The following is a 56,448-nucleotide window of genomic DNA, read 5'->3' as shown; positions in this document are numbered from 1 at the left end:
GCGAGAACACTCCGACGCCGTCCTTGAAGGCCATCAGTGTGGGGATCGACTGGATGCCCATGCCGCCGGCGATCTCGCGCTCAGCCTCGGTGTCGACCTTGGCGAAGGTGATGTCACTGTGCTTCTCGGATGCCGCCTCGAAGGTCGGTCCGAACTGGCGGCAGGGGCCGCACCACTCGGCCCAGTAGTCGATCAACACGATGCCGCCATCGGTGATCGTCTTCTCGAAGGTGTCCATGGTCAGGTTGACGGTAGCCATACCTCGAGTTTACGGGCTGTTCCGTGGCCATTCGTGGGGCGCCCGCTCGCCGGGGCCCGCACGGCGCGCGCGGTCGAAGCGATCTTCACGCGCTTCGGCCGCGGACTTCGTCCGGGCCTCAGCGATCGAAGGTGCTTAATCGAACAGCCGCCGGAAGACGTTGGTGTCGGCCAGGTCCACGAGCTCGTCCGCCCGCCCGGACATGATCGTGCGCAACGCGTAGAGGGTGAACCCCTTGGCCTGGGCTGCCGTGATCGTCGGTGGGATCGACAGCTCCTGCCGAGCCGTCACGACGTCGACCAGCGCTGGCCCATCGTGCGCGAAAGCGGTGCGCAGGGCGGCCTCGAGGTCGTCGGGCTTCTCCACCCGCTGCCCGTGGATGCCGATGGCGTTCGCCACGTCGGCGAAGTTCGGATTGTCGAGCTCGGTGCCGAAGTTGACGAATCCGGCCGCCTTCATCTCCACCTCGACGAAGTTCAGCGAGGAGTTGTTGAACACGATGATCTTCACGGGCAGCTTGTTCTGCCGCAGCGTGAGCAGTTCGCCGAGCAGCATCGCCAGCCCGCCGTCGCCCGAGAGTGCGACCACCTGGCGGTCCCGATCGATCGACTGCGCGCCGATCGCGTGCGGCAGGGCGTTCGCCATCGTGCCGTGGGCGAACGACCCGATGAGCCGTCGCCGTCCGTTCATCTTCAGGTAGCGAGCAGCCCAGACGACGGGGGAGCCGACGTCCGGGATGAAGACCGCGTCATCCGACGCGAGCTCGCTGATGAGTCGCGCCACGTACTGCGGATGGATCGGCTCGCGGTTGCGGTCGTTGTCGGCCAGCTCGTCGAGTCCCTTCCGCGTCTTCCGGTAGTGCGCCGTCGACGAGTCGAGGTGCTTCGAGCTGGTCTTCGCCTCGAGCAGCGGCAGCAGGGCATCGACGGTGTCGGCGACGGTTCCGACGAGGCCGACGTCGATCGGGGTGCGCCGGCCGAGCTGCTCTCCGCGGATGTCCACCTGCACGATCTTCGCCTTGCCCGGATAGAACTGCGGGTAGGGGAAATCGGTACCGAGCATGAGCAGGGCGTCGCAGCTCTCCATGGCGCGGTAGCCCGAGGCGAAGCCGAGCAGACCGGTCATGCCGACGTCGTAGGGGTTGTCGTACTCGATGAACTCCTTGCCGCGGAGGGCGTGCACCACCGGAGCCTGCAGCTTCTCGGCGATGGCGAGAAGCTGGGGGTGAGCGCCGTCGACACCGGCGCCGCCGAGGATCGTCACCTTCTTCGCGCTGTTGAGCACCTCGGCGGCGGATGCGAGGGCGTCGTCCGTGGGCAGCATCCGTCGCGGAATGGTACGGATGGGAGCCGAGGGCCGGCGTCCGGTGTCCTGCTCCAGGAAGATCTCGCCCGGGATGACGACGACCGCGACGCCGCGACGCTCCAGGGCTGTGCGCATAGCGATCTCGAGCACGCGGGGGAGTTGCTCGGGCACGCTGACGAGTTCGGTGTAGACGCTGCACTCGCGGAAGAGGTCCTGCGGATGCGTCTCCTGGAAGTAGGTGCTCCCGATCTCGGATGCCGGGATCTGCGCCGCGATCGCCAACACGGGAACCCGCGAGCGGTTGGCGTCGTAGAGCCCGTTGATGAGATGCAGGTTTCCTGGACCGCAGCTGCCGGCGCAGACGGCGAGTTCGCCGGTGATGGCGGCCTCGGCTGCCGCCGCGAAGGCGGCAGCCTCCTCGTGGCGCACGTGCTGCCAGGCGACGGTGCCCGCGCGCCGGAGCGCGTCGGTGAATCCGTTGAGCGAGTCGCCCGGTAGCCCGTAGACCCGTTCGACTCCAGCATCCTGGATGATCTTCACCATGGTGTCGGCGATGGTCGGCATGGGACCCCTCTCGAAGGCGACGTGGCTTCCGACGCTACGCGCGGGAGTGGCGCGGCAACAGGGCTTGCGCCACCCGGGAATAGATTCCTCGGGAGTAGGGTTTGATCGGATGTACATGCAAATGCATGGAAAAGAAGTCGAGGAGAAGGCCAGGAGGCCACGAAATGCAATTCGGAATCTTCACGGTGAGCGACGTCACCCAGGACCCCACCACGGGACGCACGCCGAGCGAGGGCGAGCGCATCAAGGCGATCGTGGAGATCGCCAAGAAGACCGAAGAGGTCGGGATGGATGTCTTCGCCCTCGGCGAGCACCACAACCCGCCGTTCTTCTCGTCGTCCCCCACGACCACACTCGCCTACATCGCTGCGCAGACCGAGACGCTCCTGCTCTCCACCGCCACGACGCTCATCACCACGAACGACCCGGTGAAGATCGCCGAGGACTACGCGATGCTGCAGCACCTCGCGGACGGCCGCGTCGACCTCACCATGGGTCGCGGAAACACCGGTCCGGTCTACCCCTGGTTCGGCAAGGACATCCGCGACGGCATCGACCTGGCCCTCGAGAACTACGCCCTGCTGCAGAAGCTGTGGCGCGAGGACTTCGTCGACTGGCAGGGCAAGTACCGCACGCCGCTGCAGGGCTTCCAGTCCACTCCGCGCCCGCTCGACGGCGTCGCGCCATTCGTCTGGCACGGCAGCATCCGCTCGCCCGAGATCGCAGAGCAGGCCGCGTTCTACGGTGACGGCTTCTTCGCCAACAACATCTTCTGGCCGAAGGAGCACTACATGCGCCTCATCGCTCTGTACCGCCAGCGCTTCGAGCACTACGGCCACGGCAGCGCCGACCAGGCGATCGTGGGCCTCGGTGGACAGGTGTTCATGGCGAAGAACTCGCAGGATGCCGTCGACCAGTTCCGCCCGTACTTCGACAACGCCCCGGTCTACGGACACGGGCCGAGCCTCGAGGAGTTCACCGAGATGACGCCGCTCACGGTCGGCAGCCCTCAGCAGGTCATCGACCGCTACATGGCCATGCGCGAGTACTACGGCGACTACCAGCGCCAGCTGTTCCTCATGGACCACGCCGGCCTGCCGCTGAAGACCGTGCTCGAGCAGCTCGACATCCTGGGCGGCGAGGTGGTGCCGGTTCTCCGCAAGGAGCTCGACGCCAAGCGCCCCGCCCACGTGCCAGACGGCCCGACCCACGCGAGCCTCGTCGCCAAGCGGAACGCCGAGCGCATCGCCGCCCGCGATGCCGACGCATCCGACTCCGTGTCCACCCAGAAGTCCGGCGCCGCCTTCGGCCTCGTCAACAAGGGAGCCTGACCATGACCGCCCGCAAGCTCACAGTGCTGGCCGCAGGACTCAGCCAGCCGTCGTCGACGCGTCTTCTCGCCGATCGGCTGACGGATGCCGTGGTCGCGAGGTTGCGCGACGTGCACGGGGTCGACGTCGAACTGAACATCGTCGAGCTCCGCGACGTCGCGAAGGACGTGACGAACAACCTGATCACCGGCTTCCCGAGCCCGAAGCTCGAGAGCGTGATCGAGCAGGTCACGCACGCCGATGGCCTCATCGTGGCGACGCCCATCTTCTCGGGCTCGTACAGCGGCATGTTCAAGTCGTTCATCGACGTTCTCGACCCGAAGTCGCTCGACGGCATGCCGGTGCTCCTCGGAGCCACCGGAGGCACCGCGCGGCATTCGCTCGCCATCGAGCACGCGCTGCGCCCGCTGTTCAGCTACCTGCACGCCGTCGCAGTCCCGACGGGCGTCTACGCCGCCGCCGAGGACTGGGGGAGCACGACCGACTCCGTCGGCGCTCTCACCTCCCGCATCGAGCGGGCTGCGGGCGAGCTGGCCGCGCTGGTGGCGGTCTCCGACCGCTCGCAGCAGATCCGCGATCCCTTCGCCCTGGACTCGTCGTTCAGCGTGACTGGCGGCTTCAGCGCCGCCTGAGCTCGCTGAGGCCCGGACGTAGTCCGCGGTCGAAGCGCGCTTCGGGCGGTCGCTACGCTCGGCCCTCTGCGAACGGATCGCGGCGCAGAACGCCCCCGCCTCCTCATCGAGGAGCGGGGGCGTTCTGCTGTTCGTGTCGAGGGATCAGCCGCTCTTGCGGCGGAACTCCTGGCGGGTGTCGGCGTTGCCGTGAGTGTGGGTGACGGCCGAGTGGCCGTCGAGGTGAGCCTCGCCGCTGGCCTTCTTGGCCTGGTCGTTCTTCTTGTCGAGGGCCTCGCGGAACTTGCGCTTGGTCTCATCCGAGGCACTGGGAGCGCCCTGGGCGGTGGAGTCGTCTTCGGTACTCATAGGGCCAGTCTAGACAGCGCCCTCGCCGACGCGACAAGCCCCGGTCGGCCGTCCGAGGGAGTTCCCAGCCCGACTGCGACAGGATGAACGGATGCTGCACCGCCATCCCATCCTCGGGATCATGACCATCGCCTACCTGGCGTTCGTCGGCTGGATCACTCTCACTCCGCAGCCGTACGACGGACGCACGGCGAGCGTGCTCGACCGCTTCCTCGACTTCTTCGCCCGCCACGACGCCACGGACTGGATCACCTTCGACAGGGTGGAGGCCGCTGCCAACGTCGTGATGTTCGTGCCCGTCGGCCTGTTCTTCGTGTTGCTGTTCGGCCGCAGGCTGTGGTTCCTCGCCATCGTCGCCGGCGCCCTGTTCTCCATCGGCATCGAGTACGTGCAACTGGAGTTCCTGCCCAGCCGCGTCGCCGACGTGCGCGACGTCGTCACCAACACCAGCGGAACGATCATCGGGGTGCTGATCGGCCTGGTCCTCAGCTGGCCTAAGGCCCGCCGCATCCGTCGCGACGGACGAGCCGTCACCGAGGCCCAGCGGACGCGCCGCCTCGCCTCTTGATGGTCCTTCCGGCTGCTCTGTTAGAGTTGATCCGGTAGCTCGAGGGTTGCCGCCCGTTCCGACTGCCATCTGGCATGAGGCATCCGTCGCACGGATGCGAGAACGGACAACTCAATATCGAGCACTGACGGAGCAGGCTGGCAGAAGCTGGTCCCCTGTGGTGGATTACCATCCCGCCTCTTTCGAGGCGTGCGCATGGTGGACTTCTACTGGTGGCCAGCACGAGGATTTCACATGAAGCCCTTAGTTCTGCCTGTTCCCCTGCTCCGGAGTATGAGTCGTGCCCACACGGGGCTTGCGACGTAAAACAAAGGAGAAGACCTCTTGGAAGGTCCTGAAATCACGTTCGCCGAAACTGTCATCGACAATGGCAAGTACGGCACCCGCACCATCCGCTTCGAGACCGGCCGTCTCGCCCAGCAGGCCCAGGGGTCTGCAGCCGCTTACATCGACGAAGAGACCATGCTGCTCTCCGCGACGAGCGCCTCCAAGCAGCCGAAGGACAACTTCGACTTCTTCCCGCTCACGATCGACGTCGAAGAGCGCATGTACGCCGCCGGCCGCATCCCGGGATCGTTCTTCCGTCGCGAGGGTCGTCCCTCGACCGAGGCGATCCTCACCTGCCGTCTGATCGACCGCCCGCTGCGCCCGTCGTTCGTCGATGGCCTCCGCAACGAGATCCAGGTCGTCGTGACGGTTCTCGCCATCGCGCCTGACGAGCTCTACGACGTGCTCGCCATCAACGCGGCCTCCATGTCGACGCAGATCGCCGGCCTGCCGTTCTCCGGTCCGATCGGTGGCGTCCGCGTCGCCCTCGTTCCGGGTGAGCACGGAGGCGGCCAGTGGGTCGCCTTCCCGAAGCACTCGCTCCTCGAGGAGGCCGTCTTCAGCATGGTCGTCGCCGGTCGTGTCGTCACGGATGCCGCTGGCAACGACGACGTCGCGATCATGATGATCGAGGCCGAGGCCACCGACAACTCGTGGAACCTCATCCAGGGCGGCGCCATCAAGCCGAACGAAGAGGTCATCGCCGAGGGCATCGAGGCGTCGAAGCCGTTCATCAAGCAGCTCGTCGCAGCTCAGGCATCCGTCGCCGCGCAGGCGTCGAAGCCCACCGGTGACTACAAGACCTTCCCGGCCTACGCCCAGAACGTCTACGACGCCGTCGCAGAGAACGCCTACGAAGAGCTCAAGGGGATCTACCAGATCGCCGACAAGACCACGCGCCAGAACGCCGATGACGAGCTCAAGGGCCGCGTCAAGGAGGCCGTCGCCGCCAAGGTCGAGGCCGGAGAGCTCGACGCCTCCGCCAACAACCAGGTGAGCGCCGCCTACAAGTCGGTCACCAAGCTCGTCGTGCGCTCGCGCGTGCTGAACGAGGGCGTGCGCATCGACGGCCGCGGTCTGGCGGACATTCGTCCGCTCGACGCCGAGGTCGCCGTCATCCCGCGCGTTCACGGTTCGGCCATCTTCCAGCGCGGCGAGACCCAGATCATGGGCATCACCACGCTGAACATGCTGAAGCTCGAGCAGCAGATCGACTCGCTCGGCCCGGTCACCAAGAAGCGCTACATGCACAACTACAACTTCCCGCCCTACTCGACCGGTGAGACCGGCCGAGTCGGTTCGCCGAAGCGTCGCGAGATCGGGCACGGCGCACTCGCCGAGCGCGCGCTCGTGCCCGTGCTGCCGTCGCGCGAGGAGTTCCCCTACGCCATCCGTCAGGTGTCCGAGGCTCTCGGCTCGAACGGTTCGACGTCGATGGGTTCCGTCTGCGCCTCCACGCTCTCGCTGCTGAACGCCGGTGTGCCCCTCAAGGCCCCCGTCGCCGGCATCGCGATGGGCCTCATCTCCGACACCGTCGACGGCCAGACCCGCTACGCGGCGCTGACCGACATCCTCGGTGCTGAAGACGCCCTCGGCGACATGGACTTCAAGGTCGCCGGCACCAGCGAGTTCGTGACCGCGATCCAGCTCGACACCAAGCTCGACGGCATCCCGGCCTCTGTTCTGGCCGCAGCCCTCAAGCAGGCGAAGGACGCCCGCACGACGATCCTCCAGGTTCTGAACGCGGCGATCGACGCTCCCGACGAGATGGCACCGACCGCGCCCCGCGTGATCAGCGTGCAGATCCCCGTCGACAAGATCGGCGAGCTGATCGGCCCGAAGGGCAAGACGATCAACGCCATCCAGGACGAGACCGGCGCCGACATCTCCATCGAGGAGGACGGCACCGTCTACATCGGCGCCGTCGACGGACCGTCGGCCGAGGCCGCTCGTGCCCAGGTCAACGCGATCGCGAACCCCACCAACCCGGAGGTCGGCGAGCAGTTCCTCGGAACCGTCGTCAAGATCGCCGCGTTCGGTGCGTTCGTCTCGCTCCTCCCCGGCAAGGACGGCCTGCTGCACATCAGCGAGGTGCGCAAGCTCGCCGGTGGCAAGCGTGTCGAGAACGTCGAAGACGTGCTGGGCGTCGGCCAGAAGATCCTCGTGGAGATCACGAAGATCGACGACCGTGGAAAGCTCTCCCTCGCGCCCGTCGTGGCCGAGGACGCCGACACCGAGGGCAGCGCTGCGCACAGCGAAGGCCCCGTCGAGCCTGCTGAAGGCGCCGACATCGAGGCGTAGTCCCACCCGTCTCACCTGAGACGACACAGAATGCCCGCTTCCTCACGGAGGCGGGCATTCTGCGTTGTGTGGGGGTCGGAGCGGCGCTGCGGTCGCCGTTCAGCCCAGGGGCAGGAAGGTCGAGGCGCGGATGAGTGCGTCGCGCTCGTCGAGGGCTGCCTGCGCCATGCGCTGGTGTCGCACGGTGCGCAGCATCCGTTCCCGGTCGTTCAGGCTCTCCGCGCGCCGGCGGCCCCAGCTCTCGAGCGTGCGACCGGCCCTGACGGCGAGGCCGGCGAGCACACCGGGGAGACGGATGTCGCTCACGGTGTTCGTGCTGGATGCTGATGCTGCGGTCATGATGGCTGCTCCTGTTCCGGTGTCTGCGTGTTCTGGTCCGTGTTCTGGTTCGAGCTGGCGTTCGGTCGCCTGGTCGCGCGGTCATCCGCCCCTGTCGACTCGCCGCGCACGAGCGGGAAGGCATTCACGTGGATCTGCACCGGACGCGACCCGGGGGACGGGCTCTGCTTGTAGGCGTCGATGTACTTCCACAGCACGGTGTCGAAGTCGACGACGAGCTGGTGCAGCTGCTCGGGGGTCAGCCGCAGGTTGATGGTGTCGCTGGTCGCGGTGCTCAGCCACTCCTGGCCGAAGACGCTCTCGCCGTCGGCGAGGTACTCGTGGAAGTTCGCCTCGCGGGAGCGCATCCACTCGTCGGTGATGAGCTGGGTGGCCAAGCGCTCGGGGCTCGCAGCCGGGAACTCGCTCGGCTCGGGCATGGCGATCGATCCCGGGCGACGCTCCCACCAGCGTTCACGAGCGGTCCCGAGGCTCTCGTCCTCGCGCACGAGGCCGGCCTTCTCGAGCTGGCGCAGGTGATAGCTCATCACGCCGCTGGACTCTCCGATGCGCATGGCCAGCCCGCTCGAGGTCAGGGGACCGTAGGCCGAGAGCTCATCGAGGATGCGCACTCGCAACGGGTGCGCCAGCGCCCGGAGCGCCGTCGCGTCGAGCACGGCGTCGCGACCCGGGTGCTGGGTACTGCTCTGCGGCGTCACGGGCGTCTCGCGATCGTTCTCTGTGCTGGTCATGATGCAAAGATACCGTTGCAAAGGAGTGTTTGCAAGGGTTTGTTTGCATTGCACATCGCGGTTGGTCGGGTGCGCCTGTCGCACCCGCCCGAACGTCGTTCTCGACGCCGGCTATTCCACGGCGCGGTCGAGGAGCGGGCGTAGGCGGAACGGCACCAGTTCGCCCATCGACAGGCTGGTCTCGGTGCGCTCGACGCCGTCGATGGCGAGGATCTCGCCATCGATGCGGAACAGATGCTCCGCATCCGTGCACACCACCTGCACGAGCAGGTCGATCTGTCCGCTCAAGCCATGGGCCTGGATCACCTCGGGGATCGCGGCGATGGCCTCGACGATGGCGCCGAGCGACTTCTGCTGCACATGGACGGCGATGAAGGCCGACAGCGGGTAGCCGAGCGCCGTCGGATCGATGCGTCGTTCGAGCGACTGCAGCACTCCCGAGGTGGCGAGTCGCGCGAGTCGCGTCTGCACGGTGTTGCGCGCGAGGCCCAATCTGTCGGCGAGGGCGACTGCTGTCGCGCGCGGGTCGTCGCTCAGGGCGCGGAGAAGGTGCACGTCGGTGGCGTCGATCGGTTGCATGATGCGCAACCATAGCAGCGGCATCCGGTGCCGGATAGTGCAACATGCTCAACGGCATCCGCAATGATTGTGCCGGATGCGCAACGGGCTTATCTTGGAAGCATCATCCGCAGTGTCGCGGATGGTCGACCGGCGGTGCTCACGAGGCTCAGCCGTTCGCGGTCGCGACAGAGAAGGTTGCGCAGACGATGACGATCCACCAGTCACTTCCGCCACTCACCGATGCGGGCTCCCTGCCCTCCGATGCGATGGTGCAGCTCATCACTCCTACGGGCGCCCGGCGCCAGAACCCCGTCTTCGACCCGTGGGTCGCTTCCCTCACTCCCGCTGAACTGCGGGGCCTGTACGAGGACATGGTCGTCGTACGGCGAACGGATGCCGAGGCCACGGCCCTGCAGCGCCAGGGCGAACTCGGACTCTGGCCGCCGGTTCTCGGTCAGGAGGCCGCGCAGATCGGTTCCGGTCGCGCGCTCCGCCACGACGACTTCGTCTTCTCGAGCTACCGCGAGCACGGAGTCGCTTACTGTCGCGGAGTGAAGCCAGCGCAGGTGACGCCCGTGTGGCGGGGGGTGGCGGCCTCGGGCTGGAACCCCTACGACGTGAACATGGCGGCTCCCCAGGTGATCATCGGGGCGCAGACCCTGCACGCGGTCGGCTATGCGATGGGCGTCCAGAACGACGGCGACGACGCGGTGGCCATCGCCTACTTCGGCGACGGCGCCACGAGCGAGGGCGATGTGAACGAGGCCATGGTCTTCGCCGCCAGCTTCGAGGCTCCGGTCATCTTCTTCTGCCAGAACAACCAGTGGGCGATCTCCGAGCCCGTCGGCCTGCAGGCGCAGCGCAGCATCGCCGACAGGGCGCCCGGCTTCGGCATCCCGAGCCTCCGCGTCGATGGCAACGACGTGCTCGCCGTGATGGCAGCGACCCGTGTTGCGCTCGACCGGGCGCGCACCGGAGGCGGGCCCACGTTCATCGAGGCCGTGACCTATCGCATGGGTCCGCACACGACCGCCGACGACCCCACCCGCTACCGCCCCCAGGGCGAACTCGAGGAGTGGCGCGCGAAGGATCCGATCGCACGCTTCGCCGCGTTCCTCACCGAGGTCGGCATCCTCGACGACGCCGCGGTGGCCGCCGTCGCCGAGAAGGCCGAGGCCGTCGCCATGGAGCTGCGTGCGGCATGCATCGCGCTCCGCGACCCGGCCGCGCTCACCGTGTTCGACAACGTCTACGCCGAGCCGAACTCCACCATCGACCGGGAGCGCGATCAGTACACGCGGTACCTGGCGATGTTCGATGACGGCGAGTCGGATGGGGCAGGCTCTGCCGCGGCATCCGGAACCGCGCCCGCCGCGGCATCCGTCACCGAGGGGATGGACCGATGACCATGCTCGATGCACCTGTCGACACCCAGACCCTCACGCTCGCGAACGCGATCAATGCCGGCCTCCGCCGCGCCCTCCACGACGATGACAAGGTCGTGCTGCTCGGCGAGGACATCGGCACCCTCGGGGGTGTCTACCGCGTGACCGACGGGCTGCAGCGCGAATTCGGCGCCCGCCGCGTCGTCGACACGCCTCTAGCCGAGGCCGGCATCCTCGGCACCGCCGTCGGCCTCGCCTACAGGGGCTACAGACCCGTGTGCGAGATCCAGTTCGACGGCTTCATCTACCCGGCCTTCGACCAGATCGTGGCGCAGGTGGCCAAGCTGCATTACAGAACGCAGGGCGCCGTGCGCATGCCCATCACGGTCCGAGTGCCGTTCGGCGGAGGGATCGGGGCGGCGGAGCACCACTCCGAGTCGCCCGAGGCCTACTTCACTCACACCTCCGGCCTCCGCGTCGTCGCCGTGTCGAACCCGCAGGACGCGTACACGATGATCCGCCAGGCCATCGCGAGCGACGATCCCGTGCTCTACTTCGAGCCCAAGCGCCGCTACCACCAGAAGGCACCGGTCGAGCTCGACGGCTCGCTCTCGACCGCAGAGCCGATGGGGTCTGCACGCGTGGTCGTGCCCGGAGACGACGTCACCCTGCTCGCCTACGGTCCTCTCGTGCAGACGGCGACGGATGCCGCTCGAGCAGCCACGGCCGACGGCATCTCCGTCGAGGTCATCGACCTGCGCTCGCTGGCGCCGGTCGACTACGCCACGATCGAGGCCTCGGTGCGCCGCACCGGGCGCCTGGTGATCGCCCACGAGGCCGGATCGCAGGGCGGAGTGGGCGGCGAGATCGCCGCCAGCGTCACCGAGCGCTGCTTCAGCTACCTCGAGCACGCGCCGGTGCGCGTCACCGGCTTCGACGTGCCCTACCCGCCATCGCGGCTCGAGGTGCACCACCTGCCCGGCCTGGACCGCATCCTCGACGGAGTCGACCGCGCCCTCGGGCGCAGCAACTCGCTGAGCGAGCTGGAGGCCGGCTGGTGAGCGTGCTCATGGACTTCCGCCTGCCCGACCTCGGCGAGGGACTCACCGAGTCGGAGATCGTGAACTGGCACGTCGGCGTCGGCGACACGGTGACGCTCAACCAGGTGATCGCCGAGGTCGAGACTGCCAAGGCCATCGTGGAACTGCCATCGCCCTACGCGGGAATCGTGGCGCGGCTGTACGCCGAACCCGGAGTGACGGTGAACGTGGGAGAGCCGATCGTCGCGTTCGAGGTGGAGGCCTCGGCCGGGCTCGTCGGCTCTCGCGCGACGGATGCCGCTCCCGATGCCGCATCCCGGGGCACGGCTGAAGCACCGGCGCCGAACCTCGTCGGCTACGGCGCCCGCGTCGAGAGCGGTGTGCCTCAGCGGCGCGCGCGCCGGGCGGGCAGCGAGGCGCCGATGGTGCAGACGGCCCCGGCCCCGGCCCCGGATCCGGCTTCGGCCCCGGTTGAGGCCCCTGTTGAGCCCCCTGTTCCGGCACCCGCGGCCTCGGAGCCGACGCCGCCGGAGGCATCCGCAGCCCCGGTCGATCGCCCTCGCTCGACGCCGCCGGTGCGCAAGCTCGCCCACGATCTCGGAATCGATCTGGCGCAACTCGCCGGCACGGGGGATCATGGAATCATCACGCGTGAGGATGTGGAAGCCGCCGCATCCGCGATGCCCTCAGGGGTCGGAAAAGTCCCGGACCGGCCGACCCCTGAGCCCTCGTCCGGCGCCGCTTCCGGTGCCGTTCGCGAGACCCGCACCCCGATCCGCAGCGTGCGCAAGCACACGGCGGCCGCGATGGTGCAGAGCGCGTTCACGGCGCCGCACGTCACGGAATTCCTCACCGTCGACGTCACGGCCACGATGGAGCTGCTCGCGCGCCTCAAGCAGGATCGGGCGCTCGCCGAGCACCGCATCGGCATCCTCGCGATCGTGGCGAAGGCACTCTGCATCGCCATTCGACGCAACCCGTCCGTCAACACCCACTGGGACGATGCCGCCCAGGAGATCGTCGAGTTCCACTACGTGAACCTCGGCATCGCGGCCGCGACACCTCGAGGACTGGTCGTGCCGAACATCCAGGACGCCGGCGACCTCACGCTGCCGGAACTCGCCGATGCCCTCGCCGCCCTGACGGCGACGGCCCGCGACGGGCGCACCGAGCCCGCGCGTCTCAGCGGCGGCACGATCTCCATCACCAACATCGGCGTCTTCGGCATCGACGCGGGCACGCCCATCCTCAATCCGGGCGAGGCGGCCATCCTCGCGATGGGTGCTGTGCGACGCGAGCCGCGCGAGCACGAGGGCGGCATCGCCCTGCGCGAGGTGATGACGCTCAGCCTGTCGTTCGACCACAGGCTGGTCGACGGCGAGCAGGGATCGCGCTTCCTCGCCGACATCGGCATGATGCTGCGCGATCCGGCCCGGGCGTTCGCGATGGTGTGAGTCGGTCGCCACGATGGTCGGGTGGTTGTGGATACCGCTCCCCAGCGACGGCTCCGGGGGAGGAGTATGACCCCATGGCAACCCTGGACCCCTCCGACACTGCCGCCGAGCTCGACGGCACCGCCTTCATCCACGAGGACGACTCGCTGACCGCGTCGTTCTCCACCGCCGACTTCGCGAGCGCCGTGCGGCTGCTCGACGCCGTCGCCGTGGTGGCCGACGAACTCGATCACCATCCCGACGTGCTCGTCGGCTACGGATCGCTCGTCTTCGACCTGACTTCCCACGACGTCGGGGGAGTGACCCCACGCGACGTGCGATTGGCGAAGCGCATCCAGACTCTCGCGGATGAGCAGGGGGCGACGCGGGCGGTCGCGTAGTCGCGCTCCTCGCTGCCCGCTCGCCAGGGGTGCCGCTCCCTCGCTTTCGCTCGCCACGTGTGGTCGCATCGCCGCGCCGGAGCGGCCCGAGGTGGTGAGCCTCGAGCGACGTCCGAACGTCAGGACGTGTGATCCGTGCCGGCGGATGCCGCAGCTCGCACCTGGCGGATCACCTCGTCGCTCCCGCCGCGCGACGGCGCCCCGTGACCGGGCAGCACCCAGGTGGCGCCGAGTCCCTCGAGGTGCGTGAGCGAGTCGATGGCCTGCGCCGGCTCGTCGGTGAACGGCGCCGGCTGGGGTCCGCGGCTTCCCGTGAGCACGTGGCGAGTGGTGAGAGCGTCGCCGACGAAGAGCGCGCCGACTGTCGGAACGTGGATGGCGACGCTTCCGGCCGAGTGCCCGGGCAGGCCGATGATGCGCGGCGCACCGGGCAGGTCGAGTACATCGCCGTCGGTCATGGTCGTGACTTCGCGCAGGTACGTGGTGCGCAGGCCGCCCTTGCGTGCGGCGTACCAGAAGAAGCTCGCCACGCCTCCGAGACGCATCCGCCCCCACTGGGCCTTCGGCTTGAACTCGCCCCGGGCGCGGGCGGCATCGGCCTCGTGCACGTAGATGGGAACGCCCTGCTCCCGGCGCAGGCGTTCCGCGAAACCGATGTGGTCGCTGTCGCCGTGCGTGAGCACGAGCCCGCGCACCTCGCTGATTCCGCGACCCATCGCAGCGAGCTCCTTCTCGAGGTCGCGCCAGTGCCCGGGGAGACCGGCGTCGATGATCGTCACGCCGTCCTCGGTGTCGACGAGGTAGGCGGCGACGATGTCGTTGCCGATGCGGTGCAGTGATGGTGCGAGTTGCATGTCGAGAGATCCCTCCGGATGTGTGATGATCGTGCTGATGGCTATGCTACGTAGCCTTGATGGCTAAAGTCAATAGCTATCAGCAAGCACGCCCGAAGGAGACCGGATGCCGACCCCCGACCGCACCTCGCTCGAGGCCATCATCGCCGCGGGTCGCGACATCCTGCGCGCCGACGGGCTGCCCGGGCTCACCATGCAGGCCGTCGCCGAGCGCGTCGGTGTGCGCGCGCCGTCGCTGTACAAGCGGGTGCGCGGACGTGACGATCTGCTGCGCCTCGTGGTGGAGGCATCCCTGCACGATCTCGACACGCGCGTCGACGCAGCGCTGGCCTCCAGCGGGGAAGCGGCCGACGGCGACGCGAGCGCCGACCTGGTCGAGCTCGCCCGCACCATGCGCTCCTTCGCCCGCGAGAACCCGGCCGAGTATCGCCTGATCTTCGCCGAGGTTCCGGATGCCGCCCGGGCGAGCGCTCTCGAACGCTCGAGTGCCGTGGTCATCGCCGTCGCTGAGCGGCTCGTCGGCCCTGACGACGCCCTCCCCGCAGCGCGCACCATCACCGCCTGGGCGAACGGCTTCATCACCATGGAGCTCTCGGGTGCGTTCCGCCTCGGCGGCGACGTCGACGAAGCGTTCGAGTACGGAGCGCGCCGCATCGCCGCTGCGCTCGCCGGCTGAGCGCCGGCTGCCGCCGCACTCGTCGAGCGCCCACAATTCAGGCTGAATCTGCCGACACGCGGCTAGTGCGACGCCCTTCGGCGGCGTGTCTCAGTTCTGGCCTGAATCGTGCGCGGGCCCGGTCTCAAATGGTGTCACCGCCTGCCGCCAGCGCAGCTCGCGCAGTGCGCGGGCGTCCTCGACGACGCGCACGACCGTCGACCAGGTCGACGGCCAGTGCGTGTGGATGTGCTGCGGATTGACGCTGATCATCGGGAGGCCGAGGTTCTGCGCGGCGAGCACTCGATCGGTGTCCCTCAGTACGTCGGCGGGGCCGCTGTGGAATTCCAGGCCGTTCACCTCGAAGCCGACGCAGTCCTCGATGATCCCGTCGAGATGTCCCACTCCGACGATTTCGGGCTCTGCAACGACCGAGTACCCACCGCGCCGCACTCGGGTGATGAAGATCGACTCCCACCCTGAGTCTGCCTGTGGTGTGAGCTCTGTGGTCAGGCCGCGGATCCTGTGCGGAAGTTCGGCGACCACCTGCTCCTCCTGGTGCCGCTTGAGAATGCCCCGACGGGGGACGGAGTCCATGCAGGCGATCGCGTGCTCGTCGTTCTGGCAGAGCAGTGCCTGAGCGAGCGCCTGGCCGGGGGCGACGATCCAATCCAATCCGCCGGTTCCGGAGAGCCCGTTCCAATGCACGATGGGTTCGCCGGCGCCGGCGAGGCGCATCTCCCTCGTCGCAGTCAGTCGCGGGTCGATCGATGGATGCCAGACTCCTTGCGCCGTGCTGGTCGAGCTCCTCCCCGCATCGCGACGCAGTCGGGCTGCATTCGCGGCGACCTGGATGTGGAGCGTGTCTCCGAGGCCAGACCACACGCCCCATCGGCGCAGTGCGCTCACGCAGCCGATGCGACCGCCCAGTGCGACCGTACGAAGCTGATCGGCATCCGCCTTCGCGGTGGCGAACCACCCGCGGCGCACGCGCATGAGCACCCCGTCGCGGAGCGCCCTCTCGATGTCCGCTCGCCGTGCGCCGTGTCGGCCAGCGTGCGTGTCTGTGCGATCTGACCGAGGGAGTCCATGAGGGAACAGAAGGTCGGCATCGATCGAGTGTCGTCCTCATGACGGATGCCCCCACACCGCGCCATCGACATGTGCTCCCACGCCCAGTGGGTGGTCGCTGCGGAGGAGTTCTACGTGGGCCGACGCCGCACGCCATGCAGGTCAGATCTCGCGACGCGCCGCCCACGAACACCGCGGGCGCGGCGCGTCGGTCATCCAGCCTGATTTGCGCACGTTGACGGCGAGCGGGTCGGGCGCTGGACCGGTCCTACGCTTCCAGCGAGGCCAGCGCCATCTGCTCCAAGGCCGCGCGCACGACGGCATCGGCGGGCTGGCGGGTGCCGGTCCGGGCGCTGTGCGGCGTCGAGTTCATGAGGCCGAACGCGGCGTGGGCCCGCACCCGCAGTTCGGCATCCGTTCGCGACGGATGCAGCAGAGCCAGCACGCCCACCCAGAGCTCGACGTAACGACGCTGCAGGCTGCGCACGGCATGGCTGTCGGATGCGGCGAGGCTCGCGATGTCGCGATCCTGCACGAGGATGACGTCGGCGTTGCCGAGCGCGAAGTCGACGTGGAAGTGCACGAGAGCGGCCAGGGCGTCCGACGGCGCCGGCGTCGCCGACACCACGGCGCGACCGCCATCGAGCAGGCCGGTGCTGGCATCGACCAGGATCGCGGCGAGCACGGCCTGCTTGCCGGAGAAGTGCCGGTAGACGGCGGGGCCGCTCACGCCGGCGGCTGCTCCGAGATCGTCGATCGAGACGCCGGCGAATCCGCGCTCGGCGAAGAGGGCGGCCGCCGCGGTCAGCATCGTGCCGCGACGATCGGCCTTCGCGCGTGCCCGCTCGGTGGGAGCGGCGGCGCTCGCCGGGGCCGTGGTCGGAGGGGTGCTTGCCATTTCAGTTAACGCTCGCTAACGTTGAGTCCAGTTAGTGAACACTAACCGAAAGCACGCGGGGCCCACAAGGAACCGCGCCGTCGATGGAGACGAGACCCCGGATGCCGCCACCCACCAGCGCTCCCAGCACCACAACCGCGACCGGCGCAGCAGGCACCGCCGCAGGAGCCGGCACAGCAGGCACCGCCGCCGCCGGCGCGACCAGTGCGGCCGAAGCCAACGCAGCGGCCCAGAACGCCCTCGTCGCCGAGCTCCACGCCCGCTTGGCCACGGCAGCGGAGGGCGGGAGCCAGGCCGCCCGTGACCGTCACACCCAGCGCGGCAAGCTCCTGCCCCGCGAGCGCGTCGACGCGCTGTTGGACGACGGCAGCCCCTTCCTCGAGATCGCGCCCCTCGCCGGCGACGGCCTCTACGACGACGCGACGCCGGCAGCCGGCCTCATCGCCGGCATCGGCCTGGTGCACGGTCGCCACGTGCTCGTCATCGCCAACGACGCCACGGTCAAGGGCGGCACCTACTACCCGATGACGGTCAAGAAGCACCTGCGCGCGCAGGAGATCGCCTTCGAGAACCGCCTGCCGTGCATCTACCTCGTCGACTCCGGCGGCGCCTTCCTCCCGATGCAGGACGAGGTGTTCCCCGACCGCGACCACTTCGGACGCATCTTCTTCAACCAGGCGAGCATGTCCGCTGCCGGCATCCCGCAGATCGCCGCCGTGCTCGGCTCGTGCACGGCCGGCGGAGCCTATGTTCCCGCCATGAGCGACGAGACCGTGATCGTGCGCGGGCAGGGCACCATCTTCCTCGGCGGTCCGCCGCTCGTGAAGGCGGCCATCGGCGAGGTCGTCACCCCCGAGGAGCTCGGCGGCGGCGAGCTCCACGCCCACACCTCCGGCGTCACCGACCACCTCGCCGAGAACGACGAGCACGCCCTCTCCATCGTGCGCGACATCGTGGCGACGCTGCCGCAGCCCGCGGCATCCGCGTGGCCGGTGATCGAGTCGATGCATCCGGTGACGGATGCCGACGACCTCGCCTCCGTGGTCCCGGTCGACGTGCAGCAGCCCTACGACGTGCACGAGGTGATCGCCCGCATCATCGACGCGCCGGCCGCCGACTCGGACACGGCCACCGCCTTCCACGAGTTCAAGAAGGAGTACGGCGACACCCTCGTCACGGGCTTCGCTCACATCCACGGCCACCCCGTCGGCATCGTCGCCAACAACGGCGTGCTGTTCAGCGAGTCGGCCATGAAGGGCGCGCACTTCATCGAGCTGTGCGACCAGCGCGGCATCCCACTGGTCTTCCTTCAGAACATCTCGGGCTTCATGGTTGGCCGCGATGCAGAGGCGGGTGGCATCGCCAAGCACGGGGCGAAGATGGTGACGGCCGTCGCGACGACCCGCGTGCCCAAGCTCACCGTCGTGATCGGCGGCAGCTTCGGCGCCGGCAACTATTCGATGTGCGGGCGGGCCTACTCGCCGCGCTTCCTCTGGATGTGGCCGAACGCCCGCATCAGCGTGATGGGCGGCCCGCAGGCGGCCTCGGTGCTCGCCACGGTCAAGCGCGACCAGCTCGAAGCCCGCGGCCAGGACTGGTCGGCCGACGACGAAGCCGCCTTCACCGGTCCCATCCGCGAGCAGTACGAGACGCAGGGCAGCCCCTACTACTCCACGGCTCGGCTCTGGGACGACGGCATCATCGACCCGGCCGACACCCGCACCGTGCTCGGCCTCGCCCTCGACGTGTGCTCGCGCACGCCTCTGCCCGAGCCGCGCTTCGGCCTGTTCCGGATGTGACCGCCATGACCACCGAGAACCCCGAGAACCCCGAGACCTCCACGATGCCCCTCTTCCACACCGTGCTCGTCGCCAACCGCGGCGAGATCGCCGTGCGCGTCATCCGCACGCTCCGTCGTCTCGGCATCAGGTCGGTCGCCGTCTTCAGCGACGCGGATGCCGATGCCCTCCACGTGCGCCTGGCCGACACCGCAGTGCGCCTCGGCCCGGCCGACGCCCGCGAGAGCTACCTCGACGGAGACCGCGTCATTGCCGCCGCGCTCGGCACCAGTGCCCAGGCCATCCACCCCGGCTACGGCTTCCTCAGCGAGAACGCCGCCTTCGCCGCCGCGTGCGAGGCCGCCGGCATCGTCTTCATCGGACCGGGGGAGCAGGCGCTCGAGGTCATGGGCGACAAGATCCGCTCCAAGCTGCACGTGGCGCTCTCGAACGTCCCCGTGGTTCCGGGGGTCTCGGATGCCGCCCTCGACGACGACGCCCTCGCCGAGGCCGCGCTCGCGGTCGGTTTCCCACTGCTCATCAAGCCGTCGGCCGGAGGTGGCGGCAAGGGCATGCAGCTCGTGCGCGCCGCCGAGGAGATGCCCGAGGCGATCGCGACAGCCCGTCGCGTGGCGGCGTCGGCCTTCGGTGACGACACCCTGCTGCTGGAGCGATTCATCGAGCAGCCCAGGCACATCGAGGTGCAGGTGCTCGCCGATGCCCACGGCGCCGTCGTGCACCTCGGTGAGCGCGAGTGCTCGCTGCAGCGCCGCCACCAGAAAGTCATCGAGGAGGCGCCGTCGCCGCTGCTCGACGCCGAGACCCGCGAGCGCATCGGGCGCGCAGCCTGCGACGCCGCCCGCAGCGTCGACTACCGGGGAGCAGGAACCGTCGAGTTCCTGGTCTCGGCCGCCCGACCCGATGACTTCTTCTTCATCGAGATGAACACGCGCCTGCAGGTGGAGCATCCGGTGACCGAGCTCGTGACGGGGTTCGACCTGGTCGAACAGCAGCTGAGAGTCGCGGCAGGGGAGCCCCTCGCCTTCGCGCAGTCCGACGTGCACCTCACTGGCCACGCCATCGAGGCGCGCGTCTACGCCGAGAGCCCCGAGCGCGGCTTCCTGCCCTCGACCGGCACAGTGCTCGCCTACGCAGAACCTCAGGGCGCCGGCATCCGCATCGACAGCGGCATCACCGACGGATCAGAGGTGAGCCCGCACTACGACCCCATGCTCGCCAAGGTGATCGCCCTCGGCTCCGACCGCGCTGAGGCTCTCGCCCGGCTCGACGCTGCGCTCGCCGACACCGTCGTGCTCGGCGTCGACACAAACGTCGCGTTCCTCCGCGGCCTGATCGCCGAACCCGCCGTGCAGGCCGGCGACCTCGACACCGGACTCATCGACCGGATGCCGCCCCCGAGCCCGCCCGTCCCGTCGCCCGAGCTCCTCGCCGAGGTGGCCGCCGCCCTGGGCGCGACCGACCGGCAGCAGCCCGGAGCCGCCTCATCGCTCTGGCGCTCCCGCTCCGGCTTCCGCGTCGGCACGCCGCGCCCCCGCACGCTGGCCTTCCTCGTCGATGGCGCGCTCGTCGAGGTCGAGGTGGGCCCGCAGGCGGGTCTCGATACGCGGGCGGCTCCGTCGCGCGCCACTCGACCAGCGGTGGTCGTCCGCGACGGCGCGCACATCTGGTTGCACGCCGACGGCGCAGCCTACGAGCTGACCCTCCTCGACCGCCCAGCCCGCCTGGCGCGCTCCCTCGCGACAGTCGACCGAGCCGGGAAGACCGCGAGTCCAGAGCTCCGCGCCCCCATGCCCGGCACCGTCGTCGCCGTGCACGTCGCCGACGGCGACCACGTCGAGGCAGGCCAGACGATCGTCTCCATCGAGGCCATGAAGATGGAGCACCGCATCACCACCCCGATCAGCGGGCGGGTGACCCTCACCACCAGCGAGGGGGCCCTCGTCCGTCGCGACGACGTCGTCGCATCCGTCACCCCGATCGCCACGAGCGAGAAACGAGACACCGAATGAACTACGACCTCAGCGACGAGGAACAGGCCCTCTACGACACCGTCAGCGACTTCGCCGACACTGTCGTCGCACCGGCGGCCTACAGCTACGACACCGAGCGCCGGCTGCCGATGGAGATCATCGCGCAGATGGGGGAGATGGGGCTGTTCGGCCTGCCGTTCCCGAAGAAGTACGGCGGCCAGGGCGGCGACTACGTGCAGCTCTGCCTCGCCGTCGAGGCGCTCGGGCGTGTCGACCAGTCCATCGGCGTCACCCTCGAGGCTGGCGTCGGCCTCGGCATCATGCCCATCTACCGCAACGGATCTCCGGCGCAGCGAGAGCAGTGGCTGCCCGACCTCATCGCGGGGCGGGCTCTGGCCGGATTCGGCCTGACCGAGGCCCGTGCAGGCTCGGATGCCGGAGCCACGGAGACCAGGGCGGTGCTCGACGGCGACGACTGGGTGATCAACGGCTCGAAGCAGTTCATCACCAACTCGGGAACCCCGATCACGAGCCTCGTCACGATCACGGCGGTCACCGGCGAGCGCGTCGGACGCAACGGCGACGTCAAGCCCGAGCTCTCCAGCATCATCGTGCCGAGCGGAACGCCCGGTTTCACCGTCGAGGAGCCGTACGACAAGGTCGGCTGGCACACCAGCGACACGCATCCGCTCACCCTCACGGATGTGCGAGTGCCGAGCTCCAACCTGCTGGGAGATCGGGGCCGCGGATACGCCAACTTCCTGCAGTCGCTCGACGAGGGACGCATCGCGTTCGCTGCTCTCGCCGCCGGTGCAGCCCAGGGCTGCCTCGAGGAGGCGCTGCGCTACGCGAAGGAGCGCGTCGTCTTCGGCACCAGCATCGGTTCCAACCAGCACGTCGCCTTCAAGATCGCGAGGATGCAGGCGCGCGTGCACCAGGCGCGACTCGCCTGGCTCGATGCCGCGCGCAAGATGGTGGCCGGCAAGCCGTTCAAGCTCGAGGCGTCCATCGCCAAGATGGTGGCGGGGGAGGCGGCCATGGACAACGCGCGCGATGCGACTCAGGTGTTCGGGGGCTACGGTTTCCTCAACGAGAACGCCGTGGCACGGCATTACCGTGACTCGAAGATCCTCGAGATCGGCGAGGGCACCACCGAGGTGCAGCTCATGATCATCACGCGTGAGCTCGGCCTCGCGAGTTGACTGAAGGGCGACGGATGCCGAACACCCACGACATCGTGCAACGCGGGCTCTGGTTCGAGGAGTTCGACCTCGACGCGCGCTACCTGCATCGCCCGGGACGTACCGTCACCGAGGCGGACAACGTGCTGTTCACCACCCTGACGATGAACACGCAGGCGCTGCACCTCGATGCGGCCTACGCCGCCGGTGAGGAGTTCGGACAGAGGCTCGTGAACTCGATGTTCACGCTGTCGACGTTGGTGGGGGCATCCGTCGCCCAGCTCACCCAGGGCACCCTCGTGGCCAACCTCGGATTCGGGGCCGTCGCGTTCCCGGCTCCGGTCTTCATCGGCGACACGCTCTACGCCGAGACCACCGTTGCGGCCAAGCGGCTGTCGGCCTCGCGGCCGGGGCAGGGCATCGTCACCCTCGAGCATCTGGCGCGCAACCAGGACGACGTTGTAGTGGCCACGGCGTCCCGCACGACGTTGGTCTGGTGCGAGGGGGCGCGGTCATGACGTTCCACCTGGGCCCGGCGCTGCTGTTCTGCCCCGCGAACCGCCCCGACCGCTACGAGAAGGCGCTCGAGCGATCGGATGCCGTCATCATCGACCTGGAGGATGCCGTTGCGCCCGACGACCGAGAAGACGCCCGCGAGGCCCTCGTGCAGACGGCCCTCGACCCCGAAAGAGTCATCGTGCGGCTCAATCCGGTGGGCAGCCATGACTTCTCCGCCGACCTCTCGGCTCTCGAGGCCACGGCGTACCGCTTCGTGATGCTGCCCAAGGCGGAGCATCCGGATGCCGCCGCCGCCGTCGCGGGCTACAGCGTCGTCGCCCTGTGCGAGACCGCCGCGGGAGTGCTCGCGGCGCCCGACATCGCGCGCGAGCCGAACGTCGTGGCACTGATGTGGGGCGCCGAAGACCTGGTGGCCTCCCTCGGCGGCACGTCGAGCCGCTTCGCCGATGGCGGATACCGTGCCGTGGCCGACCACGCCCGCTCCCGCGTCCTGCTCGCCGCGGGTGCGGCCGGCATCGCGGCGATCGACACAGTGCACCTCGACATCGCGGATCTGGACGGCCTCGCCGACGAGGCGACGGATGCGGCTGCCAGCGGCTTCGCTGCCACCGCCTGCATCCACCCGAGCCAGGTCGAGATCATCCGCGCGGCATACAGGCCGAGCGATGCCGAAGTCGCCGATGCGCGGGCGGTCATCGCCGTCGCCGCGCGCGAGCACGGGGTGTTCAGGCACGGTGATCGGATGGTCGACGGTCCGGTTCTCAGGCACGCCGAGGCCGTGCTCCGACGGGCCGGAAACGCCTGATCCGATCGGACGACGGGGGCCGGTGATTCCGGACGATGGAGTCCGGTTATCCGAGGCTTCGAAGCCCGACGAGTTCACTCCTCGTTCACTCGCAAACGTTTCTATAACGGTTGTGGAATACCGGGCGATTCGGCGCCGCAGTGTCGGCGGTCTGCCCTACTGTCAGAAGCCTTAGGGGAGGTGTTGAGAATGACTCAGGTGGTGCCGCGGGCCGCGCAACGAACGGCCGAGGTTGCTCCTGAGATCGTCATTCCCGCACTCGAAGAGACGTCGTCCCCGTTCTCGGGAGCCATCGGCATCCAGCAGGTCGCCGCACCTGCTCGCCGACACATCCCCGACACCGACCTCTGGGTCTTCCCGCTCGCCCTCGGCGCACAGCGATTCGGCCGAACCGTCGACCCGCGCACGGCTGTCGACATGCTCGATCGCTACCGTGAGGGCGGCGGCAACCTCATCGACACCGTCGACGCGGTCGTCGCCCAGCGCAGCGAGCAGCTCATCGGCGCCTGGCTCCGCGCCCGACGCTGTCGCGACGATATCGTGCTCGCCACGACTGTCGGCGGCGGAACCGACTTCCCTGGCCTCACCCCGGCCAACATCATCGCGGGCGTCGATGCTTCATTGCAGCGCCTCGGCGTCGACCGTCTCGACCTCCTGTTCATGCGCGAGTCCGTCGGTGTCCCGGTTCCGCTCGAGGAGAGCCTCGGTGCCATCGACGCGCTGGTGCAGGCCGGCAAGGTCGGCTACATCGCGGCGTCAGGATTCTCGGCCGACAGGCTCATCGAGGCACGTGTGCTCGCCGCCAACGGGCTGCCGCGGTTCCGGGCGGTGCAGTCGTCCTACAGCCTCGCCGAGCGCGTGCCGTTCGAGGGGTCGGTCTCGGTGTCCGCGAACGCCCAGGGCCTCGCGGTGTTCCCGTCCAGCCCGCTGAACCACGGCGTGCTCGCGGGCTCCACCCGCGGCGACGGCTCCATTCCGGCCAGTGTCGCGAGCAGGCTGGCACTGCACCTCAATCGTCGCCTGCGTCGCATCCGGTCGGTCGTCGACCGCATCGCGACCGAGCACGGGGTTCCGTCGGCCACCATCGCCATCGCCTGGCTCCTGGCCCGCCGCGACGTCGTCGCGCCGGTCACCGGTGCTCGCTCCATCAGCGAGCTGCAGTCGCTCATGGCCGCTCCGCGCGTCACCCTCACGCGGTCCGACATGCTCGACCTCGACCGCGTCACTCTCTGACCGGCTGACCCGCCTGACCTGTCCGCTCGACGAGCTGGCCGGCGTCTCGACGCGCAGTCCTGAACCCGACCGGTGTCGGACCGCTGGCCTAAGGTGGAGTGTGATGAACGGCGCAGTTGACCTCCCTCTCGGCATGCCCGAGCTCAGCTTCACCGCATCCGGTGACTGCCTCGTCAGGCGATCGGTCCTCCCGAGCGGGGTGCGCATCCTGACCGAGCACGTGCCGGGTTCCCGCAGTGCCACCATCGGCTACTGGGTCGCCGTCGGATCGCGCGACGAGCTTCCAGCACTGGCCGCCATCAATGGTCGCTCGGCGCACCCGGGAACCTTCGGCTCGACGCACTTCCTCGAGCACCTGCTCTTCAAGGGAACCTCCACCCGCACGGCGCTCGACATCGCCGTCTCCTTCGATGCCGTCGGCGGCGAGCACAACGCCATGACGGCGAAGGAGTACACCTGCTACTACGCCAAGGTGCGCGACCGCGACCTGCCCATGGCCGCAGCCGTGCTCACCGACATGCTCACCTCCTCCCTGCTCGACCCCGAGGAGTTCGAGAACGAGCGCGGGGTCATCCTCGAAGAGCTCTCGATGGCCGAAGACGACCCGTCAGACGTCGCGAACGAGCGCTTCTTCGAGGCCGTGCTGGGTGAGCACCCGCTGGGGCGCCCCATCGGCGGCAGCCCGGCCACGATCGAGGCGGCCACCCGTGAGGCCGTCTGGAACCACTACCGCGCCAACTACCGCCCGCAAGACCTCGTGGTGACGGCGGCAGGAGCCGTCGACCATGACGAGCTCGTGGCATCCGTCACCACAGCGCTCGAATCGGCCGGCTGGGACCTCTCCGTGCCCGCCACCCCCGTCGAGCGTCGTCCTGCCGAGGCCTCGGCCATCACGCGCGGCTCCGAGCTCGTGGTCGTCGATCGGCAGCTCGAGCAGGTCAACATGTTCCTCGGCGTTCCGGGACTCATCGCCACCGACGATCGCCGCATGACCATGAGCGTGCTCAACTCGATCTTCGGCGGCGGCATGTCGTCGCGCCTGTTCCAGGAGGTGCGCGAGAAGCGAGGCCTGGCCTACTCGGTCTACTCCTTCGCCGCCGCATACTCCGATGCCGGCGTCTTCGGCATGTACGCCGGCTGTTCTCCGGCGAAGGCCGCCCCGGTCGCCGAGCTGATGCTCGACGAGCTGCACCTGTTGGCCGACAAGGGGGTGACGGATGCCGAGATGGGCCGCGCGATCGGCCAGATCTCCGGGGCATCCGCCCTCGCGCTCGAAGACAGCGACACCCGCATGAGTCGCCTCGGTCGCGCCGAGATCACCCAGGGCGAGTTCACGGACCTCGATGAGGGTCTGCGCCGGGTGGGGCTGGTGACGGCAGCCGACGTGCAGGAACTCGCCGCAGACCTCGTCTCACGCGAACTCTCGCTCTCGGCCGTCGGTGCCGTCGACACCGCGCTGTTCGAGCCGATCCTCGGAGCCCACGCCGGCTGACCCGGGGGCCGATCGGGCCCCCGCACTGCAGTTCGCACGATTCGCACGCCGCAACACGAAAGGGACACCGGTGCCCCACTACCTCTACCTGGTCCGCCACGGAGAACAGCAGCACGCCGAGCACGGCCTCCCAGACGGACCTCTCTCGGCCCGCGGAGTCCGCCAGGCCCAGCTGCTCGCCGAACGCCTCGGGGGAGTGCCGTTCGACGCCGCCTGGCACTCGCCGCTGCAGCGCGCCGCCGAGACGGCCGCGATCATCGCCGACCGGATGCCGGCGATCACGCCGGAGCCCTCCGCCCTGCTGTTCGACTGCATCCCGTCGGGGCCATCGCCCGAGACTCCGGATGCCTTCGACGCCTTCTTCGGGTCTGTCACGCCGGAGGAGATCGAGGCCGGACGCGCCCAGATGGAGGATGCGGTCACGGAGTTCCTGAAGCCCGCCCGCGGCGAACGCCACGACCTCCTGATCACCCACAACTTCATCATCGGCTGGTTCGTGCGTGAGGTGCTCGGCGCCCCCGACTGGCGCTGGATGAGCATTCCGCAGGCCAACTGCGGGCTCACGATCCTGCAGCAGAAGCCGGGCCGCCCGTGGACCCTGCTCTCGCACAACGACCTCGCGCACCTCCCGGTCGAGCTGCGCACGGGCCTGGCGGAGCCGCTGCCGGCCTAGGCCGCCTTCCCGCTGGCGCCTCCCCACCGCTCGCTGAGGCCCGGGCGAAGACCGCGGTCGGCTCGTCCTCCCGCTCCAGCAGTTCGCCGAGGCCCGGGCGTAGCCCGCGGTCGAAGCGCCCGAGATGCGCTGTCCCCGCTCCTGTCCTCACACACCGCCGGTCGAGTAGCCCGCGAGCGCAGCGAGCAGGCGTATCGAGACCACCCCAGCCGTCCGCAACCGCGCTTCGGCCGCGACTGCGTCGGGCATCAGCGAGCGGTCGGGTTCAACGGCGGCGAGCCAGAACGAATCCCTGGCTGTTCCGTTCGAATCCCACGGGTCCTCGGTCGGCGATCGCGGTCACGTCGAAGCCGGCCTCGTTCAGCCAGTGTGCGATCTCCGGGGTCTCGTGAAGGACGCCGTGAAGGGTGACGTCGTGTCCGTAGGCCTCCTCGACGACCCGCTCACCCGTGCCAGCCTGGAAACCGAACAGCACCGTGCCGCCCGGCATGAGGACTCGCCCGACCTCGTCGACGATGGCAACCACGTCGGCCGTGTCGCTGTGGATGATGGCGTACCAGCAGAGGACCGCCCGGATCGAGGCATCCGGGTAGGGAAGCGCCCGAAGATCCCCTGTCTCCAGAGCGACGCCGGGGTGGCCCGTTCGGGCGTGGGCGATCATCTCCGGCGACAGGTCGATGCCGACCACCGGCGAGACTCCGCGCGTAGACAGGTAGTGCAGCATCCTGCCGGTGCCGCATCCCGCGTCGAGGACGGGGAGCTCCGAGTCGGGGAGCTGCGCGATGAAGTGATCGACCATGCCGAGCTCGAGCGGCGCCTCGTAGCGGGTGTCGGGCAGCACCTCGGCATACGTGTGCGCGACAGTGGCGTAGAGCCGACGAGTCTGATCGATGCGGTCTTCGCTCATGGGCGGGCCACCCCCTTCGCGTACCAGTTCGTCGCGTTCGGGTTGTCGTTGTACGGCTCCACGTCCACGTACCCGGCCCGCCGGTACAGGCTGCCGGCGGCCTCGAGGCTCGCGTTCGTGTCGAGCACCACCTCGGTGGCACCGAAGGCGCGCGCCCGATCCTCGAGCTCCGCGAGCAGCGCCCGCCCCGCGCCGAGTCCACGGGCCGTCGGGCGCAGGTAGAGGTGCTTCACCTCGTACCGCACGACGCCGCTGGGCGTTGGCAGGCGCCGGATGCCGCCACAGCCCACAACGGCCGCACCGTCGTCCGCGGCATCCGTCACCGCCTCGTCCTCGACCTCCAGGAACACCCCGGCGGGCGGCACGAACTGCTCCGGCGACGGGAAGGTCGTGCGATAGCCGCCGGCGCTCGGGAAGGTCGCCTCGCGCTCGGCGAAGTACTCGGCGAGCAGCGTGTGAGCCGTCGCATCCGTCACGGGAACCTCGCGGAAACGCACCATCCTGTCAGCGTATTCGCGAACGGGAGAACCCGACGCCGGCCGACCCCGACGCCAGCCACCCGACCCCGAACCTCCCACGCTCGATTGCTAGGCTGACCGGGTGACAACACGCGTTGCCGTCATCGGCGCCACAGGCAGGCTCGGCTCCCTCGTCTCGCGACTCGTGCGCGAGTCCGACGACTTCGAGCTCGTCGCCGAACTCAGCTCCCGCAGCGGGCTCGACGCCATGCTCGGAGCAGAGATCGCGGTCGACGTGAGCCACCCGGCCGTCAGCGGCGAGATCGTGGAGTACGCGGTCGAGAACGGCCTGCGCGTGCTCGTCGGCACCTCCGGCTGGAGCCAGGAGCGCATCGGCGCCATCACCTCGCGGGTCACGGCTCGAGAGGGCGCCGTCGTGTTCATCCCGAACTTCTCGGTCGGATCCGTGCTCGGCACCCGCCTCGCCACGATCGCGGCGCGTTACTTCGACTCCATCGAGATCGTCGAGGCGCACCACGCGGGCAAGGTCGACTCGCCCTCCGGCACCGCCGTGCGCACGGCCGAGCTCATGACCCGTGCCCGCGCCGAACTCGGCCCGGTCGACGCCCCGCACACCGACCAGCGTGCCCGCGGCCAGCAGGTCGCCAGCATCCCCGTGCACAGTCTGCGCGTCGCGGGCCTCCTCGCCAGTCAGCAGGTCGTCTTCGGCGGCCACGGCGAGACGCTCACCATCCGTCACGACACCATCTCCGACGAGTCGTACGAGCAGGGCATCATGCTCGCCCTCCGTGCCCTGCGCGAGGCGAGCGGCGTCACCGTCGGCCTCGACGCGCTGCTCGGCCTCGGATCGATCGGCGGCGAGGTTCCGCCGGCGCCGGTCGACCCCAGCGACACCTCCGACCTCGTGCAGGACTGACGCGCGTGAAGTCCCGCACCGCCGCCTGGCTGATGGCCCTGCTGCTCGTCCTCTACTTCGTGCTCGTCGGCTGGCGCGCCGTGCAGTTCATGGGCACCGGCGAGCTCATCGGCATCCTCATCGGCGTCGCGCTCATCGTGCTGCCGATCGTCGGAGCGTGGGCCCTGTGGCGCGAGCTGGCGTTTGGCTTCGGCAGCGAGCGTCTCGTCAAGCGTCTCGACGCTGAAGACGAGCTGCCCGTCGAGGAACTCACGGTGAGTGCGACGGGGCGCCCCGACCGTGTGGAGGCCGCTGCCGACTTCGCGCGCTTCCAGAGCGCTGTGGAGCAGCATCCGGAGTCCTGGCGCGATTGGTTCCGCCTCGGGCTCGCCTACGACGCCGCGCGCGACCGCCGCCGGGCACGTCGAGCCATCTCGCACGCCATCAGGCTCGAGCGTGCCGAGTCTCGGGCCGATCCCGCTGCGGGCGACGTCCGCTGAGCATCCAGTCGATCGCCTGCTCGGCCGTCTCGTGCTGGAACCTGAAGCCGCTTGCCACCAGTTTCTGCGGCACGACCTCCTGATCGGCCAGCAGCAGGTCTCGCGCATCCTGCAGGGCCAGTTCGACGAGCTTCTTCGGCGCAGGCACGAGGTAGGGCCTGTGCAGCGCCGTCGTGAAGGCGCGCATGATGCGTTCGGCCGATGCAGCGACCGGGGCGACGAGGTTGACGGGACCTGAGACGTCGGCCGTCAACAGGTGACGGATGGCGCCCACCTCGTCGGGCAGGGTGATCCACGGCCAGTGCTGCTTGCCGCTCCCCAGGGGGCCGGCGAGGCCGAGCCGGCTCTGCAGCTCGACGATCGAGAGCACGCCGCCCTGGCCGATGACGAGACCCGTGCGCATGGTCACCACGCGCACACCGTCGGGCGCTCGCCTGGCGGCCTTCTCCCAGGCATCGACGACGTCGGCGAGGTAGCCCTGGCCACGCGCCGAAGACTCTGTCAGCACTTCGCCGGGGCGGTCGCCGTAGATGCCGACAGCCGAGCCGCTCAGGAAGACCGATGGCGGTTTCGAGGCCGTGCGCATGGCATCCGTCAGCGTGTGCGTTGCACGGATGCGGGAGGTGAAGATCTCGCGCTTCCACTTCGGTGTCCACGGCAGCCGCGCCAGCGAGGCGCCGGAGAGATTGATGACGGCGTCGACGTCGTCCATGATCCCGCCGGGAATGACGCCCTTCTCGGGGTGCCACTCCACCTCGTCGCTGCGGGTGGGGGCGCGGCGCACGAGGCGCAGCACCTCGTGGCCATGGGACGTGAGGGAGTGCCCGAGGTCGCTGCCGATGAAGCCCGACGCTCCGGAGACGAGGATGCGCATGCGGTGAGCGCCTAGGCCAGAGTCGCTTCGATCGTGATGGGGATGCCGGCGAGAGCCTTGGAGATGGGGCAGTTGGCCTTGGCGAGCTGGGCGATCGACTCGAAGTCGGCGTCGGAGATGCCGGGAACGCTCGCGTTCACCAGCAGGTGACTGCCCGTGACACCGGTGCCGGCGACGAAGGTGACGGCCGCGGTCGTCTGGATGGAGGTCGGCGGGTGCCCGGCGTTGGTGAGCTCGAGGCTGAACGCCATCGAGAAGCAGCTCGCGTGGGAGGCGGCCAGAAGCTCCTCGGGGTTCGTCGTTCCCGACTCTCCGTCGGCACGGGCTTTCCAGTTGATCGGGAAGGTCGCGACCTTCGAGGAATCGAAGCTCACCGTGCCGTTCCCGGTGAACAGTTCGCCGTTCCAGACCGTTGTTGCCTCGCTCGTTAGCGCCATGGGTTCCTCCTCGAAGTGGACTCTTCCCACCCTAAGGAACTGCACGCCCGGTATCTACGCCCCGGGCGGGGATCTGCGGCTGGTGCCCAGCAACGGCGATCGCCGGCGCGGGCTCGCTGACTTGCTGCCTGCTGGCTCGCTAGGCCGCGGCGGGCCGCAGGCGCTGCAGCAGCAGGTAGATCTGGCAGCCGAGGCAGAAGCCGAACGCCGAGTTGAGGAAGGCCGCCACGAACGCGAACGCTGCGGCGATGACGACGGCGGGTGCGATGCCGAAGAGGCCGAGGATCACGCCGATGCCGGTCACGACCAGCCCGACTCCCTGGGCGAAGGTCGGTGGGCGCGGATCCTCTCGCTCGGTCGTCGGCTCGAGGCGGGGGAGCACGGCCCGGCGGAAGATGATGGCGAACGGATGCCGCCGGATGCCGGCGATCGTCGTCCACGCGAACGTCGCCGCGACGGCCGCGAGAAGCAGCAGCGCCGCGAGTTCGGCGCCGGCGAGCCCCAGCACGACGTCGATGAGGAGGAGCACGGCCGTGATCGTCGCGACGAAGCGCGGACCGCGCGGGTCGATGCCGGCTGCTGCTGCGCTCGCGCTGGGTCGGGTCTGGTTCTCGGCGGTCATGCTGGGCTCCCGATGATGGTGGTCAGGCGGTCGGAGACGGCGCGCCGGTCCGGGGCGCCGCCCACGCGGGCGCGCACGGTTCCGCGTCCGTCGAGGATGAGGGTGGTCGGCGTCTGCAGCACGTTGTAGCGGCGGGCGATGTCGGGGCGGTGCGTGAGGTCCACGTCGAGGTGGCGCACGCCGACGTGCTCGCCTGCGATCGCGCCGAGCACGACGCGGGTCTGCGGGCATCGGGAGCAGAACTCCGTGGAGAACTGCAGCAGCGTCGCGTTCTCGCCGAACTGCTCGTCGCTGTCGACGTCGGCGGGGGTGACTACCAGGGCGGGAGGCGCCGAGGATGGCGAAAGTGCCTGCGTCGCGGCGGTGCTCGCTGTGGATGCCACCGCGGCCGCCCCTGCGGCATCCGTCACCGTGATGCGACCATCGCGGGAGCGCAGCCAGAATCCGAGCGCCGTCGTCGCGCCGACCAGCACCAGGGCTGCTCCGATGGCGGCGATCCACGTCATCCGACCATGGTCGCGCAGGCCCGGCCGGCGCAGGCGAGTATGACCTGCCGTGACGTCGGAGCGGCATCCGTCGACGACGCGCTCGACACGCCCCGATGGTGTGGCCGGGCCGCGATACGATCGACGCGATGAGCGCCACGATCCCCACCCCATACGAGGACCTGCTGCGCGATGTGCTCGAGCACGGCGCGCAGAAGACCGACCGCACAGGCACCGGAACCCGCAGCGTGTTCGGTCGCCAGATCCGCTTCGACCTGGCCGAGGGCTTCCCCCTCATCACGACCAAGCGCGTGCACTTCAAGTCGATCGCCTACGAGTTGCTGTGGTTCCTGCGCGGCGAGAGCAATGTGGGCTGGCTGCGCGAGAACGGCGTCACCATCTGGGACGAGTGGGCGGATGCCGCCGGCGAGCTCGGGCCCGTCTACGGCGTGCAGTGGCGGTCATGGCCGACGCCGTCGGGCGAGCAGATCGACCAGATCAGCGACGTGATCGACGCCATCCGGGCCACTCCCGACTCCCGACGTCTCATCGTGTCGGCGTGGAATCCCGCCGACATCCCGAACATGGCGCTGGCCCCCTGCCACGCCCTGTTCCAGTTCTACGTGGCCGACGGCAAGTTGTCGTGCCAGCTCTACCAGCGCAGCGCCGACATGTTCCTCGGCGTGCCGTTCAACATCGCGTCGTACGCGCTGCTCACGCTCATGGTCGCCGACCAGGTCGGACTCGAGCCCGGCGAGTTCGTGTGGACCGGCGGAGACTGCCACATCTACGACAACCACGTCGCCCAGGTCACCGAGCAGCTCTCCCGCGAGCCCTACCCGTATCCCACCGTGCGCATCGACACGAAGCGCGACAGCATCTTCGACTACGAGTTCAGTGACTTCGTCGTCGAGGGCTACGAGCACCACCCCGCCATCCGCGGCGCCGTCGCCGTATGACGGATGCCGCTGCCCGGGGCGCTGGCGACGTCGCTGACAGCGCCGCCGGGGTCGCTGCCTCTGCTGCTGAGGCCGGCGCTCTCAGCGCTGATGCCGCCGCCGGCTCTGCGGCATCCGTTTCCCTCGGCCTGATCTGGGCGCAATCCTCGGACGGCACCATCGGACGCGACGGCGTCATGCCCTGGCACCTGCCGGAGGACCTCGCGCACTTCAAGCAGGTGACGCTCGGCGCGCCGGTCGTCATGGGTCGCAAGACCTGGGATTCGCTTCCGCCCCGCTTCCGTCCCCTCGCCGGACGCCGCAACATCGTCCTCACCCGTCAGCACGACTGGTCGGCCGACGGCGCCGAGGTTGCGCACTCCATCCCCGACGCCCTCGACCTGGCGGCGGAGCCCGCGCCCGCTCCCGCTCCAGGGTCGCCGGATGCCGCCTCCGTCGCGGCCACCCCCGAGCGCATCTGGGTCATCGGCGGAGCCGAGCTCTTCGCCGCCGTCATCGACCAGGCCGACGTGCTCGAGGTCACCGAGATCGACGCGTCGTTCCCCGGCGACACTCAGGCTCCGCTCATCGCCCCCACCTGGGCCCTCGCCGCCGCCGACCCCGCGTCCGACGCGCCCCTCATCTGGCACACCTCCCGGGCCGGCCTCCAGTACCGCTTCCTCACCTACGCCCGCCGCTGACCTGCAGCGTCTGCCGCCGTGTGAAGGCAATCCGCCCTCCGTGTGAAGGCATACGGGGGTTCTGACCCGGAATCCGGGGGAGCAATCGCTTCTGATGCCTTCACACGGCGGGAGACTGGCGCTCCTCCGCACCTTCGCCTGCGGGCCATTCCTCCTCAGCTCTGACGGCATCGACAATCAGGCGGCCCACCGGCGTCACTATCGGCGGGTGAGTGCTCATCAGATCGTCCACAATAGAGGCGGTCTGGCGCCCTCAAGCGCCCTTCGCGTCGAAGGTTTGACCCCGACAGAGATTCAGAAAGCGGTACTTCAGGCGGAGGTCTATCGGGTCCGCAAGGGATGGTTCGTCTGCCCGGAGGTGTCTGCGAATTTCCGGACCGCTGCAAGAGTCGGCGGCCGACTGACCGGCACCACGGCAGCGAAGGCGCTCGGCATCTGGTCACCGCCCGATCAGCCTTTCCACATCGCGCTCCCACACAACGCCTGCCGGCCGCGGTCGCGGTCGAGCCCATTCCAGCGGAGCACGGAGGTCGTCGATCCAGGCCTGGTGCTTCACTGGAACGATGATCGGTCAGGTCAGAGTCCTTTCGTCGTGCCGGCAGCGATCTGGGTTCCACAGGTCATCGGTGACGTCGATGCGCCCCAGGCTGCGGCAGTCATCGATTCAGCCCTGCGGCTCGGCTACCTCGATCGGAACGAATGGCGGTCCATCTTCGCTGCCTTGCCCCTAGCCAAACGGGAGGGGTTCAGTGTCGTCGACGGGGTCCCTGAAACCGGAACCGAGTCCATGGTGCGGTTCGCACTGTCCCTGGTCGGCATCATCGCCCGACCACAGTTCGAGGTCGGGAGTCGTCGGGGTGATCTGCTCGTCGGCGACCGTTTGATCCTGGAGATCGACAGTGAGGCGCACCATAGCGGTCGGTCCGCTCGCATCCGTGATTCAAAGCGTGATCGTGAACTCGCTGCCCGAGGTTATGTCGTGCTCCATTTCGACTACGCCGAGGTGATGTACGACCTGCCGGTGGTGATCGCTGAGATCGTCGCGCTGGTGAGGGCCGGTGTCCACCTCCGTGCGGCCGTGTGAAGGCAACTCGAAACGCGGATCCGCGGAGACGCGGGCACGGTCAGCACTCTGCCTTCACAAGGATGACATTGTGCCTTCACATGGCGGAGGGAAGACAGAGACAGCGCCCCCGCGCGACACACGAGGCGGCGGCACCGCCCGAACCGATACGCTGGAGGGCGTGTCGACGCAAAACCCCTTCGGTCAGGTCCTTGTCGCTCTCGTCACGCCTTTCACCGCCGACGGTGAGGTGGATTGGCCGGGAGTCGAGAAGCACATCGACGACGTCATCAAGGCCGGAGCCGACGGCATCGTCGTCACGGGCACCACTGGTGAGACCAGCACGCTGACCGACCAGGAGAAGCTCAAGCTCGTCGAGGTCGGCAAGTCCGTCTCCGCAGGCCGCGCCAAGATCATCACCGGCGGCGGATCCAACGAGACCGCCCACGCCATCCAGCTCGCCCAGCAGAGCGAGAAGGCCGGCGCCGACGGCAACATGATCGTCACGCCGTACTACAACAAGCCGACTCAGGCCGGCATCCTCACGCACTTCCGCATGGTCGCGGATGCCACCGACCTGCCGGTCATCCTCTACGACATCCCCGGTCGCACGGGCGTGCCCATCAAGTACGAGACGATCATCCGCCTCGCGAAGCACCCCAACATCCTCGCCGTCAAAGACGCGAAGGGCGACTTCAGCGAGGTGAGCCGCGTGCTCAACCAGACCGACCTGATGTACTTCTCGGGCGACGACGCGAACATCCTCGCGCACCTCGCCATCGGAGCATCCGGACTCATCGGAGTCACGGCCAACATCGCGGCCAAGCCGTACCGGACCATCGTCGACGCAGTGAACGCCGGCGATCTCCACACGGCGACGGATGCGCACCGCAAGCTCGAACCACTCGTGCGCGCGGTCATGACGCATGTGCCCGGCACCGTCGCGGCCAAATACATCCTCCATGGCCTCGGCCGCATCGGGAGCCCGCGCGTGCGGCTTCCCCTTGTGGGCCCCGAGGAGTGGGAGGCGGCGCAGATCGAAGACGAGATCGATCTCGTGCGCCACATTCCGGGAGTCGATTTCTCGAACTTCCGTCCCGATCGCAATGCCGCAGCAGGCGGCGCACTGCCCCGAATCGCGGGCACAACACGCTAGCGCTGGAGCGAATCCAGCGCGTGAAGAAGAAGTAACGGAGGGCTCATGCCCGGAGAAGTATACGAACCAGCCCCGCTCGAACCGGGAACTCTGCGGATCATCCCCATCGGTGGTCTCGGCGAGATCGGTCGCAACATGACCATGTTCGAGATCGACGGCAAGATCCTCATCGTCGACTGCGGCGTGCTCTTCCCCGAGGAGCACCAGCCCGGAGTCGACCTGATTCTGCCCGACTTCAGCCCGATCCGGGATCGCCTCGACGACATCGTCGCCGTCGTGCTCACGCACGGCCACGAGGACCACATCGGCGCCGTCCCCTACCTCCTGAAGTTGCGCGCCGACATCCCGCTCATCGGATCCGGCCTCACGCTCGCCCTCATCGAGGCGAAGCTCAAGGAGCACCGCATCAAGCCGCTCGTCCTCACCGTCAAGGAAGGCGACATGGAGGCGATGGGGCCGTTCGACCTCGAGTTCGTCGCGGTGAACCACTCGATTCCGGATGCTCTCGCCGTCGTCATCCACTCGGCAGCCGGAACCGTCATGGCCACCGGTGACTTCAAGATGGACCAGCTGCCGCTCGACGGCCGCCTCACCGACCTTCGCGAGTTCGCCCGTCTCGGCAAGAGCGGCGTCGACCTGTTCCTCGTCGACTCGACCAATGCCGATGTTCCCGGGTTCACGACACCCGAGCGCACCATCGGCCCGGTTCTCGACCAGGTCATCTCGAAGGCGACGGGCAAGGTCATCGTCGCCAGCTTCTCGAGCCACGTGCACCGCGTGCAGCAGGTGCTCGACGCCGCTCACGCCAACGGCCGCCGCGTCGCTCTGCTGGGACGCTCGATGGTGCGCAACATGACCATCGCCGCCGACCTCGGGTACCTCAAGGTGCCCGAGAACGTGCTCGTCGACTACAAGAAGGCCGGCAACGTTCCCGAGAACCAGATCGTCTACATGTCGACCGGTTCGCAGGGCGAGCCGATGGCCGTGCTCAGCCGCATGGTCAACCGCGACCACGCCGTCGAGGTGGGGGAGGGCGACACCGTCATCCTCGCCTCCAGCCTCATCCCCGGCAACGAGAACGCCGTCTACCGCATCATCGACGGCCTGACGAAGCTCGGCGCCAACGTCGTGCACAAGGGCAACGCCAAGGTGCACGTCTCGGGTCACGCTGCAGCGGGCGAGCTGCTGTACGTCTACAACATCCTGAAGCCCAGGAACGTGCTCCCCGTGCACGGCGAGTGGCGTCACCTCTGGGCGAACGCAGCGCTCGCGCAGCAGACCGGCATCCCAGAGGCCAACACCTTCCTCGGCGAGGACGGCACAGTCTTCGACATGAAGGCCGGCGAGGTGAAGGTGGTCGGCCAGCTCGACCTCGGTTTCGTCTACGTCGACGGCTCGACCGTCGGTGAGATCACGGATGCCGACCTCAAGGATCGCCGCATCCTCAGCGAGGAGGGCTTCATCTCGGTCATCGTCGTGGTGGATGCCGCCACGGGCAAGGTCATCACCGGCCCCGAGATCCACGCCCGCGGGTTCGCGGAGGACGAGACGGTCTTCGACTCGGTCAAGCCCAAGATCGTCTCCGCCCTCGCCGAGGCGTCGCAGCAGGGCGTGCGCGATCAGCGCGCGCTGCAGCAGGTCGTGCGCCGGGTCGTCGGTCGTTGGGTGAACGTCTCGTTCCGCCGTCGTCCGATGATCGTCCCGCTGGTCATCGAGGCGTAGCGCACCGATCCACCACGTCACCACGCCTCTCACCGTGTGAAGGCATCAACAGAGGGCGATCCGCGGAATCCTGCGGGTCGCCCTCTGCTCGCCTTCACGCGGAGGTGCGATCGCCTTCACACGGCGGCAGCGGGGACCAGCAGGGCCGCACGAGTATCCGTAATCCGCCCGTAACGCGCGCGCCCTACGATCTGAGGATGACGGCATTCGGCCTCCGCGCAGCGGTCGGAAGCGATTCGCGCTTCCTGACCGACATGGTCGTCGAGGCTGCGAACTGGAACCCGAGCGCCAGCAGGCAGCGGGTGAGCGTCCTGGCCGATCCGGAGTACACCCGCTACGTCGCGGGCTGGCAGCGTCCGAGTGACGCCGGAGTCGTCGCCGAGGACCCTGAGGGCATGCCGGTCGGAGCCTGCTGGTTCCGGCTGTTCCCGACGAATGCGCCGGGGCACGGCTTCGTCGCCGTCGGGGTGCCCGAACTCATCCTCGGAGTCAGTCCCATCTGGCGCGCGCAGGGTGCCGGGCGCGCACTGCTGCGCGAGGTCGTGTCGATGGCGCGCACAGCGGGCCACGCACGGCTGACGCTGAGCGTCGAGCGTGGCAATCACGCAGTCGACCTCTACCGCAGTGAGGGCTTCGTCACCGTCGCCACTCCCGGCAGCCGCGAGACCATGGTCAAGAACCTGCGCTGATCGCGGCATCCGTTCTCCGCCGCCGATCGCGAGACACCCGACCCGGCCTCCGCGGGAATGGCCGGGGCCGGAAGTACCGTTGAGCCATGGCTACGAGCACCAAGGCGACTGGTCGCGCACGCGCGACTCCTTCGTCGCGCGGCGGCGCGACGAAGCCACCGGCCAAGACCCCCGCGAAGACTCCGACCAAGGCCGCGCCCCGCGCTTCCTCGAAGACGAGCGCCCAGACCCTGAAGTTCACCGAGGTCGAGGAGAAGCCCAACGTGCTCGTACGAGCCTGGATGGGGCTCGCCCACGTCGCCGGGGGAGCGGCCCGTGCCCTCGGCCCTGAGCAGCTCGCCAAGGAGGAGCGCCGCGACGGCCTGCCGTTCTTCATCATCCTCCTGGCCATCGCCGGCGCTGTCATCGAGTGGTTCCTCATCAACGAGCCCGTGGCGCAGACCCTCGACGTCTGGACCTTCGGCGGCCTGGTCGGTCGAGTCGCGTTCGCGCTGCCGATCATCATGCTGGTGTTCGCGGTCTGGCTGTTCCGGCATCCGTCGTCGGTGCACGACAACTCCCGCATCGGAATCGGCCTCGGCCTCCTGCTGGTCTCCATCGCCGGCCTCTGCCACGTCTTCGGCGGGCAGCCCGCCCCGAGCGACGGCATGGACGTACTCGCCCGCGCCGGCGGCATCCTGGGGTGGATGATCACCTGGCCGATGATGCTCGTCGCCCCGTGGCTCGCCGTCGTCGTGATGATCGTGCTCATCGCGCTGTCGCTGCTCATCATCACCAAGACCCCGCCGAACCGCATCCCGCAGCGCATGCGCGAGCTCTACGCCTGGCTGTTCGGAGCCCACCTGCCCGACGAGGAGGAGCGCGACGAGGCCCGCCTCGCAGCGAAGTCCGCGAAGAAGGAGCGCTCACAGGCCGTCGAGCTCGACGGCATCGACAGCCTCGGCCTCGACGGCGACGGCGAGTCCTCCACACCCGACAACCTGCCCTGGTGGCGCCGGAACACCAGCGGCCGCGAAGAGGACCCCGCCTTCGAGGCCGCCGGCGTCGACGGACTCACGGACGTCTTCGGGGGAGCGCCGGAAGGCGCCTTCGACAGCGCGCTCGACGGTGTCGGTGATGGTGCATCGGGCGACCGCGGCGGCGTCAAGGGCGACCACTACGGCACCGAGGTCATGGCCGATCTGCAGGCGGCGGAGGATGCCGTCAAGCGCTTCACCGGCGAGGTCGGCGGAGCCACCACCCTGCTCGCCGATGGCGCTGCGGTTCCGGATGCCGCCCCAGGCGTGCTCCCCGGATTCTCAGCGGCCGGCGCCGTCTTCGACCAGGCCGGCGTCGCGCCTGTCGACGACCAGCCCACTGCTCCGTACCACCTCCCCGCGGCATCCACCCTCGCGGCCGGTGCCCCGGCCAAGACGCGCTCGGCCGCCAACGACGAGGTCGTGCGGGCCATCACCGACGTGCTGCAGCAGTTCTCCGTCGACGCCCGCGTCACGGGCTTCTCGCGCGGCCCGACGGTCACGCAGTACGAGGTCGAGCTCGGTCCCGGCGTGAAGGTGGAGCGCGTGACAGCACTCTCGAAGAACCTCTCCTACGCCGTCGCCTCGAACGAGGTGCGCATCCTCTCGCCCATTCCGGGCAAGAGCGCGATCGGCATCGAGATCCCGAACAGCGATCGCGAGATCGTCACGCTCGGCGACGTCCTCCGATCCGGCGCCGCGGCCAAGAGCACGCACCCGATGACCATCGGCGTCGGCAAGGACGTCGGCGGCGGCTTCGTGCTCGCGAACCTCGCCAAGATGCCCCACCTGCTCGTCGCCGGCTCCACGGGATCGGGCAAGTCGAGCTTCGTGAACTCCATGATCACCAGCCTGCTCATGCGCGCCACCCCGGCCGACGTGCGCATGGTGCTCATCGACCCGAAGCGCGTTGAGCTCGCTCCGTACGCCGGCGTTCCGCACCTCATCACGCCCATCATCACGAACCCCAAGAAGGCCGCAGAGGCGCTCTCCTGGGTCGTGAAGGAGATGGACATGCGCTACGACGACCTGGCGTCGTTCGGCTTCCGTCACATCGACGACTTCAACAAGGCCGTCATCAACGAGGAGATCATCCTCCCCGCCGGTAGCGAGCGTCAGCTCAAGCCGTACCCCTACCTCCTCGTGGTGGTCGACGAGCTCGCCGACCTCATGATGGTCGCCCCCCGCGACGTCGAGGACTCGATCGTGCGCATCACGCAGCTCGCCCGAGCATCCGGAATCCACCTCGTGCTCGCCACCCAGCGTCCGAGCGTCGACGTCGTCACCGGCCTCATCAAGGCCAACGTGCCGAGCCGCCTGGCCTTCGCGGTCACGAGCGTCACGGACTCCCGCGTCATCCTCGACCAGCCGGGCGCCGACAAGCTCATCGGTCAGGGTGACGCGCTGTTCCTCCCCATGGGTGCGTCCAAGGCACTGCGCGTGCAGGGCGCCTGGGTCAGCGAGAGCGAGATCGAGCGCGTCGTCAAGCACGTCACGCGCCAGGCCCGTCCCGAGTATCGACCGGATGTCGCGGTGTCGGCAGAGCGCAAGGCCATCGACTCCGACATCGGCGACGACCTCGAGCTGCTGCTCGCGGCCGCTGAGCTCGTCGTCTCGACCCAGTTCGGCTCCACCTCCATGCTGCAGCGCAAGCTGCGGGTCGGCTTCGCCAAGGCCGGCCGCCTCATGGACCTGCTCGAGTCACGCGAGATCGTCGGCCCCTCCGAGGGATCGAAGGCCCGCGACGTGCTCGTCACGGCCGAGCAGCTGCCCGGCGTGCTGGCCCGCCTGCGCGGCGAGGACGACGGGTCGGCGCCGGCGCCGAGTGCGGCATCCGCTGCCCCGTCAGCCCCCCAGCAGACGACGGTGCAGCAGACGGTGCAGCAGGGTTCTCAGCCCACCGGAGCGCCTGTCGACCCCTACGGTGACGACCCCGTCGCGCGCATGACCGAGGGCTATCCTGAGGAGGAGGGCGATTCCGACGAGGACGCCTGGAACCTGACCGGCAGGGACTGACATGGCTTCGCTCGACGCCGAGGTGCCTCGCGCCTCGAACTGGAACCTGCCCAACCTGATCACCGTCGTGCGCATCCTGCTCGCGCCGCTGTTCTTCTGGATGCTGCTGGTCGACAACGGTGCCGACGGGGCTCTCCGCTGGTGGGCCGCCATCGTCTTCATCGTGGCCATCGCCACCGACGGCGTCGATGGGGCCATCGCCCGCCGACAGGGCCTCGTGACCGACCTCGGGAAGATCCTCGACCCGATCGCCGACAAGCTGCTCACCGGTGGCGCCCTCGTGTGCCTGTCGATCCTGGGCGAGCTGTGGTGGTGGGTGACCATCATCATCCTCGTGCGCGAGGTCGGCATCACCGTGTGGCGCATGGTCGAGCTCTCCCACCGCAACGTCGTTCCGGCGTCCCGGGGCGGCAAGCTCAAGACCATCGCGCAGTCCATCGCCATCTCGCTCGCGCTCGTTCCGCTCTGGACCGTGCTCGGCGACTGGATCTTCTGGGTCAACTGGGTGGCCATGGGCATCGCCTTCGCCCTCACCGTGTGGTCGGGCGTCGAGTACCTCGTCTCGGCGTGGAAGCTGAAGCGCGCCCTGCCCGCCGCATCGTCGGGGTCGACCTCGGGAACGGATGCCTGAGCCCATCGTGCGCGACGCCACAGCCGAGCTCATCGCCGAGCTGACGCGCCGCGGACTCACCATCGCCGTCGCGGAATCGCTCACGGGCGGCCTTCTCGCTGCCGAGCTGATCCGCATTCCGGGGGCATCCGTCGTCGTCACAGGGGGAGTGGTGGCGTACAACACGGCCATCAAGCACAGCGTGCTGGGCGTGGACGCCGACCTCCTCAGTGAACACGGCGCCGTGCACCCTCGGGTCGCCGAGCAGATGGCGACAGGGGTGCGGACTGCCCTCGCGGTCGACGGACGTGAAGCCGACGTCGGCATCGGCACGACGGGCGCTGCCGGCCCCGATCCACAGGATGGCCAGCCCGTCGGCACCGTGTTCATCGGCATCTCCATCGATGAGCGGACGCAGGTGCTCGAGCTCGCTCTCGACGGCGGTCGGGCGGCCATCCGCGCCGCCGTCGTGACCGCGGCGATCGCCGCTGCTCTCGACCTCCTGCTCGACACGGCGGAATAACCTGCGTTAACTCGCCGTTACATCGGGCGTATTCACAAGAAAACGCCGGAACAGCGCAGTACGCTGGAGTAACGGAGTACCTGTCGTACTCTGTATCAACTCACCCGCACCGGGGTGACTGGCAGCACAGAAGGGGGTTCCAATGATTCTGGTTCGTCAGGAAATCGGCGATGTTCTCAGGGACTTCCGTCTGCAGAAGGGCCGCACGCTCCGTCAGGTGGCGAGCAAGGCCAGTGTCGCTCTCGGCTATCTCAGCGAGGTCGAGCGCGGACAGAAGGAAGCGTCCAGCGAGATCCTCGCATCGGTTGCCGATGCGCTCGACACTCCGATCTCGGTCATCATGCGCGAGGTGGGCGACCGCCTGGCCGTGCTCGAGGGGATCAACCCGATCCCCGACACAGTGCCCGAAGACCTCGTCGTCGACTTCGACGCCGAGCTGCTCGTTCGCTGAGTCCCGCATACATCAAGAACGCCAGCCGGTCATCGACCGGCTGGCGTTTCTTTCCCCTTTTCGTGTCCCGTGACCGTGGCCCAGCACCGCGCATCCGGGTCGCCTCGCCCGTGGAGTGATCTGTGAAGTCCAGCGAGTTCCGCCTCGCCGTGCAGGAGGAGTTCGGCGACGCCTACGGTCGCTCCCTCCTCCGCGACCTCGTACTGCCCGACCTCGGCAATGTCACCGGCGATGAGGCGCTCGCAGCCGGCACCCGCCCGCGCGACGTCTGGTACGCCCTCTGTGCTGCGATGGACGTGCCTGAGAACCGCCGCCACGGCGCCGGGCTTCGGGAGCCGCGCCGCTAGCTCGTTCCGCGTGCGGCATCCGTTGTCATCGTCGACGACACGCCGCTCCGACGTCTCGAACGGATGTTCGGATCTTGCTAGGCTCCTCAACAGCAGCGAATCGAAGACGGACAGTCCACTGTCGTCGGGGTCATCCGAGCAATGTCGGAGGCTCGGCGTAGCGTCCTTTCCATCAGCGATGAACTGCTGACTGCCTTGTCAGTCGCGTGCCCGGTTCATGAGCGCCAAGCTCTAGCCTCACGCGACACGACAGCCTAGAGGCGACGGAATATCGACAGAAGGAGACCATGATGCCCTCAGCTGCAGACCGCGAGAAGTCACTCGAGACAGCTCTCGCCCAGATCGACCGCCAGTTCGGCAAGGGGTCGGTCATGCGCCTCGGAAGCGATGAGCGCGCACCCGTCGCCGTCATCCCGACGGGTTCGATCGCGCTCGACGTCGCGCTCGGCATCGGGGGACTCCCGCGCGGCCGCATCGTGGAGATCTATGGTCCGGAGTCGTCGGGTAAGACGACCCTCACCCTGCATGCCATCGCCAACGCCCAGCGCGCCGGTGGCATCGCGGCCTTCATCGACGCCGAGCACGCGCTCGACCCCGAGTACGCCAAGAAGCTCGGCGTCGACATCGATGCCCTCCTCGTCTCGCAGCCCGACACGGGTGAGCAGGCCCTCGAGATCGCCGACATGCTCGTGCGCTCCGGATCCATCGACCTCATCGTCATCGACTCGGTGGCGGCGCTCGTGCCCCGCGCCGAGATCGAGGGCGAGATGGGCGACTCGCACGTCGGCCTCCAGGCCCGCCTCATGTCTCAGGCCCTCCGCAAGCTCACCGGTGGTCTCAGCCAGACCAACACCACGATGATCTTCATCAACCAGCTGCGCGAGAAGATCGGTGTGTTCTTCGGAAGCCCCGAGACCACCGCCGGCGGCAAGGCCCTCAAGTTCTACGCCTCGGTGCGCCTCGACATCCGTCGTATCGAGACACTGAAAGACGGAACCGAGGCCGTGGGCAACCGCACTCGCGTGAAGGTCGTCAAGAACAAGATGGCTCCGCCGTTCAAGCAGGCCGAGTTCGACATCCTCTATGGCGTCGGAATCTCGCGTGAGGGCTCGCTCATCGACTTCGGTGTCGATCACGCCATCGTGAAGAAGTCGGGTGCCTGGTACACCTACGACGGTGACCAGCTGGGCCAGGGCAAGGAGAACTCGCGCAACTTCCTGCTCAAGAACCCCGACATCGCCCTCGAGATCGAGAACAAGATCCTCGCCAAGCTCGGAGTCGGCATCGCCGGTGCCGCAGCGAAGGCCGCGACCGACGCGGCTCTGGCCGCCGAGGTTCCGGCCAATGTGGAGTCGATCACCGCGAAGCGCAAGGGCGCCTAGCTCTACAGCACCATCCAGACGAGACCGGGGAGAGACATATGCCGTCGAACAGCAGCACGAGCAACAGCACGGGCGGCACAGACGAGCGTCTCGCCCCGGTCTCGTATCTTCCCTGGGCCGGGGCCGAGACCGACACCGATGCCGCGGCAGACGAACTGGTTCCGCAGCGCCGGGTTCCCGGGGTCGACCCCGAACGCGACCTGCTCGAGGCCGAGAACGTTCTCACCAGGCGCCTGCGTGGCCGCTCCCTCTCCGTGGCCGAGGCGCGTGCGGTGCTCGTCGAGCTCGAACTCGACGAGGGCGCCGCCGAAGATCTCATCGAACGGTTCGAGCGAATCGGCTACCTCGATGACACCCGCCTGGCCGAGCAGATCGTTCACACTCACCACGAGCGCAAGGGCCTCGGCCGTTCCGCCGTTGAGGCCGAGATGCGGCGCCGCAAGCTCGACCAGCACGCCATGAGCGCCGTGCTCGACGAGCTCTCGGTCGATGAGAGCGGCCCCGCGACAGAGCTCGCCGCCGGCAGGCTCAGCCGCATGAGTTCGCTCGACGACGAGACCGCCGAGCGCCGCCTGCTGTCCTTCCTCATGCGCAAGGGCTACTCCTCGAGCGTGTCCCGTGAGGCCGTCAAGACGGCCTTCTCGGCGATCGGGCGACGCGCCCGCTGAACGTACACTGGTCTGCATGAGCAGTACCGTCGTCAGCAGTGAACCGACCGTCATCGCGCCGTCCGTCGCGGCGTTCGACGACGACGGTCGGGCACGCACCTTCGAGGTGCGCACCTTCGGCTGCCAGATGAACGTGCACGACTCCGAGCGCCTGAGCGGATCGCTCGAGGCTGCAGGCTACGTGCGTGCCGTCGACAGCGAGCCCGACATCGTCGTGATCAACACCTGCGCCGTGCGCGAGAACGCCGACAACAAGCTCTACGGCAATCTCGGCCACCTCGCCTCGGTCAAGAAGCGCCACGACGGTATGCAGATCGCCGTCGGAGGATGCCTCGCCCAGAAGGACAAGACCACCATCCTCGAGAAGGCGCCGTGGGTCGACGTGGTCTTCGGCACCCACAACATGGGCGCCCTTCCGCGGCTGCTCGAACGTGCCAGGCACAATGATGAGGCCCAGCTCGAGATCCTCGACTCCCTCGAGACGTTCCCCTCGACGCTGCCCACCAAGCGCGACTCCAGCTACAGCGGCTGGGTCTCCATCTCCGTCGGCTGCAACAACACCTGCACCTTTTGCATTGTGCCGTCCCTGCGCGGCAAGGAGAAGGATCGCCGCCCCGGCGACGTGCTCGGCGAGATCCAGGCGATCGTCGACGACGGAGCGATCGAGGTGACCCTCCTCGGGCAGAACGTGAACTCCTACGGCGTCGAGTTCGGCGACAGGCTGGCCTTCGGCAAGCTGCTGCGCGCGGCCGGGGCCATCGACGGTCTCGAGCGCATCCGTTTCACCAGCCCGCATCCGGCAGCCTTCACCGATGACGTCATCGACGCCATGGCCGAGACCGACGCCGTCATGCCGCAACTGCACATGCCGCTGCAGTCGGGCTCCGACCGCATCCTCAAGGCCATGCGGCGCTCCTATCGCTCCGAGAAGTTCCTCGGAATCCTCGACCGCGTCCGCGCGAAGATGCCCGACGCCGCCATCAGCACCGACATCATCGTGGGCTTCCCCGGCGAGACCGAGGAGGACTTCCTCGAGACCATGCGCGTCGTCGAACTGGCCAGATTCGCGACGGCCTTCACCTTCCAGTACTCCATCCGCGCAGGCACCCCGGCGGCGACCATGGCGGACCAGGTTCCCAAGGCCGTGGTGCAGGAGCGCTACGAGCGCCTGGTCGCCCTCCAGGAGCGCATCTCCTGGGAGGAGAACCAGAAGGTCATCGGCCGCGAGGTGCATGTGCTCGTCGCCAACGGCGAGGGCCGGAAGGACGCAGCGACGCATCGCCTCAGCGGCCGGGCCGAAGACAGTCGCCTCGTCCACTTCGAGGTGCCTCAGGGCTCCGTCCTTCCCCGGCCCGGCGATATCGTCTCGGTCGTGGTCACTCAGGCAGCACCGTTCCACCTCATCGCCGACGCCGTGCCGGGCGAGCCCCTCCGCATCCGCCGCACCCGCGCCGGAGATGCCTGGGACCTCGCTCAGGCCGAGTCCTGCGGGGTGCCTGCAGGCGACGCAGCGGGCGGTGCAGGCTCGACTCCCGGCACGGTCTCCCTCGGCCTCCCGACGCTGCGCGCAGCCACGCGCGTCGACCTCGGCCTGACCGCCGCTCACGCTCCAGGTGACCACGCGCACTGATGCGGCGGCGCTGCCGCTCATCGCCGTGGTCGGCGCCACCGGCACAGGCAAGTCAGCGCTCGCCCTCGACATCGCTGAGCAGCTCATAGCCGACGGGCTGTCCGTGGAGATCGTCAACGCCGACGCCTCGCAGCTGTACCGCGGCATGGACATCGGCACGGCGAAGCTCCCGCCGAGCGAGCGTCGCGGCATCCGTCACCACCTCTTCGACGTGCTCGAGGTGACCGAGGAGGCGAGCGTCGCGCGGTACCAGACCGAGGCGCGCGCCGTCATCACCAGCATCCGCGAGCGCGGTGCTGTTCCCATCCTCGTCGGCGGCTCCGGCCTGTACGTCTCGTCCGTCGTCTACGACTTCCGCTTCCCCGGAACGGATGCCGAGCTCCGGGCCCGACTCGAGGCCGAACTCGCGGAACGCGGTCCCGGGCTCCTCTACCAGCGGCTCAAGGCACTCGACGCGAACGCGGCCGAGCGCATCGGCTCCCAGAACGGACGCCGCCTCGTGCGCGCGCTCGAGATCATCGAGATCACGGGGGAGCCGCACGCGGCATCGCTTCCCGACGAGCCCGTCGAGTGGATGCCGCTGGCCATGATCGGACTCACCCTCGACCGCGCCGGACTCGTGCCCAGGCTCGACGCCCGGGTGGAGCAGATGTGGGCCGGCGGAATGCTGGCCGAGGTCGAGACACTCGTGCCGCTCGGCATCGAGCGCGGCGTCACCGCGAGTCGAGCCATCGGCTACGCCCAGGCGCTCGCCCAACTGCGCGGGGAGATCGACGAGGCCGCGGCGATCGACCTGACGCAGTCGCTCACCCGCCGCTACGCGAGACGCCAGGTCAGCTGGTTCAAGCGCTATCCGAACACGACCTGGATCGGCGCGACGGATGACGCCAGGGTGCCGTCGGCGATGCGCGCCCTACGCGCTCGAAGCTGACCTCGGGCGCGCGTCCATTTCGACACGCCGATGAGACCGGGGTACAGGCAGATTCCTCGGTCTCACCGCGAGACCGCCGTGAATCCGCTACTTACGACTGGGTCATGTGCCCCACTCTGGGGGTGCTTGTCCGCACTTCTGAGGACAAATTCTCAGCTCATTAACCATGACAGCGCATAGATTCTGTTGTGAGCCACTCTCGCCTTCCCTAGGGCTGACGAATGCTCCATCACCCCGAACGAGAGTCTCCGATGTCCTCCGTGAAATCACTTCCGCACGCCCGAAAGCGTCAGTGGGGCGCTGAGAAGCGCACGCAGCCGCTGCCGACGGTGCACCCGCGTCCGTCGAACCGAACCATCACGTGGAGCCGGGTCGCCATCGTCCTGACCGTGGTCTTCTGGGCGGTCTACGTGGTCACCACGGTGATCCGTCAGTTCATCGACGGCGGCCAGCAGGACTTCCGCTTCACCATGGAGGCCATCGGCTACCTCGTGGTCGTCACCTTCCTCACCTTCTCGGCCCTGATGTACCTCGTCGCCCGCGAGGGTGCACTGCAGCGGTTCAGCAAGCACGTTCGCGTGCCGCGTGCTGAGCTCGACCGTCACTTCGCCGAGAACCGCTCCTCGATCACAGTGCTCGTCCCCTCGTACGCCGAGGAGCCTCACGTCGTGCGCGCCACCCTGCTCTCCGCTGCCCTGCAGGAGTACCCGTCGATCAAGGTCGTGCTCCTGCTCGACGACCCGCCCTTCCCGAAGAATCCGGGCGTGCTCTCCAGGCTCGAGGAGACCCGTGCCCTCGCCGACGACATCTCGGCGATGCTCGCGGCGCCACGTGAGCGTTTCGCGGCCGCCCTGGCCTGCTTCGAGGCAGAGGTCGCAGCGGGCGCGCTAGTCGACGACCTGGCCATCGCCCATGCGCACGCTCTCGCCGAGCACTACGCGTTCGCCGCGCACTGGCTGACGGATGCCGGTGAGCAGGAGACCCTCTACGACCACGTCGACCAGTTCTTCGTCGAGCAGGTTCTCGGCGGACTCGCCGACGAGCTGCTCCTCACGGGTCGCGCCATCGCCACGTCGGTCGAGGAGGATGCCGTGCTGTCAGCCGATCGCATCGGCCAGCTCTACCGCCGCCTCGCCTGGACGTTCGACGCCGACCTCGACGTGTTCGAGCGCAAGCGGTTCGCCTCCACCTCGCACGAGGCCAACAAGGCGATGAACCTGAACGCCTACATCTCCCTGATGGGCGACAAATTCACCCTCGCCGAGACCCCGAACGGTCCGGCACTCCTCCCCGCCGCCGCCGGCGAGCCGTTCGACGTGAGCTTCGCCGACAGCGACTTCCTGCTCACCCTCGACGCAGACTCGATCCTGCTGCGCGACTACTGCCTGCGCCTGGTCTACTTCCTGCAGCAGCCAGACAACTCCCGCGTCGCCGTCACCCAGACCCCGTACTCGTCGTTCCGTGGTGCTGCGACCCGCATCGAGCGACTCGCAGCGGCGACCACAGACATCCAGCACGTGCTGCACCAGGGCATGAGCCACTTCGGAGCCACCTTCTGGGTGGGCGCGAACGCCGTCATCCGCAAGGTCGCCATCGAAGACATCGTGGAGACCGAGTTCGTGGGCGGCTTCGAGGTCAAGCGCTACATCCAGGACCGCACCGTCATCGAGGACACCGAGTCGAGCGTCGACCTCGGAACCCACGGTTGGAGCCTGGTCAACTACCCCGAGCGTCTCAGCTACTCCGCCACCCCGCCCGACTTCGGCTCCCTCGTGGTGCAGCGTCGGCGCTGGGCGAACGGGGGTCTCCTCATCCTGCCGAAGCTCTGGCGTCAGGTACGTGCGCGCAAGCGCCGCGGCGAGCAGGTGCCGATGCTCGAGCTCATGCTGCGCGTGAACTACATGGCATCCATCGCCTGGGCGAGCTTCGGCCTGGTGTTCCTGCTGGCCTACCCGTACGACGGCCGTCTGCTCAGCCCTGTCGTGCTGCTGGCGGCGCTGCCGTACTTCCTCGCCATGGCCAGCGACCTGCGCTACGCGGGCTACCGCCGCAGCGACGTTCTGCGCATCTACGGCTTCAACCTCATCATGCTGCCGGTGAACCTCGCCGGGGTTCTCAAGTCGATGCAGCAGGCGCTCACGGGCAAGAAGATCCCGTTCGTGCGTACGCCCAAGGTGAAGAACCGCACCGCGGCTCCGCTGCTCTACGTCGTGGCGCCGTTCCTCATCGTGGCGTTCTCGCTCTTCACGCTCTGGCGCGATGTTACCGCCGGCAACTGGGGCAACGCGGCATTCGCCGGCATCAACGCCGCACTCGCCAGCTGGGCCATCGTGGCCTACATCGGCATCGGCAACGCCTTGGTCGACACCTGGCTCGGCCTCATCAAGCCGCTCTACGTCCCTCGCACCCAGCCGGTCGCTGACAAGAAGACGGCGACGGATGCCGGTGCCCTCGACTGGCGCTCGGTGCTCTACCACGGCCACGCCGACGAGAAGGTCCCGATGCTCGAGGCCGTCGGATCGCCGCGCCGGAGTGCGGCATCCGTTCGCCCCGCCCCCGAATCACACGTCAACGTCCACGATGCGCCCGAAACGCACGAAGCCGACGTCCGCACTGAAGAGAAGAAGGCAGCCTGATGGCCCCGAAGAAACGCGCCGGCGCATCCGTTGCCACGGATGCCGTCCAGGCCGTCGAGCTCTCCGACCGCCGGCTCTCGCCGCTGCGGGTGTCCATCGCCGTCGTGGTGCTGCTCGCCGTGATCGCCGCCGGATTCATGGGGGCTCGCTCCTGGGCTTCCACGCAGGCCGACCCGAGTCAGGCGCAGCCCTGGTTCGCCGGCTACGTCGACGTGACGGCCACCCCGACCTACGAGTTCGAGACCCAGGGAAGCACCGACACCCCCGACGCCGTGCTCTCCTTCATCGTCTCGGCGACAACGGATGCCTGCACTCCGAGCTGGGGGACGGCCTACACGATGGAGCAGGCCGGCGACACCCTGGACCTCGACAGGCGGATCGCCCGCCTGCAGCAGGGCGGCGGAACCATCGCCGTCTCGTTCGGCGGCCTGCTGAACGACGAGCTCGCCGTGAACTGCACCGATGAGACCAAGCTCGAGGCGGCCTACGCCAGCGTTCTCGACCGCTACATGGTGGGCACGATCGACCTCGACCTCGAGGGCGCAGGCCTCACGGACTCGGCCGCCGTCGAGCGGCGGGCCACCGCCATCGCTTCCCTCCAGAAGCAGCGCCGCGAGGCCGGCGACCCCATCGCCGTCTGGCTCACGCTGCCGGTCTCACCGAGCGGCATGACCGAGGACGGAACCGACGCCGTCACCGCGATGCTCGACGCAGGCGTCGACCTGGCGGGCGTCAACGCCATGACGATGGACTACGGATCGAGCCTCGCCGCGGGCGACAGCATGGCCGAGGCCTCGGAGAAGGCACTCACCGCGACCCAACGTCAGCTCGGCGTGCTCTACACACGCGCCGACATCACCCTCGGCGACGCCACCCTTTGGGCGAAGATCGGCGCGACCCCGATGATCGGGCAGAACGACGTCGCCGACGAGGTGTTCTCCCTGAAGGACGCCAAGCGCCTGAACGCATGGGCGACCGACAAGGGTCTCGGCCGCATGTCCATGTGGTCGGCCAACCGCGACAAGACCTGCGGATCGAACTACACCACGACGTCGATCGTCTCGGATGCCTGCAGTGGCGTCGACCAGGGTGACACGTTCTTCGCCGACGTGCTCTCGACAGGCTTCGCAGGGTCGCTCGCTGCTGGCGAGAACGCTGCCGCGACCACGAGCGAGCCCACACTGGCCGCCGAGATCGCCGATGACCCCGCCGCCTCGCCGTACCAGATCTGGTCGTCGGATGCCTCCTACCTCAAGGGCACCAAGGTCGTGTGGCACCGCAACGTCTACACCGCCAAGTGGTGGACCAAGGCCGAGGTTCCCGACAACCCCGTGCTGAACGACTGGGAGTCGCCGTGGCAGCTCGTGGGCCCGGTGCTGGAAGGCGAGACGCCGATTCCACAGGCCACACTGCCCGCAGGCACCTTCCCCGAGTGGACGGGCGCAGCCACGTACCAGAAGGGCGACCGCATCCTCTTCGATGGTGTTCCCTATGAGGCGAAGTGGTGGACGCAGGCCGACAGCCCCGAGGCATCGGCAGCCGATCCCGACTCGTCGCCGTGGGAGCCGCTCACGCAGGCCGACATCACGGCCATCGTGTCGGGAACGCCAGCCGGCTGACGCCCGCTCGGTGCGCTTCGGCCGCGGACTTCGTCCGGGCCTCAGCGGTCGAACGTTGTAGTGCCCGCTCGCTGAGGACCGAGCGAAGCCACCGTCCGAAGCGGCGCGCGGATCATGTCGGTGCGCTTCGACCGCGGACTTCGTCCGGGCCTCAGCGAGCGAACGTTGTAGTGCCGCTCGCTGAGGACCGAGCGAAGCGACCGTCCGAAGCGGCGAGAGCCCGCCCATAGACTTTCCCCATGGCGATCGATCTGCACTTCACCAAGGGACACGGCACCGGAAACGACTTCGTGCTGTTCGCCGATCCCGACGGTGAAATCGAGCTCACGCCTGAGCAGATCAGCGCGATCTGCGACAGGCACTTCGGTGTCGGCGCCGACGGGATCATCCGAGCGGTCCGGTCCAGGAATCTCGCCGATGGTGCTGCAGCCCTCGCCGAGGACCCGGACGCCGAGTGGTTCATGGACTACTGGAACTCCGACGGCACGGTCTCGGAGATGTGCGGCAACGGCATCCGTGTCTATGCCCGATTCCTGATCGAGCAGGGCCTGCTGGCCTTCGCCGAGGGTGACTCGGTTGCGATCGGCACGCGAGGGGGAGTGCGTGACCTGCAGCGCTCGGGCACGGGATTCCAGGTCGATCTCGGCCGCTGGAAGCTCGACGGCACCGAGCCGCTCGTACGCGCCCGCGAGTTGTCCGTCGCCCGCCCCGGCCTCGGCATCAACGTGGGCAACCCGCACGTCGTCGTCGCCCTGGCTGATGAGGACGAACTCGCCGGCATCGACCTGACGGTCATTCCTATCCTCGAGCCCGAGGCGCCGGAGGGTGCGAACGTGGAGTTCGTGCTTCCGCACGAGCCACTGGTGCACGACGGCGTCGGCCGCATCCGGATGCGGGTGCACGAGCGCGGCTCCGGCGAGACCCTCTCCTGCGGAACCGGCGCAGTGGCCGCTGCCCTCGCCGTGCGGCACTGGGCTGGAGCCGGTGCCCCCAACGAATGGCGCGTCGACGTGCCCGGGGGCCGTGTCGGCGTGCGGATGTTCCCGACGGAGGACGGCGAGCACGTGGCCCTGTCGGGACCGGCCGACCTCGTCTTCGACGGGGTGCTCGGCCTGGGCTGAGCAGCCTCGACCGGCCTAGGCTCCGAATTCAGAGCTGACGAAGCGCCCGGTGTCGACGGCTTCGCGCAACAGCTCGAAGTCGGCGAAGGACCTGTCGGCGTAGTCGTCCGCCCAGGCGACGACGGCCTTGTCGAAGACGTCGCTGGTTCCCAGGTAACCCGAGATGCTCGCAGCTGCCGGGCTCTGCGCGTGGGCGCGCGCCAGAAGCGAGGCGCAGGCGATCACGTAGTCGGTGAACTGCTGTGGCGTGAGCGCAGCGATGTCGAACGATACGTTGCGATCGCGGAACTGGCGCACGTAGAAGCTCCGTCCTTCCTCGCCTTCGAGGTACCCAAGGAACGGATCCGAGACTGCCTGCAGGATGCGCTGATTCGCGATCACCCTGAAGCCGTGGGACGTTGCGATCAACTCGGGATCGATGCCGGGTGCCGGCTCGATGGGCGCCTCGCCGAATTCGTGGACCACCGACCGCGCGGCCTCCTTGAACTGCAGCACCAACGGTTCGCCGCGCGGGCCCGTGAGTACAGCGATGTAGCACCGGGTGCCGACGCTGCCGACTCCGACGACGCGGCGGACGGCATCCGTCACCGTGTACTGCGAGAGCAGGAGGGCCACATCGGGTGCGACCGAGGCACGGTAGGCGGCGAAGACCTCGGTGAGGCGGGACTCGAGCTCCGGTTCGATGTGCATGAGCGTCGGGCGGTCCTCGACGATCTCGAGTGATCCGTCGTCGGCCCGCGTCATGATCTTCTCGACCACATGTGCCGAGGTGCGTTTGCGGGCTGCTCGCACGGCCTTGTCGATGATCTTCTGAGTGCCGGGGCCGAACCGCGATGTGCCCTCCTTCACCTCGGCGTGCAGGAAGTAGCGGTCGATCGCACCCAGTTCGAGAGTCGTCCGCAACGTCGTCCGGTACGCATCCGCGGCGGTCAGCGCCGCACGACGGATATCCGACGCGCTGTAGCCGTTCTCGCGGCCGGCGATCACGACACTCGTGATGATTCGCTTCACATCCCATTCCCAAGGACCGGAGGCTGCTTCATCGAAGTCGTTGAGGTCGAAGACGAGGGTGCGCTGCGGGGAGGCGTAGATGCCGAAGTTGGCGATATGGGCATCGCCCGAGAGCACGACGTTCAACCCGGAGTTCGGCTCGTGAGCGAGATCGGCCGCCTGGATGGCAGCGGTACCGCGGTAGAACGCGAACGGGCTCTGCAGCATGCGGTGCACGCGCAACGGGATGAGGTCGGGGAGACGAGGATGGTGCTGGCGCTCCAGGATGCCGAGCGGATCACGGTCGAGGTCGTCGCGCAGGATCGCCTGCTCGCGCCGGGGGAGCTGACCGCGCCGGGCTCTTCCGTCGGCGTAGAGCTCGTCGTGACGAGTGACCTCATCGTGGTCGAAGCGCAGGCGTCCTCGTGTGTCGCTCATGGCTCATCCGTTCCCGTCGAGTGTGAAGTCAGGTTAGCGCTCGGGAGTCGCGTTCCGCATCGATTCGCAGCGTGACGACCGCGCGGCTCGGCGACGGCCGAGAGGTGACCTCGAAGCCTGCGGCCACGAACTGCGAGAGGGTGCCGTGGTAGAGCTCGGCACTCGACGTCTTACGCTCGGCGGTGTCGACCGGATAGCCCTCGATGACCCGCGCGCCGAGGCGGGCGGCCTGCTCGATGGCACCCTGCAGCAACTCTCCGCCGATGCCCTGTCGGCGGTGCCCGACGCGCACGACGAAGCAGGTGATCGCCCAGACGGAATCGTCGTCCTCGTCCTCGGCGCTGCCCTTCACGACCTCCGCGGTACGCAGTCGGTCATAGGCCGTTCGCGGCTCGACGGCGCACCAGCCCACCGGTTCGGCCGCGCTGGCGTTGCCGTGTCCGTCATCGTGTCCGTCGTCGTTCTCGTTCCGGCTCGCGTTATCGCTGTCGCCGTCAGCGGCATCCGGCGCGAGATAGGCGATGACTCCGGGCGGATGCGCTGTGCCCCCACGTGCCGCCTGCACCTGCTCCTCGAGCAGGTTCCGGCACTCACCGGGCGTAATGGTCTTCCACTCCGCGTTCGGCAGCTTGAAGAACTGGCACCAGCACCCGGCCGGGTCGCCGCGCGTGCCGAACACGCGCTCCACATCGGCCCAGGGGGCATCCGTCACCGGAACAATGCGCACCTTCGCTGCCATTCCCTCACCCTACGACCGAGGGCGATCGAGCGAGCGGATGCCGGCACTCCCCGTGTCTTCAGCACCTCTTTCGGCACGCTATGATTGACAGGTTGCCTCGGCCAGCCGGGGCATCGGGCTGTGGCGCAGCTTGGTAGCGCACTTGACTGGGGGTCAAGGGGTCGCAGGTTCAAATCCTGTCAGCCCGACCGCAAAGTCCCGGAAACTCAAGGGTTTCCGGGACTTTTTTAGGTTAAGTGATTTGATCACCCCATCGAAAACCCATCTAATTGGGCTTTCTGAAGCGCTCCTTCAGCACCCGTTGCGCGGCGGGGAGCGGCTGGTTCTGGTTCCGTGCGGTCGTTCGGATTTCCCCGGCGCACCTACCGGGTATGAACAGCCACAACGACCCTCCGCCGCTGGTCCCCGATAGCTGTGGTCGGCGTGCGCGACCATTCCGCCGCGAACTGTGCGCGTGAAGGAGCGAAGCCGATCCTGAGGGAGACTGCGCCACGGTCAGCGCTTTCAATGGTCTTCAGCGTTTTGGCGGAACTCGGGGCAGAAGATGACTACTCTCTGGGATAGGAGGCGCGATGGATCTCGTCGAACTAATGCTCGCGGGCGACGAGAACGTTCGCGCGCACGACAGCTCGCACAACCTGGCTGACTCTGCGCGGTCTTTCCTAGGCTGCGTGGCTGGGTGGGACGATTTCACCGTCGAGGCGGCGAGCCCCGCCGCCGAACGAGTTCTCGGTGCTGCAATGATGATCGATCCCACCATTCGGGGCGGACGCTCCGCACGCACCGTGGTCCTCGATGTCAACATCGCGAGCGGCACCCTCGTTGCCAATGCCGCGCGGCGCGTCCGTGAAGAAGTTCAATCCGAATGGCTCATCGCTGTCGTTATCAACACGCTTACCGACGCCGACATGCGTTGGAGTATCGAGGGCATCGACTCACTTTTCGTATGCGGAGGCTCGTCAAACTCCGGCGAGAGCCACTACGGCAGCCAGCAAAGCCTCTCTGTTCACACCCTTTGAGGACAGTCGGTCGACAAGTTCTTCCAGCTCTGCTTTCTTCCAACCGATGAACTTCGGGGCGGTTACAGGGTCAACCACGATGACGGGATTGCCTGTCGCCGTTCGAATGACATAGATCAATGCACCTTCACAATGCGCTCTCGAGAATGCGGCCTTACTACGTCGGCCG

55 protein-coding genes and 1 tRNA gene (1 of these 56 running past the window's edge) are annotated in these 56,448 nt (G+C 68.4%); 39 read left to right on the top strand and 17 right to left on the bottom strand.

Annotated elements, in window-relative coordinates; translation table 11 throughout:
- Both trxA and poxB read right to left on the bottom strand, forming a co-directional pair.
- Positions 1-259: the 5' portion of a thioredoxin gene (trxA, locus tag AADV74_RS07190; protein WP_342112773.1), read on the bottom strand. It extends 206 nt beyond the left edge of the window; only the first 259 of its 465 coding nucleotides appear in the window; it begins with the start codon at positions 257-259; its stop codon lies beyond the left edge, outside the window.
- A 135-nt stretch (positions 260-394) separates the two neighbouring features.
- Positions 395-2,128 carry a ubiquinone-dependent pyruvate dehydrogenase gene (gene poxB / locus AADV74_RS07185; RefSeq protein WP_342112772.1) on the bottom strand — a complete coding sequence of 578 codons (1,734 nt, stop codon included), beginning with the start codon at positions 2,126-2,128 and terminating at the stop codon, positions 395-397.
- Positions 2,129-2,292: 164 nt separating this feature from the next.
- Between poxB and AADV74_RS07180 the strand changes: the two genes are divergently transcribed.
- Both AADV74_RS07180 and AADV74_RS07175 read left to right on the top strand, forming a co-directional pair.
- Positions 2,293-3,459 (top strand): LLM class flavin-dependent oxidoreductase, encoded by a 1,167-nt coding sequence (locus AADV74_RS07180; protein ID WP_342112771.1) that lies wholly within the window; start codon positions 2,293-2,295, stop codon positions 3,457-3,459.
- Positions 3,460-3,461: 2 nt separating this feature from the next.
- On the top strand, positions 3,462-4,091 hold the full coding sequence (locus tag AADV74_RS07175) for an FMN reductase (protein ID WP_342112770.1): 630 nt from the start codon (positions 3,462-3,464) through the stop codon (positions 4,089-4,091).
- Positions 4,092-4,235: 144 nt separating this feature from the next.
- Here the strand turns inward: AADV74_RS07175 and AADV74_RS07170 are convergent, their stop codons facing one another.
- Positions 4,236-4,439 carry a DUF5302 domain-containing protein gene (locus tag AADV74_RS07170; RefSeq protein WP_056163939.1) on the bottom strand — a complete coding sequence of 68 codons (204 nt, stop codon included), beginning with the start codon at positions 4,437-4,439 and terminating at the stop codon, positions 4,236-4,238.
- A gap of 91 nt (positions 4,440-4,530) precedes the next feature.
- Between AADV74_RS07170 and AADV74_RS07165 the strand changes: the two genes are divergently transcribed.
- Positions 4,531-5,007, top strand: a complete 477-nt coding sequence (locus AADV74_RS07165) for a VanZ family protein (RefSeq protein WP_342112769.1) — start codon at positions 4,531-4,533, stop codon at positions 5,005-5,007.
- A gap of 324 nt (positions 5,008-5,331) precedes the next feature.
- Positions 5,332-7,635 (top strand): polyribonucleotide nucleotidyltransferase, encoded by a 2,304-nt coding sequence (locus AADV74_RS07160; protein WP_342112768.1) that lies wholly within the window; start codon positions 5,332-5,334, stop codon positions 7,633-7,635.
- Between the two features lie 99 nt (positions 7,636-7,734).
- On the opposite strand, the gene AADV74_RS07155 is transcribed toward AADV74_RS07160, so the two are convergent.
- The 3 genes from AADV74_RS07155 to AADV74_RS07145 form a co-directional block, all read right to left on the bottom strand.
- On the bottom strand, positions 7,735-7,974 hold the full coding sequence (locus AADV74_RS07155; protein ID WP_342112767.1) for a hypothetical protein: 240 nt from the start codon (positions 7,972-7,974) through the stop codon (positions 7,735-7,737).
- Positions 7,971-8,705 carry a winged helix-turn-helix domain-containing protein gene (locus tag AADV74_RS07150; RefSeq protein ID WP_342112766.1) on the bottom strand — a complete coding sequence of 245 codons (735 nt, stop codon included), beginning with the start codon at positions 8,703-8,705 and terminating at the stop codon, positions 7,971-7,973. The genes AADV74_RS07155 and AADV74_RS07150 overlap by 4 nt, the downstream gene beginning before the upstream one ends.
- A 111-nt stretch (positions 8,706-8,816) precedes the next feature.
- On the bottom strand, positions 8,817-9,284 hold the full coding sequence (locus tag AADV74_RS07145) for an Lrp/AsnC family transcriptional regulator (protein WP_342112765.1): 468 nt from the start codon (positions 9,282-9,284) through the stop codon (positions 8,817-8,819).
- Between the two features lie 188 nt (positions 9,285-9,472).
- Between AADV74_RS07145 and pdhA the strand changes: the two genes are divergently transcribed.
- The 4 genes from pdhA to AADV74_RS07125 all read left to right on the top strand — a co-directional run bounded on the left by pdhA (position 9,473) and on the right by AADV74_RS07125 (position 13,525).
- Positions 9,473-10,672, top strand: coding sequence for a pyruvate dehydrogenase (acetyl-transferring) E1 component subunit alpha (gene pdhA / locus AADV74_RS07140; protein ID WP_342112764.1), 1,200 nt, complete (start codon positions 9,473-9,475; stop codon positions 10,670-10,672).
- A gap of 2 nt (positions 10,673-10,674) precedes the next feature.
- A complete protein-coding gene (locus AADV74_RS07135; RefSeq protein ID WP_342113112.1) occupies positions 10,675-11,712 on the top strand; it encodes an alpha-ketoacid dehydrogenase subunit beta in 1,038 nt (345 codons plus the stop codon).
- Positions 11,713-11,714: 2 nt separating this feature from the next.
- On the top strand, positions 11,715-13,145 hold the full coding sequence (locus tag AADV74_RS07130; RefSeq protein WP_342113111.1) for a dihydrolipoamide acetyltransferase family protein: 1,431 nt from the start codon (positions 11,715-11,717) through the stop codon (positions 13,143-13,145).
- A gap of 74 nt (positions 13,146-13,219) precedes the next feature.
- A complete protein-coding gene (locus AADV74_RS07125; protein ID WP_342112763.1) occupies positions 13,220-13,525 on the top strand; it encodes a 4a-hydroxytetrahydrobiopterin dehydratase in 306 nt (101 codons plus the stop codon).
- 119 nt (positions 13,526-13,644) lie between these two features.
- Here the strand turns inward: AADV74_RS07125 and AADV74_RS07120 are convergent, their stop codons facing one another.
- A complete protein-coding gene (locus AADV74_RS07120) occupies positions 13,645-14,379 on the bottom strand; it encodes an MBL fold metallo-hydrolase (RefSeq protein ID WP_342112762.1) in 735 nt (244 codons plus the stop codon).
- A gap of 106 nt (positions 14,380-14,485) precedes the next feature.
- On the opposite strand from AADV74_RS07120, the gene AADV74_RS07115 reads away from it, so the two are divergent.
- The gene (locus AADV74_RS07115; RefSeq protein ID WP_342112761.1) at positions 14,486-15,055 is read left to right on the top strand and encodes a TetR/AcrR family transcriptional regulator; all 570 of its coding nucleotides are present in this window, start codon (positions 14,486-14,488) and stop codon (positions 15,053-15,055) included.
- 90 nt (positions 15,056-15,145) lie between these two features.
- On the opposite strand, the gene AADV74_RS07110 is transcribed toward AADV74_RS07115, so the two are convergent.
- Both AADV74_RS07110 and AADV74_RS07105 read right to left on the bottom strand, forming a co-directional pair.
- Positions 15,146-16,030 (bottom strand): hypothetical protein, encoded by an 885-nt coding sequence (locus AADV74_RS07110; protein ID WP_342112760.1) that lies wholly within the window; start codon positions 16,028-16,030, stop codon positions 15,146-15,148.
- 343 nt (positions 16,031-16,373) lie between these two features.
- Positions 16,374-17,003 (bottom strand): TetR/AcrR family transcriptional regulator, encoded by a 630-nt coding sequence (locus AADV74_RS07105; RefSeq protein WP_342112759.1) that lies wholly within the window; start codon positions 17,001-17,003, stop codon positions 16,374-16,376.
- Between the two features lie 101 nt (positions 17,004-17,104).
- Between AADV74_RS07105 and AADV74_RS07100 the strand changes: the two genes are divergently transcribed.
- From AADV74_RS07100 to AADV74_RS07065, 8 genes are all read left to right on the top strand, one after another.
- Entirely contained in the window at positions 17,105-18,802 is a 1,698-nt protein-coding gene (locus AADV74_RS07100; protein ID WP_342112758.1) for a carboxyl transferase domain-containing protein, read from the top strand.
- A gap of 5 nt (positions 18,803-18,807) precedes the next feature.
- The gene (locus AADV74_RS07095; RefSeq protein WP_342112757.1) at positions 18,808-20,811 is read left to right on the top strand and encodes an ATP-binding protein; all 2,004 of its coding nucleotides are present in this window, start codon (positions 18,808-18,810) and stop codon (positions 20,809-20,811) included.
- Positions 20,808-21,974 (top strand): acyl-CoA dehydrogenase family protein, encoded by a 1,167-nt coding sequence (locus AADV74_RS07090; RefSeq protein ID WP_342112756.1) that lies wholly within the window; start codon positions 20,808-20,810, stop codon positions 21,972-21,974. The genes AADV74_RS07095 and AADV74_RS07090 overlap by 4 nt, the downstream gene beginning before the upstream one ends.
- 14 nt (positions 21,975-21,988) lie before the next feature.
- Positions 21,989-22,471, top strand: coding sequence for a MaoC family dehydratase (locus AADV74_RS07085; protein ID WP_342112755.1), 483 nt, complete (start codon positions 21,989-21,991; stop codon positions 22,469-22,471).
- A complete protein-coding gene (locus tag AADV74_RS07080) occupies positions 22,468-23,277 on the top strand; it encodes an HpcH/HpaI aldolase/citrate lyase family protein (protein ID WP_342112754.1) in 810 nt (269 codons plus the stop codon). Before AADV74_RS07085 ends, AADV74_RS07080 begins: the two co-directional genes overlap by 4 nt.
- A gap of 189 nt (positions 23,278-23,466) precedes the next feature.
- Complete coding sequence (locus tag AADV74_RS07075; RefSeq protein WP_342112753.1) at positions 23,467-24,510, top strand: aldo/keto reductase; 1,044 nt, start codon at positions 23,467-23,469, stop codon at positions 24,508-24,510.
- Positions 24,511-24,613: 103 nt separating this feature from the next.
- Positions 24,614-26,002: a M16 family metallopeptidase gene (locus AADV74_RS07070; protein WP_342112752.1), complete on the top strand. Its 1,389-nt coding sequence runs from the start codon at positions 24,614-24,616 to the stop codon at positions 26,000-26,002.
- A gap of 70 nt (positions 26,003-26,072) precedes the next feature.
- Positions 26,073-26,675 carry a histidine phosphatase family protein gene (locus tag AADV74_RS07065; protein WP_135119280.1) on the top strand — a complete coding sequence of 201 codons (603 nt, stop codon included), beginning with the start codon at positions 26,073-26,075 and terminating at the stop codon, positions 26,673-26,675.
- Between the two features lie 265 nt (positions 26,676-26,940).
- Here AADV74_RS07065 and AADV74_RS07060 read toward each other — a convergent pair whose 3' ends face one another.
- Both AADV74_RS07060 and AADV74_RS07055 read right to left on the bottom strand, forming a co-directional pair.
- The gene (locus AADV74_RS07060) at positions 26,941-27,582 is read right to left on the bottom strand and encodes a class I SAM-dependent DNA methyltransferase (protein WP_342112751.1); all 642 of its coding nucleotides are present in this window, start codon (positions 27,580-27,582) and stop codon (positions 26,941-26,943) included.
- Complete coding sequence (locus AADV74_RS07055) at positions 27,579-28,082, bottom strand: GNAT family N-acetyltransferase (protein WP_342112750.1); 504 nt, start codon at positions 28,080-28,082, stop codon at positions 27,579-27,581. Before AADV74_RS07055 ends, AADV74_RS07060 begins: the two co-directional genes overlap by 4 nt.
- Before the next feature lie 100 nt (positions 28,083-28,182).
- On the opposite strand from AADV74_RS07055, the gene dapB reads away from it, so the two are divergent.
- Together dapB and AADV74_RS07045 are read left to right on the top strand one after the other, a co-directional pair.
- Positions 28,183-28,977 carry a 4-hydroxy-tetrahydrodipicolinate reductase gene (dapB, locus tag AADV74_RS07050; RefSeq protein WP_342112749.1) on the top strand — a complete coding sequence of 265 codons (795 nt, stop codon included), beginning with the start codon at positions 28,183-28,185 and terminating at the stop codon, positions 28,975-28,977.
- Between the two features lie 5 nt (positions 28,978-28,982).
- Positions 28,983-29,456, top strand: a complete 474-nt coding sequence (locus AADV74_RS07045; protein WP_342112748.1) for a hypothetical protein — start codon at positions 28,983-28,985, stop codon at positions 29,454-29,456.
- Here AADV74_RS07045 and AADV74_RS07040 read toward each other — a convergent pair.
- The 4 genes from AADV74_RS07040 to AADV74_RS07025 all read right to left on the bottom strand — a co-directional run bounded on the left by AADV74_RS07040 (position 29,401) and on the right by AADV74_RS07025 (position 31,895).
- Positions 29,401-30,330 (bottom strand): TIGR01777 family oxidoreductase, encoded by a 930-nt coding sequence (locus AADV74_RS07040; RefSeq protein ID WP_342112747.1) that lies wholly within the window; start codon positions 30,328-30,330, stop codon positions 29,401-29,403. The two genes, AADV74_RS07045 and AADV74_RS07040, sit on opposite strands and share 56 nt — an antisense overlap.
- 11 nt (positions 30,331-30,341) lie before the next feature.
- A complete protein-coding gene (locus AADV74_RS07035) occupies positions 30,342-30,767 on the bottom strand; it encodes an OsmC family peroxiredoxin (protein ID WP_342112746.1) in 426 nt (141 codons plus the stop codon).
- Positions 30,768-30,906: 139 nt separating this feature from the next.
- A complete protein-coding gene (locus tag AADV74_RS07030; protein WP_342112745.1) occupies positions 30,907-31,389 on the bottom strand; it encodes a DUF4395 domain-containing protein in 483 nt (160 codons plus the stop codon).
- Positions 31,386-31,895 carry a TlpA family protein disulfide reductase gene (locus AADV74_RS07025; protein WP_342112744.1) on the bottom strand — a complete coding sequence of 170 codons (510 nt, stop codon included), beginning with the start codon at positions 31,893-31,895 and terminating at the stop codon, positions 31,386-31,388. Before AADV74_RS07025 ends, AADV74_RS07030 begins: the two co-directional genes overlap by 4 nt.
- 128 nt (positions 31,896-32,023) lie before the next feature.
- Here AADV74_RS07025 and AADV74_RS07020 point away from each other — a divergent pair, with 128 nt between their 5' ends.
- From AADV74_RS07020 to dapF, 18 genes are all read left to right on the top strand, one after another.
- Positions 32,024-32,833, top strand: coding sequence for a thymidylate synthase (locus AADV74_RS07020; protein WP_342112743.1), 810 nt, complete (start codon positions 32,024-32,026; stop codon positions 32,831-32,833).
- On the top strand, positions 32,830-33,513 hold the full coding sequence (locus AADV74_RS07015) for a dihydrofolate reductase (RefSeq protein WP_342112742.1): 684 nt from the start codon (positions 32,830-32,832) through the stop codon (positions 33,511-33,513). Before AADV74_RS07020 ends, AADV74_RS07015 begins: the two co-directional genes overlap by 4 nt.
- A gap of 277 nt (positions 33,514-33,790) precedes the next feature.
- On the top strand, positions 33,791-34,597 hold the full coding sequence (locus tag AADV74_RS07010) for an endonuclease domain-containing protein (RefSeq protein ID WP_342112741.1): 807 nt from the start codon (positions 33,791-33,793) through the stop codon (positions 34,595-34,597).
- A 160-nt stretch (positions 34,598-34,757) separates the two neighbouring features.
- Complete coding sequence (gene dapA, locus AADV74_RS07005) at positions 34,758-35,732, top strand: 4-hydroxy-tetrahydrodipicolinate synthase (RefSeq protein WP_342112740.1); 975 nt, start codon at positions 34,758-34,760, stop codon at positions 35,730-35,732.
- A 45-nt stretch (positions 35,733-35,777) separates the two neighbouring features.
- Complete coding sequence (locus AADV74_RS07000; RefSeq protein ID WP_342112739.1) at positions 35,778-37,454, top strand: ribonuclease J; 1,677 nt, start codon at positions 35,778-35,780, stop codon at positions 37,452-37,454.
- 197 nt (positions 37,455-37,651) lie between these two features.
- Positions 37,652-38,143, top strand: coding sequence for a GNAT family N-acetyltransferase (locus AADV74_RS06995; RefSeq protein ID WP_342112738.1), 492 nt, complete (start codon positions 37,652-37,654; stop codon positions 38,141-38,143).
- 86 nt (positions 38,144-38,229) lie between these two features.
- Positions 38,230-41,175 carry an FtsK/SpoIIIE family DNA translocase gene (locus tag AADV74_RS06990; RefSeq protein WP_342112737.1) on the top strand — a complete coding sequence of 982 codons (2,946 nt, stop codon included), beginning with the start codon at positions 38,230-38,232 and terminating at the stop codon, positions 41,173-41,175.
- Position 41,176: 1 nt separating this feature from the next.
- On the top strand, positions 41,177-41,806 hold the full coding sequence (pgsA, locus tag AADV74_RS06985) for a CDP-diacylglycerol--glycerol-3-phosphate 3-phosphatidyltransferase (protein ID WP_342112736.1): 630 nt from the start codon (positions 41,177-41,179) through the stop codon (positions 41,804-41,806).
- Positions 41,799-42,308 carry a CinA family protein gene (locus tag AADV74_RS06980; RefSeq protein ID WP_342112735.1) on the top strand — a complete coding sequence of 170 codons (510 nt, stop codon included), beginning with the start codon at positions 41,799-41,801 and terminating at the stop codon, positions 42,306-42,308. The genes pgsA and AADV74_RS06980 overlap by 8 nt, the downstream gene beginning before the upstream one ends.
- A gap of 142 nt (positions 42,309-42,450) precedes the next feature.
- Positions 42,451-42,759 carry a helix-turn-helix domain-containing protein gene (locus AADV74_RS06975; protein WP_055817878.1) on the top strand — a complete coding sequence of 103 codons (309 nt, stop codon included), beginning with the start codon at positions 42,451-42,453 and terminating at the stop codon, positions 42,757-42,759.
- Positions 42,760-42,881: 122 nt separating this feature from the next.
- Positions 42,882-43,106 carry a DUF3046 domain-containing protein gene (locus tag AADV74_RS06970; protein WP_055817880.1) on the top strand — a complete coding sequence of 75 codons (225 nt, stop codon included), beginning with the start codon at positions 42,882-42,884 and terminating at the stop codon, positions 43,104-43,106.
- 290 nt (positions 43,107-43,396) lie between these two features.
- Positions 43,397-44,488 carry a recombinase RecA gene (gene recA, locus AADV74_RS06965; protein WP_055822649.1) on the top strand — a complete coding sequence of 364 codons (1,092 nt, stop codon included), beginning with the start codon at positions 43,397-43,399 and terminating at the stop codon, positions 44,486-44,488.
- Positions 44,489-44,526: 38 nt separating this feature from the next.
- Complete coding sequence (locus AADV74_RS06960) at positions 44,527-45,156, top strand: regulatory protein RecX (RefSeq protein ID WP_342112734.1); 630 nt, start codon at positions 44,527-44,529, stop codon at positions 45,154-45,156.
- 16 nt (positions 45,157-45,172) lie between these two features.
- Positions 45,173-46,786, top strand: coding sequence for a tRNA (N6-isopentenyl adenosine(37)-C2)-methylthiotransferase MiaB (miaB, locus tag AADV74_RS06955; protein WP_342112733.1), 1,614 nt, complete (start codon positions 45,173-45,175; stop codon positions 46,784-46,786).
- A complete protein-coding gene (miaA, locus tag AADV74_RS06950; protein WP_342112732.1) occupies positions 46,770-47,717 on the top strand; it encodes a tRNA (adenosine(37)-N6)-dimethylallyltransferase MiaA in 948 nt (315 codons plus the stop codon). The genes miaB and miaA overlap by 17 nt, the downstream gene beginning before the upstream one ends.
- 251 nt (positions 47,718-47,968) lie before the next feature.
- Positions 47,969-50,353 (top strand): glycosyltransferase family 2 protein, encoded by a 2,385-nt coding sequence (locus AADV74_RS06945; protein ID WP_425287261.1) that lies wholly within the window; start codon positions 47,969-47,971, stop codon positions 50,351-50,353.
- Entirely contained in the window at positions 50,353-51,972 is a 1,620-nt protein-coding gene (locus AADV74_RS06940) for a chitinase (RefSeq protein WP_342112731.1), read from the top strand. Before AADV74_RS06945 ends, AADV74_RS06940 begins: the two co-directional genes overlap by 1 nt.
- A 239-nt stretch (positions 51,973-52,211) precedes the next feature.
- Complete coding sequence (dapF, locus tag AADV74_RS06935) at positions 52,212-53,093, top strand: diaminopimelate epimerase (protein WP_342112730.1); 882 nt, start codon at positions 52,212-52,214, stop codon at positions 53,091-53,093.
- A 15-nt stretch (positions 53,094-53,108) separates the two neighbouring features.
- On the opposite strand, the gene AADV74_RS06930 is transcribed toward dapF, so the two are convergent.
- Positions 53,109-54,521, bottom strand: coding sequence for a DUF2252 domain-containing protein (locus tag AADV74_RS06930; RefSeq protein ID WP_342112729.1), 1,413 nt, complete (start codon positions 54,519-54,521; stop codon positions 53,109-53,111).
- A gap of 28 nt (positions 54,522-54,549) precedes the next feature.
- Complete coding sequence (locus AADV74_RS06925; protein WP_342112728.1) at positions 54,550-55,260, bottom strand: GNAT family N-acetyltransferase; 711 nt, start codon at positions 55,258-55,260, stop codon at positions 54,550-54,552.
- 114 nt (positions 55,261-55,374) lie between these two features.
- Here AADV74_RS06925 and AADV74_RS06920 point away from each other — a divergent pair.
- Positions 55,375-55,448 (top strand) — tRNA-Pro (locus AADV74_RS06920).
- 384 nt (positions 55,449-55,832) lie between these two features.
- The gene (locus AADV74_RS06915; RefSeq protein ID WP_342112727.1) at positions 55,833-56,279 is read left to right on the top strand and encodes a hypothetical protein; all 447 of its coding nucleotides are present in this window, start codon (positions 55,833-55,835) and stop codon (positions 56,277-56,279) included.
- Positions 56,280-56,448 lie beyond the last annotated feature (169 nt).

This window comes from Leifsonia stereocauli (assembly GCF_038432415.1).
Lineage (GTDB): Bacteria > Actinomycetota > Actinomycetes > Actinomycetales > Microbacteriaceae > Orlajensenia > Orlajensenia stereocauli.
This window is presented reverse-complemented; position numbering and strand designations above follow the sequence as displayed.

Coding starts and splice junctions, on each gene's coding strand:
- poxB (WP_342112772.1), bottom strand. CDS start 2,128: ATGCCGACCATCGCCGACACCATGGTGAAGATCATCCAGGATGCTGGA.
- AADV74_RS07180 (WP_342112771.1), top strand. CDS start 2,293: ATGCAATTCGGAATCTTCACGGTGAGCGACGTCACCCAGGACCCCACC.
- AADV74_RS07175 (WP_342112770.1), top strand. CDS start 3,462: ATGACCGCCCGCAAGCTCACAGTGCTGGCCGCAGGACTCAGCCAGCCG.
- AADV74_RS07170 (WP_056163939.1), bottom strand. CDS start 4,439: ATGAGTACCGAAGACGACTCCACCGCCCAGGGCGCTCCCAGTGCCTCG.
- AADV74_RS07165 (WP_342112769.1), top strand. CDS start 4,531: ATGCTGCACCGCCATCCCATCCTCGGGATCATGACCATCGCCTACCTG.
- AADV74_RS07155 (WP_342112767.1), bottom strand. CDS start 7,974: ATGACCGCAGCATCAGCATCCAGCACGAACACCGTGAGCGACATCCGT.
- AADV74_RS07150 (WP_342112766.1), bottom strand. CDS start 8,705: ATGACCAGCACAGAGAACGATCGCGAGACGCCCGTGACGCCGCAGAGC.
- AADV74_RS07145 (WP_342112765.1), bottom strand. CDS start 9,284: ATGCAACCGATCGACGCCACCGACGTGCACCTTCTCCGCGCCCTGAGC.
- pdhA (WP_342112764.1), top strand. CDS start 9,473: ATGACGATCCACCAGTCACTTCCGCCACTCACCGATGCGGGCTCCCTG.
- AADV74_RS07135 (WP_342113112.1), top strand. CDS start 10,675: ATGCTCGATGCACCTGTCGACACCCAGACCCTCACGCTCGCGAACGCG.
- AADV74_RS07125 (WP_342112763.1), top strand. CDS start 13,220: ATGGCAACCCTGGACCCCTCCGACACTGCCGCCGAGCTCGACGGCACC.
- AADV74_RS07120 (WP_342112762.1), bottom strand. CDS start 14,379: ATGCAACTCGCACCATCACTGCACCGCATCGGCAACGACATCGTCGCC.
- AADV74_RS07115 (WP_342112761.1), top strand. CDS start 14,486: ATGCCGACCCCCGACCGCACCTCGCTCGAGGCCATCATCGCCGCGGGT.
- AADV74_RS07110 (WP_342112760.1), bottom strand. CDS start 16,030: ATGCGCGTGCGCCGCGGGTGGTTCGCCACCGCGAAGGCGGATGCCGAT.
- AADV74_RS07105 (WP_342112759.1), bottom strand. CDS start 17,003: ATGGCAAGCACCCCTCCGACCACGGCCCCGGCGAGCGCCGCCGCTCCC.
- AADV74_RS07100 (WP_342112758.1), top strand. CDS start 17,105: ATGCCGCCACCCACCAGCGCTCCCAGCACCACAACCGCGACCGGCGCA.
- AADV74_RS07095 (WP_342112757.1), top strand. CDS start 18,808: ATGACCACCGAGAACCCCGAGAACCCCGAGACCTCCACGATGCCCCTC.
- AADV74_RS07090 (WP_342112756.1), top strand. CDS start 20,808: ATGAACTACGACCTCAGCGACGAGGAACAGGCCCTCTACGACACCGTC.
- AADV74_RS07085 (WP_342112755.1), top strand. CDS start 21,989: ATGCCGAACACCCACGACATCGTGCAACGCGGGCTCTGGTTCGAGGAG.
- AADV74_RS07080 (WP_342112754.1), top strand. CDS start 22,468: ATGACGTTCCACCTGGGCCCGGCGCTGCTGTTCTGCCCCGCGAACCGC.
- AADV74_RS07075 (WP_342112753.1), top strand. CDS start 23,467: ATGACTCAGGTGGTGCCGCGGGCCGCGCAACGAACGGCCGAGGTTGCT.
- AADV74_RS07070 (WP_342112752.1), top strand. CDS start 24,614: ATGAACGGCGCAGTTGACCTCCCTCTCGGCATGCCCGAGCTCAGCTTC.
- AADV74_RS07060 (WP_342112751.1), bottom strand. CDS start 27,582: ATGAGCGAAGACCGCATCGATCAGACTCGTCGGCTCTACGCCACTGTC.
- AADV74_RS07055 (WP_342112750.1), bottom strand. CDS start 28,082: ATGGTGCGTTTCCGCGAGGTTCCCGTGACGGATGCGACGGCTCACACG.
- AADV74_RS07040 (WP_342112747.1), bottom strand. CDS start 30,330: ATGCGCATCCTCGTCTCCGGAGCGTCGGGCTTCATCGGCAGCGACCTC.
- AADV74_RS07035 (WP_342112746.1), bottom strand. CDS start 30,767: ATGGCGCTAACGAGCGAGGCAACAACGGTCTGGAACGGCGAACTGTTC.
- AADV74_RS07030 (WP_342112745.1), bottom strand. CDS start 31,389: ATGACCGCCGAGAACCAGACCCGACCCAGCGCGAGCGCAGCAGCAGCC.
- AADV74_RS07025 (WP_342112744.1), bottom strand. CDS start 31,895: ATGACGTGGATCGCCGCCATCGGAGCAGCCCTGGTGCTGGTCGGCGCG.
- AADV74_RS07020 (WP_342112743.1), top strand. CDS start 32,024: ATGAGCGCCACGATCCCCACCCCATACGAGGACCTGCTGCGCGATGTG.
- AADV74_RS07015 (WP_342112742.1), top strand. CDS start 32,830: ATGACGGATGCCGCTGCCCGGGGCGCTGGCGACGTCGCTGACAGCGCC.
- AADV74_RS07000 (WP_342112739.1), top strand. CDS start 35,778: ATGCCCGGAGAAGTATACGAACCAGCCCCGCTCGAACCGGGAACTCTG.
- AADV74_RS06995 (WP_342112738.1), top strand. CDS start 37,652: ATGACGGCATTCGGCCTCCGCGCAGCGGTCGGAAGCGATTCGCGCTTC.
- AADV74_RS06990 (WP_342112737.1), top strand. CDS start 38,230: ATGGCTACGAGCACCAAGGCGACTGGTCGCGCACGCGCGACTCCTTCG.
- pgsA (WP_342112736.1), top strand. CDS start 41,177: ATGGCTTCGCTCGACGCCGAGGTGCCTCGCGCCTCGAACTGGAACCTG.
- AADV74_RS06980 (WP_342112735.1), top strand. CDS start 41,799: ATGCCTGAGCCCATCGTGCGCGACGCCACAGCCGAGCTCATCGCCGAG.
- AADV74_RS06975 (WP_055817878.1), top strand. CDS start 42,451: ATGATTCTGGTTCGTCAGGAAATCGGCGATGTTCTCAGGGACTTCCGT.
- recA (WP_055822649.1), top strand. CDS start 43,397: ATGCCCTCAGCTGCAGACCGCGAGAAGTCACTCGAGACAGCTCTCGCC.
- AADV74_RS06960 (WP_342112734.1), top strand. CDS start 44,527: ATGCCGTCGAACAGCAGCACGAGCAACAGCACGGGCGGCACAGACGAG.
- miaB (WP_342112733.1), top strand. CDS start 45,173: ATGAGCAGTACCGTCGTCAGCAGTGAACCGACCGTCATCGCGCCGTCC.
- AADV74_RS06945 (WP_425287261.1), top strand. CDS start 47,969: ATGTCCTCCGTGAAATCACTTCCGCACGCCCGAAAGCGTCAGTGGGGC.
- AADV74_RS06940 (WP_342112731.1), top strand. CDS start 50,353: ATGGCCCCGAAGAAACGCGCCGGCGCATCCGTTGCCACGGATGCCGTC.
- dapF (WP_342112730.1), top strand. CDS start 52,212: ATGGCGATCGATCTGCACTTCACCAAGGGACACGGCACCGGAAACGAC.
- AADV74_RS06930 (WP_342112729.1), bottom strand. CDS start 54,521: ATGAGCGACACACGAGGACGCCTGCGCTTCGACCACGATGAGGTCACT.
- AADV74_RS06925 (WP_342112728.1), bottom strand. CDS start 55,260: ATGGCAGCGAAGGTGCGCATTGTTCCGGTGACGGATGCCCCCTGGGCC.
- AADV74_RS06915 (WP_342112727.1), top strand. CDS start 55,833: ATGGATCTCGTCGAACTAATGCTCGCGGGCGACGAGAACGTTCGCGCG.